Origin of the sequence: Alteromonas sp. W364 (genome assembly GCF_031846205.1) — a bacterium.
GTDB classification, from domain to species: Bacteria; Pseudomonadota; Gammaproteobacteria; order Enterobacterales; family Alteromonadaceae; genus Glaciecola; species Glaciecola blandensis.
Genome location: NZ_JAVRID010000008.1, coordinates 173015 through 218330 on the forward strand (window position 1 = coordinate 173015; position 45316 = coordinate 218330).

Annotated in this window: 36 protein-coding genes (1 of these 36 only partly in view); 22 read left to right on the plus strand and 14 right to left on the minus strand. The window is 42.5% G+C overall.

Annotated elements, in window-relative coordinates:
* The 11 genes from RM556_RS13910 to RM556_RS13960 all read left to right on the plus strand — a co-directional run.
* Positions 1-1133, plus strand: partial view of an N-acetylmuramoyl-L-alanine amidase gene (locus RM556_RS13910; protein ID WP_311362279.1) — the 3' portion only. The gene continues 202 nt to the left of window position 1, outside the view; only the last 1133 of its 1335 coding nucleotides appear in the window; the start codon falls outside the window, past its left edge; it ends in the stop codon at positions 1131-1133.
* A gap of 37 nt (positions 1134-1170) precedes the next feature.
* Complete coding sequence (mutL, locus tag RM556_RS13915) at positions 1171-3042, plus strand: DNA mismatch repair endonuclease MutL (protein ID WP_311374890.1); 1872 nt, start codon at positions 1171-1173, stop codon at positions 3040-3042.
* Positions 3035-4000, plus strand: coding sequence for a tRNA (adenosine(37)-N6)-dimethylallyltransferase MiaA (miaA, locus tag RM556_RS13920; protein ID WP_311362281.1), 966 nt, complete (start codon positions 3035-3037; stop codon positions 3998-4000). Before mutL ends, miaA begins: the two co-directional genes overlap by 8 nt.
* Before the next feature lie 96 nt (positions 4001-4096).
* Complete coding sequence (hfq, locus tag RM556_RS13925) at positions 4097-4342, plus strand: RNA chaperone Hfq (RefSeq protein ID WP_311362282.1); 246 nt, start codon at positions 4097-4099, stop codon at positions 4340-4342.
* 55 nt (positions 4343-4397) lie between these two features.
* A complete protein-coding gene (gene hflX, locus RM556_RS13930; protein WP_311362283.1) occupies positions 4398-5681 on the plus strand; it encodes a ribosome rescue GTPase HflX in 1284 nt (427 codons plus the stop codon).
* A gap of 81 nt (positions 5682-5762) precedes the next feature.
* Positions 5763-6914: an FtsH protease activity modulator HflK gene (gene hflK / locus RM556_RS13935; protein ID WP_311362284.1), complete on the plus strand. Its 1152-nt coding sequence runs from the start codon at positions 5763-5765 to the stop codon at positions 6912-6914.
* A gap of 2 nt (positions 6915-6916) precedes the next feature.
* Complete coding sequence (gene hflC / locus RM556_RS13940; protein WP_311362285.1) at positions 6917-7798, plus strand: protease modulator HflC; 882 nt, start codon at positions 6917-6919, stop codon at positions 7796-7798.
* 180 nt (positions 7799-7978) lie between these two features.
* Positions 7979-10099, plus strand: coding sequence for an ATP-binding protein (locus tag RM556_RS13945; RefSeq protein ID WP_311374891.1), 2121 nt, complete (start codon positions 7979-7981; stop codon positions 10097-10099).
* A gap of 110 nt (positions 10100-10209) precedes the next feature.
* Positions 10210-11151, plus strand: coding sequence for a LicD family protein (locus RM556_RS13950; protein ID WP_311374892.1), 942 nt, complete (start codon positions 10210-10212; stop codon positions 11149-11151).
* A complete protein-coding gene (locus tag RM556_RS13955) occupies positions 11126-12403 on the plus strand; it encodes an HAD-IB family phosphatase (protein ID WP_311374893.1) in 1278 nt (425 codons plus the stop codon). Before RM556_RS13950 ends, RM556_RS13955 begins: the two co-directional genes overlap by 26 nt.
* The gene (locus RM556_RS13960; RefSeq protein WP_311374894.1) at positions 12393-13028 is read left to right on the plus strand and encodes a class I SAM-dependent methyltransferase; all 636 of its coding nucleotides are present in this window, start codon (positions 12393-12395) and stop codon (positions 13026-13028) included. Before RM556_RS13955 ends, RM556_RS13960 begins: the two co-directional genes overlap by 11 nt.
* 35 nt (positions 13029-13063) lie before the next feature.
* Here the strand turns inward: RM556_RS13960 and RM556_RS13965 are convergent, their stop codons facing one another.
* From RM556_RS13965 to RM556_RS13980, 4 genes are read right to left on the minus strand one after another with little or no spacing between them, the layout of a single operon-like run.
* The gene (locus RM556_RS13965) at positions 13064-15202 is read right to left on the minus strand and encodes an EAL domain-containing protein (protein ID WP_311374895.1); all 2139 of its coding nucleotides are present in this window, start codon (positions 15200-15202) and stop codon (positions 13064-13066) included.
* Positions 15203-15206: 4 nt separating this feature from the next.
* Positions 15207-15698: a Rab family GTPase gene (locus RM556_RS13970; protein ID WP_311362291.1), complete on the minus strand. Its 492-nt coding sequence runs from the start codon at positions 15696-15698 to the stop codon at positions 15207-15209.
* Positions 15699-15709: 11 nt separating this feature from the next.
* Positions 15710-17479: an OmpA family protein gene (locus RM556_RS13975; protein ID WP_311362292.1), complete on the minus strand. Its 1770-nt coding sequence runs from the start codon at positions 17477-17479 to the stop codon at positions 15710-15712.
* Between the two features lie 6 nt (positions 17480-17485).
* On the minus strand, positions 17486-18019 hold the full coding sequence (locus RM556_RS13980) for a hypothetical protein (protein WP_311362293.1): 534 nt from the start codon (positions 18017-18019) through the stop codon (positions 17486-17488).
* A 255-nt stretch (positions 18020-18274) separates the two neighbouring features.
* Between RM556_RS13980 and RM556_RS13985 the strand changes: the two genes are divergently transcribed.
* The 3 genes from RM556_RS13985 (at position 18275) to RM556_RS13995 (ending at position 21449) form a co-directional block, all read left to right on the plus strand.
* Positions 18275-19834, plus strand: coding sequence for an AbgT family transporter (locus RM556_RS13985; RefSeq protein WP_311362365.1), 1560 nt, complete (start codon positions 18275-18277; stop codon positions 19832-19834).
* Positions 19835-19916: 82 nt separating this feature from the next.
* Positions 19917-21020 (plus strand): ferrochelatase, encoded by a 1104-nt coding sequence (hemH, locus tag RM556_RS13990; RefSeq protein ID WP_311362294.1) that lies wholly within the window; start codon positions 19917-19919, stop codon positions 21018-21020.
* Positions 21021-21449, plus strand: coding sequence for a DUF4112 domain-containing protein (locus RM556_RS13995; protein ID WP_311362295.1), 429 nt, complete (start codon positions 21021-21023; stop codon positions 21447-21449).
* An 11-nt stretch (positions 21450-21460) separates the two neighbouring features.
* Here RM556_RS13995 and RM556_RS14000 read toward each other — a convergent pair whose 3' ends face one another.
* Positions 21461-23392 (minus strand): TonB-dependent receptor domain-containing protein, encoded by a 1932-nt coding sequence (locus RM556_RS14000; RefSeq protein ID WP_311362296.1) that lies wholly within the window; start codon positions 23390-23392, stop codon positions 21461-21463.
* 252 nt (positions 23393-23644) lie between these two features.
* Between RM556_RS14000 and RM556_RS14005 the strand changes: the two genes are divergently transcribed.
* Together RM556_RS14005 and RM556_RS14010 are read left to right on the plus strand one after the other, a co-directional pair.
* On the plus strand, positions 23645-23899 hold the full coding sequence (locus RM556_RS14005) for a hypothetical protein (protein WP_311374896.1): 255 nt from the start codon (positions 23645-23647) through the stop codon (positions 23897-23899).
* 274 nt (positions 23900-24173) lie between these two features.
* Positions 24174-28751, plus strand: coding sequence for a carboxypeptidase regulatory-like domain-containing protein (locus RM556_RS14010; RefSeq protein ID WP_311362298.1), 4578 nt, complete (start codon positions 24174-24176; stop codon positions 28749-28751).
* A gap of 74 nt (positions 28752-28825) precedes the next feature.
* Here RM556_RS14010 and RM556_RS14015 read toward each other — a convergent pair whose 3' ends face one another.
* The gene (locus RM556_RS14015; protein ID WP_311362299.1) at positions 28826-29194 is read right to left on the minus strand and encodes a DUF2237 domain-containing protein; all 369 of its coding nucleotides are present in this window, start codon (positions 29192-29194) and stop codon (positions 28826-28828) included.
* Between the two features lie 67 nt (positions 29195-29261).
* On the opposite strand from RM556_RS14015, the gene ubiG reads away from it, so the two are divergent.
* Together ubiG and RM556_RS14025 are read left to right on the plus strand one after the other, a co-directional pair.
* On the plus strand, positions 29262-30041 hold the full coding sequence (gene ubiG, locus RM556_RS14020; RefSeq protein WP_311362300.1) for a bifunctional 2-polyprenyl-6-hydroxyphenol methylase/3-demethylubiquinol 3-O-methyltransferase UbiG: 780 nt from the start codon (positions 29262-29264) through the stop codon (positions 30039-30041).
* A 71-nt stretch (positions 30042-30112) separates the two neighbouring features.
* A complete protein-coding gene (locus RM556_RS14025; RefSeq protein WP_311362301.1) occupies positions 30113-30721 on the plus strand; it encodes a glutathione S-transferase family protein in 609 nt (202 codons plus the stop codon).
* A 121-nt stretch (positions 30722-30842) separates the two neighbouring features.
* Here the strand turns inward: RM556_RS14025 and katG are convergent, their stop codons facing one another.
* The 4 genes from katG to RM556_RS14045 form a co-directional block, all read right to left on the minus strand.
* Entirely contained in the window at positions 30843-33017 is a 2175-nt protein-coding gene (gene katG, locus RM556_RS14030) for a catalase/peroxidase HPI (RefSeq protein ID WP_311374897.1), read from the minus strand.
* A 155-nt stretch (positions 33018-33172) separates the two neighbouring features.
* Positions 33173-35122, minus strand: coding sequence for a serine hydrolase domain-containing protein (locus RM556_RS14035; protein WP_311374898.1), 1950 nt, complete (start codon positions 35120-35122; stop codon positions 33173-33175).
* Between the two features lie 135 nt (positions 35123-35257).
* A complete protein-coding gene (locus tag RM556_RS14040; RefSeq protein ID WP_311362304.1) occupies positions 35258-35986 on the minus strand; it encodes a helix-turn-helix transcriptional regulator in 729 nt (242 codons plus the stop codon).
* Positions 35987-36286: 300 nt separating this feature from the next.
* Complete coding sequence (locus RM556_RS14045) at positions 36287-36718, minus strand: MarR family transcriptional regulator (protein WP_311362305.1); 432 nt, start codon at positions 36716-36718, stop codon at positions 36287-36289.
* Between the two features lie 106 nt (positions 36719-36824).
* Between RM556_RS14045 and RM556_RS14050 the strand changes: the two genes are divergently transcribed.
* The 3 genes from RM556_RS14050 (at position 36825) to RM556_RS14060 (ending at position 39982) form a co-directional block, all read left to right on the plus strand.
* The gene (locus tag RM556_RS14050; RefSeq protein WP_311362306.1) at positions 36825-37253 is read left to right on the plus strand and encodes an organic hydroperoxide resistance protein; all 429 of its coding nucleotides are present in this window, start codon (positions 36825-36827) and stop codon (positions 37251-37253) included.
* A gap of 219 nt (positions 37254-37472) precedes the next feature.
* Positions 37473-38840, plus strand: a complete 1368-nt coding sequence (locus tag RM556_RS14055; RefSeq protein ID WP_311374899.1) for a DUF1800 domain-containing protein — start codon at positions 37473-37475, stop codon at positions 38838-38840.
* Positions 38841-38845: 5 nt separating this feature from the next.
* Complete coding sequence (locus RM556_RS14060) at positions 38846-39982, plus strand: DUF1501 domain-containing protein (RefSeq protein WP_311362308.1); 1137 nt, start codon at positions 38846-38848, stop codon at positions 39980-39982.
* Between the two features lie 42 nt (positions 39983-40024).
* On the opposite strand, the gene RM556_RS14065 is transcribed toward RM556_RS14060, so the two are convergent.
* Positions 40025-41302: a serine hydrolase domain-containing protein gene (locus tag RM556_RS14065; protein WP_311362309.1), complete on the minus strand. Its 1278-nt coding sequence runs from the start codon at positions 41300-41302 to the stop codon at positions 40025-40027.
* A gap of 384 nt (positions 41303-41686) precedes the next feature.
* Between RM556_RS14065 and RM556_RS14070 the strand changes: the two genes are divergently transcribed.
* Positions 41687-42550, plus strand: a complete 864-nt coding sequence (locus RM556_RS14070) for a delta-class carbonic anhydrase (protein WP_311362310.1) — start codon at positions 41687-41689, stop codon at positions 42548-42550.
* 12 nt (positions 42551-42562) lie between these two features.
* Here RM556_RS14070 and RM556_RS14075 read toward each other — a convergent pair whose 3' ends face one another.
* From RM556_RS14075 to RM556_RS14085, 3 genes are read right to left on the minus strand one after another with little or no spacing between them, the layout of a single operon-like run.
* Positions 42563-43249 carry a response regulator transcription factor gene (locus RM556_RS14075; RefSeq protein WP_311362311.1) on the minus strand — a complete coding sequence of 229 codons (687 nt, stop codon included), beginning with the start codon at positions 43247-43249 and terminating at the stop codon, positions 42563-42565.
* Positions 43246-44820: a HAMP domain-containing sensor histidine kinase gene (locus RM556_RS14080; protein WP_311362312.1), complete on the minus strand. Its 1575-nt coding sequence runs from the start codon at positions 44818-44820 to the stop codon at positions 43246-43248. The genes RM556_RS14075 and RM556_RS14080 overlap by 4 nt, the downstream gene beginning before the upstream one ends.
* Positions 44821-44857: 37 nt before the next feature.
* Positions 44858-44986 (minus strand): hypothetical protein, encoded by a 129-nt coding sequence (locus tag RM556_RS14085; protein WP_311374900.1) that lies wholly within the window; start codon positions 44984-44986, stop codon positions 44858-44860.
* Positions 44987-45316 lie beyond the last annotated feature (330 nt).

A 45316-nucleotide genomic window follows, 5' to 3' on the forward strand; every position in this document is an offset into this window, starting at 1 on the left:
TAGACTTAAAAAACACTAATCGCGATTTTTCTTTCGACAACATCGACAATCAAAGCAGCCTTATAAAACGCATTCGCCACTCGACACCTAAGTCCAAATCAGACTTGCGAATGGTCATAGAGCTTACTAAAGCGGTCGAACCAGGGGTGTTCTCCCTGAATCCAACCTCAGATTTTGGGCATCGTGTTGTTATCGATTTAAAAGATCCAAACCCAAGACCGGTGGCAACCAATACTGCTGCACCTAAAAGAGATAAGGACATTGTCATTGTGATCGATGCGGGTCATGGTGGCGCAGATCCAGGCTCCATCGGACCCAAAGGCACCTACGAAAAAAACATCACACTTAGCATTAGCAAAATGCTTGAAAAACGCATTAATGAAGAGCCTGGTTTACGTGCGGTGATGACCCGTTCAGGTGATTACTACATCAGTCCAAACGATCGCCCAGATGTTGCCACTAAAGAAAATGCCGACTTACTCGTATCGATACATGCGGATGCATTTAGTACACCTCAACCGCGAGGTGGCTCAGTATGGGTGTTATCTAAGGGACGCGCTGATACGGAACTCGGTCGTTTGTTAGAAAGGACTGAGCGAGACTCACAATTACTGGGCTCGGCAGCCGACGTTATTGGTGATAGAGATACCGAGCGTTACTTTGCTGAAACTATTTTTAATATGTCGATGGATTTGTCACGTGCCTCGAGTTATGACATCAGCAACAAAGTGATCAAAGAAATGAAAAAGGTCACAAAGATGCATAAACGCAGCCCACAAAGCGCAAGCTTTGCGGTATTGACTGCGCCAGAAACGCCTTCTATTTTGGTCGAGGTAGGCTTTATCTCTAATCCTCAAGAAGAAAAAAACTTGAACTGGCGTGCTTACCGTCAGCAGTTAGCTGACTCTCTGTTTCGTTCAATTAAACTCTACTTTAGAAATACACCACCAGACGGCACTTTGTGGGCACAAGAGCGTGATAACGAACCGCGTAAACACAAAGTGAAGAGCGGCGAGTCATTATCATTATTAGCTCAGCGTTATAATGTCGAACTGGACCGCCTAAAAGAAGCTAACAAACTCGATGGTGATTTGGTTAGAATAGGCCAAGTATTAATCATTCCTGCATACTAGCCGCAAACGCGACTATAACCAAAAGCGATCGACAACGGTGACCATTAAGATACTTCCAGCCATTCTTGCCAACCAAATTGCCGCCGGTGAAGTGGTTGAGCGACCCGCATCTGTTATCAAAGAACTGGTTGAGAACAGCATCGATGCTGGTGCAACAGACATTCTTATTGAACTAGATAAGGGTGGCCATAAGCGTATGTTGATCAGAGACAATGGCAAAGGCATTCCAAAAGAAGAGCTGAGTTTGGCCTTAAGCCGCCATGCTACCAGTAAAATTCAAGATATTGATGATCTAGAATCTATTACTTCCTTGGGCTTTCGAGGCGAAGCCCTCGCCAGTATTAGCTCTGTAAGTAGGTTAACGCTTACTTCAAAAACAGCTGACCAAACAGAAGCTTGGCAAGCTCATTCCGAAGGCCGGGATATGCAAATTCAGTTAAACCCTGCGGCCCATCCAAAGGGCTGCTCAGTTGAAGTGCTTGATTTGTTTTTTAATACTCCCGCCAGGCGTAAATTCCTAAAAGCTGAAAAAACAGAGTTTCAGCACATAGAAGAGATTATCAAAAGAATTGCATTGAGCCATTACGAAGTGGCATTCACTCTAAAACATAATGGTCGAGTTGTTCATCGATTTCCAGCAGTAGTAGAAGAGCTAAAACATAAACGGATAGCGAATGTTTGTGGCCAGGGTTTTGTTGATACTAGTATTGCTATTCATGGAGAGTTTGAGGGCGTCGTCATCACAGGTTGGTGCAATGCTGTTGGACAAGGGCGCCGAACAAACGATTTGCAATATAGCTTTGTGAATGGTCGCATGATGAAAGATAAGGTGATTATTCACGCAATCAGGCAAGCGTTTGAAGGCATGATAGATTCACAAACATACCCCTCATTCGTATTGTTTATCACGATGCCTCCTGATGAACTTGATATCAATGTTCACCCTGCAAAACATGAAGTGCGTTTTCACAAAACTCGTCAAGTACATGACCTAATTTATAAAAGTATTTCTGATGCGCTATTACTGAGTGCATCTACCAGTGAAATCGAGTTCACTCAAGAAGAGCTAGAATCTGACGGTAAGCAAGAAGGTTTACCAGCAGCAAGTAAGGTGAGCAATTTATTTGCGGAAGTTAAACATGGCTATGGTTCGTCGCCAAAGCCAAGCCCGCAGTCGTATGCTACGCCGAGCCCAAATGCTGATTATATCGCGCCATTGCAACAAAAAGAGTCGCGCTTATCGCAATCTAACTACACGCCTAAATCATCGGGGTTTCAAGGTAAGGGCCAGGTATCTAAGAGCGCGTCAGTCAGTTATCAGAATTTGATGAGTTCCCAAAGCAGTCGAAACGAAGAGAGCAGAATAGAGCCATCATGGCTGTTGTTACCGAATAATCAAATGTTGGTCAAACAAGCTTCAAACCAGACAACGAGAGATGAAAGCCTTGTGGCTCTGAGTTTGTTGCCCGCTTGGTTCGTTCCAGCTGAAGCCCTACTCAAACAAATTCAGTCATCACAAGTGCAGCAGCCATTATTAATGCCAGTGTCGGTAAAAGAGCAAGAGCCCCCGGCAATGCTGGATGAAATGAAAACATTAGGTCTGGATATTCAATTCCAGATGAACAAGTGGATCCTCAAGCAAGTCCCTGCAGCGCTCAGGCAACTGCCTTGGGTATCAATATTTCCACAACTTGTTGCTCATTCAAAGCCTGTTAGCGGGGCACAGGAGCTAATGCAGATTTTATGTATGTATTGGTCGCAAGCTCATGAATTTAGTTATGTTGAACTAGACAATTGGTTGTCTTCGCTAGCGACAAGTGAACAATCTGAGTTATTACAGAAATTTGGCTCAGCATTTGAAATGCCCATAAATTCGAGTGTAGAAGGCATGAGCACAAAGCATGAGTGAAATAATTCAAGCTGAGACTAATCTTGCCAATCAGCCTCAAGTGATTACGCTGATGGGGCCAACTGCGTCTGGCAAGACCGCATTAGCGATAGAATTAGCCAAACAAATAAATGGCGAGGTTATTAGCGTAGATTCTGCGTTGATATATCGTGGTATGGATATTGGTACGGCGAAACCTGATTTAACTGAGCAAGATGGCATAAAACATTGGCTGATTGATATCATCGAGCCAAATCAGACTTATTCTGTTGCCGAGTTTCGGCGTGACGCGATAGCTTGTATTGAAGATATTGTTGCAAGAGGAAAAGTGCCCATTCTGGCTGGTGGCACAATGATGTACTTTAATGGTCTTATTAAGGGCCTATCAAGTTTGCCGAACGCGGATGAAAACGTACGCACTCAAATCCAAGCATTTATTGATACTCATGGGTTGAGCGCAGCACACCGTAAACTGAGTGAGTTAGACCCAGAGAGCGGCCAACGTATTCATGAAAATGACCCACAAAGGATTATGCGGGCTCTTGAAGTCTTTGAACTCAGTGGTAAAACAATAACAGAGCTTCAAGCCATTAAACCCAAGCCTTTGCCCTATATGTTTACTGAATTTAGTCTGATGCCACAGGACAGAAACGTCTTGCATGAGCGCATTGCGCAACGCTTCGATTTGATGCTAACGAATAATTTTGAACAAGAAGTCGCAAAACTGCGTAATGACACTACACTACATATTGATCTCCCGGCAATTCGTAGCGTAGGTTACCGCCAAATGTGGCTTTATCTCGCTGGTGAATATGGCACAGGAAAAGTCGCTTGGGAGACAATGCGAGAAAAAGGCATTATAGCAACCAGGCAATTGGCAAAGCGTCAAATTACTTGGCTAAGAAGCTGGTCAGACGCTATTGAGCTTGAAACTGGGAATGTCGATAATATCAATGCGGTAATGCGCAGGATTAGGTAAAATTCGGTACATATTTCTGTTTTAATAGTATACACTGCATCAGCAGTGAGACTATTCGCAAAGAATAAAACATAATAATAAGAGTAAGGATCGCAAATGGCTAAAGGTCAATCACTACAAGACCCATTCTTGAACGCATTGAGAAAAGAACGCATCCCTGTATCAATCTACCTAGTTAATGGTATTAAATTACAAGGCCAAGTTGAATCGTTTGATCAATTCGTTATTTTGTTGAAAAATACTGTTAGCCAGATGGTTTATAAGCATGCGATTTCTACAGTGGTGCCAGCACGCGCTATTGTCATGCCAACACAAGGCGATGGAGACGGTCAAAGCGAATAGTTCGCACGGCTTCAACTTCACGTCAATTTATCACGTTCAGTAATCGGAGCCCTATTTGTTTGATCGTTACGAAGCCGGTGAGCAGGCTGTCTTAGTTCACGTTGATTTTTCGGATGAGAACAACAAGGAAGACGTTAACGAACTTCAGATGTTAGTGAGTTCAGCCGGAGTGAAAACCGCAACCGTGCTGACTACGTCTCGTCATGCCCCTCATGCTAAATATTTTGTCGGCAGCGGCAAAGCCGAAGAAATTGCCGAAACTGTGCAAGCTATCGGGGCAGATGTCGTTATTTTTAATCACCAACTATCACCTTCACAAGAGCGCAACTTAGAAAAACTCGTTTGTTGCCGTGTGCTTGATAGAACCAGTCTTATATTAGATATATTCGCTCAGCGAGCACGAACCCATGAAGGCAAGTTACAAGTTGAATTGGCCCAATTACGCCATATTTCCACTCGCTTAATCCGAGGTTGGACTCACTTGGAGCGTCAGAAAGGTGGTATTGGCTTGCGAGGTCCGGGCGAAACTCAATTAGAAACCGACCGACGTTTGCTGCGTGGCAGAGTAAAAGCACTCTTACGCCGTTTAGCAAAAGTTCAAAAACAACGTGAGCAAGGGCGACGTTCACGGAAAAGGGCGGAAATACCAACTGTTTCTCTCGTTGGTTACACTAACGCCGGCAAGTCAACGCTCTTTAATACCATTACAAATGCGGGAGTGTACGCAGCCGACCAATTATTTGCGACTCTCGATCCCACACTTCGCAAAATTGAACTAGCAGAAGTTGGACAGGCAATACTGGCAGATACGGTTGGCTTTATTCGACATTTACCACACGATCTAGTTGCCGCTTTCAAAGCAACATTGCAAGAAACACAAGAAGCCGACATATTGTTGCATGTTATTGATTACGCAGATGATCAATATCGTGAAAACATTGACCAAGTAAATGAAGTTCTAGATGAAATAGATGCGGGTGAAGTACCGCAACTCATCGTTTGCAACAAAATTGATCGCTTAGAGGGTGTTGAACCGAAGATAGATCGTGATGATGAAGGTCGACCGATACGGGTTTGGGTTTCAGCACAGGAAGGTTTGGGTATTGATTTATTAAAATCTGCCCTCACTGAATGTTTACACAAGACGATGGTGCAGCATAAATTAAAAATACCTCCAAATGAGGGCAGGTTGCGTGGAATACTCTATAATCTAAATTGTATCTCGGAACAAAGCTACTCGGACGAAGGCGATTGGCTTGTTGATGTAAAAATGCTGGAAAGTGATTGGAATAAAATAGATAAGCAACTAGAGCATCGTCTAACCAATTATATCTTGTAACAGAATTATTTGCGTAATCGAAAATCTAATCGATTACGCTTTACGTATTCACATTAATGACATTACTTACGGAGTAACTATATGGCTTGGAATGAGCCGGGTGGTGATAAAAACGACCCTTGGAAAAATCGCGGTGGCAAGGAACAAGGGCCACCAGACTTAGATGACGTACTAAAGAATTTATTTGGTAAATTCGGCAAAGCTGGTGGCGGCGGTAGCGGTAAAAGCTATACCGGCATGGGTGTCGGATTACTATTAGTGATCCTATTGGTCGTGTGGGCACTCAGCGGCTTCTATACCATCAAAGAAGCAGAGCGTGGTGTGTTATTACGTTTCGGTGAGAATACTGGAATTCTAGCGCAGCCTGGTTTGAGTTGGAAAATGACGTTTATCGACGAAGTTATTCCAGTCAACGTTCAAAGCATCAGGGACCAAGGTTCTGCAGGGGCGATGCTAACGGAAGACGAAAACATGGTTAGGGTTGAAATGGAAATGCAGTATCGTATCTCCGACCCATATCAATGGACGTTCTCTGTTACAGACCCTGAGACTAGTCTTAGTCAAGCTTTAGACAGTGCAATTCGTTACGTTGTTGGTCACACTAAAATGGATGATATCTTAACTGATGGTCGTGAAACGGCTCGTCAGCGAGTTCGTGAAGAGCTTGAGGGTATTATTAGTGCTTACAATATTGGTGTGACGATCATCGATATGAACTTTAAAGATGCGCGACCTCCTCAGGAAGTAAAAGCAGCATTTGATGATGCTATTGCGGCGCAAGAGGATGAAGTCCGTTTTATCCGTGAAGCAGAGGCGTATGCACGTGAACTTGAGCCGAAAGCTCGTGGTCAAGTAAACCGTATGAACGAAGAAGCACAAGCGTATAAAGAGCGCTCTATCTTGGAAGCACAAGGTGAAGTTGCACGCTTTGAAGAACTCTTACCTCAGTATATTGCTGCACCGGAAGTGACTCGACAGCGTATTTACATCGAAACGATGGAGCAAGTGTTCAGTAGCACTAGCAAAATCATGGTCGATACTAAAGGTAGCGGCAACATGATGTACTTACCATTGGATAAAATCATGGAGCGTCAGAACTCGCAAACCCAAGCTCAGCGTGATCAAGCGAAAAACACCTTAGAAGGTTTACGTAATTCGTCTGATGCTGAATCATTGTTAAACCGAGTTCAAAATAACAATATCCGCTCGACAACCAGACAAGGGAGAAACTAAGCATGAAGAATTTATTAGCAGTTGTTTTAGTTATCTTGTTGGCGATTGGTTATGGCTCAATCTTCGTAGTTAAAGAAGGGACACGTTCTATTGTTGTGCGCTTTGGTAAGGTATTACAAGACAATGAAGGCGTAACACAAGTGAATGCCCCTGGTTTACACTTTAAAATGCCATTCTTTGATCAAGTAAAAGTCTTAGATGCACGCATCCAAACCTTGGATGAGCAGCCAGACCGTTTCGTGACAATCGAGAAAGAAGATTTGATCGTTGACTCTTATGTGAAATGGAAAGTTCAAGACTTCGAACGTTACTATCTGTCTACAGGTGGCGACCGCTTCCAAGCTGAGAGCTTACTTAAGCAAAAGGTAAATAACGGACTCCGTTCTGAATTTGGTTCACGTACTATTAAGCAGATTGTTTCTGGTGAACGTAGCGAGCTTATGGATGAAGCGATGGAGCAAGCATCTGGGAGTTCTGATGAGCTAGGTATCGAGATTGTTGATGTGCGAGTGAAGCAAATCAATCTACCAACTGAAATCAGTGAATCGATCTTTAACCGTATGCGTTCTGAGCGTGCTGCAGCAGCAAGAGAATATCGTTCAGAGGGTCGAGAGCAGGGTGAAATCATTCGTGCTAATATCGATGCGAAAGTAACGATAATGCTTGCCGATGCTGAACGTAATGCACGTCAACTGCGCGGTGAAGGTGATGCCCAATCAGCTCAAATATACGCAGAGGCCTTCTCAAAGGACACTGAGTTCTACTCATTCCTAAGAAGTATGGATGCATACAAAAATAGCTTTAATAGCAAACAAGATGTCCTGATTTTGGAACCAGACAGCGATTTCTTCAGATATCTAAATGCCCAAGGCGGAAAAAAGTAAGGTATCTTCAAAAGGTAAATAAAGCCAAAAGCCTGAACTGTCATAGTTCAGGCTTTTTTTTGTGCGATTAAAATGACAATTTTTACGTCTTGGGATACTCTTATTTTTTAGTTCGGTGAATTCAGATTGGAATACGCTTTCATCGCTTTATTTATTTAATCACAGGAAGCAGCGCACTTCATGCAAATGAATATTGAGAATATCACCTTGGATGATATTAAAGAGCGCTTAACTACAACGCTCTTTAACCTTTCTGCTGCTTTTGCCATTATCACTCTTATTGCGTCCCTAAGCCGAATATCCACTCTGGGTTTCATGCCAGTCATGGCTCTGCACACTGTTATTGTGATTAGCATGATAGTGATTGTCATTTTTAGTAAACATATTCACTACACTTATCGCGGTCAGTTTCTCTGTATCACCTTATTTATAGGCGGTGTTGCTGGCTTGCATAACTTTGGTTTGTCAGCTGGTGGGACTATTTTTCTCTATGGTTGCAGCATTATCAGCGCAATGATACTCAACTTTAGAGCAGCTATTGCCTTTAATGTTGGTGGTGCGGCAGCATTAATCTTGTATTTGGTATTGATCAATAAGTTAGGTTATACCTTTAAAGTTGATGTTGGTGAGTATGGTCTAAGAACGTCTTCTTGGTTGGTCTATATACTCAGCTATGTTTTTATAAATTCAGTAGTATTGTTTTTGGTAATTCGTGTGAATCAGTATTTAATCAAACTTAGCGAATTACAAAAGGCCAATCTGACGCGCACTGAAGTAAAATTAGACTATTCTCAAACTATATTGAACACAGTGCTTAATAATCTACCCTTTGCAATTTTATGGAAAGATGCTGACTCTAATTACGTCGGTGCAAATAAACAGTTTTTAGCACAAATGGGACTTAAAAACCTATCTGATATAGCAGGTTCCAAGGATTCTGATTTTCTGCCCAATGATCAGGTGCAAAAGATACAGAAAATGGAGCAAACGCTTATTGGCGATAGAGAAGCCAAAATTCGTTATCATGATATATTCGAAGACGAGCAAGGCAATCGTAAGCATAGAGAAGTAATGCGCATCGGTATGCATTCTGATAGTGGGGAGTTAGTAGGCTTATTGGTCTCTTTCAATGACATTACAGAGTTTAAACGTCTTGAAGAAAAAGCTCAAAAAGCAATGGAACAAGCCACTGCAGCGAATACCGCAAAATCACGTTTTTTGGCAAATATTTCACACGAACTTCGAACACCTATGAATGGTGTATATGGATTATTAGATCTGTGCTTACAAACTGAGGTAACCCAACAACAAGCTGACTATTTGCTAAAGGCAACCACGTCAATTCGTTTACTCACGAGAATCATTAATGATCTCCTAGATCTGTCAAAGATTGAGGCCAACCAGCTTCAACTAGAACAGATTCCATTCAGTTTTAAAGAGCTCTTAGTGGATGTTGAGAACCTATTTAGAAAGGACGCCGAAGCGAAGGGTTTGCAGCTAGAGATAGACTATTACGGTAAAGACGATTTGCTTCCGATAGGCGATCCAACCAGAATAAGTCAGATAATCTTTAATTTGTTGTCCAATGCAATCAAGTTTACCGACAGTGGAAAGGTAAAAGTGACGATAAAGTCATTAGAATATTCGGGCATTTTGACTACAAAGATATACGTGCAAGACTCAGGCAAAGGAATTGCTGATGAAAACTTGGGTAAAATATTTGATGCTTTTACTCAAGCTGAATTAGCAACTACCCGAGAAAGTGGTGGCTCCGGCTTAGGTTTGTCTATTGTAAAGAAGCTAGTTGAGCAAATGGAAGGCTTGATGTCTGTCAAAAGTAGTGTAGGGGTTGGTACTAAGTTCTGTATTACCTTAAGACATAAACAGCAAGGTAAAGAAAAGCGGGTAGATAGAAAGAAACGCAATTTAATTGACCTTAAAGGAAAATCGATATTAGTAGTAGATGACAACCTCATTAATATCGAGATTGCTGGTGCGATGCTTGCGCAAAATGGTGCAGAAGTTCATTCAGCGTATAACGGTGTTGAGGCGATTGAATTTTTGAACAAGCAAACTGTTGATTTAGTGCTTTTGGACATTGCCATGCCTGTGATGGACGGTTGTGAATGTATCAAGAGAATTCGAGCAATGCGATCATTAAGAAACTTGCCTGTTATCGCTCTCACAGCAAACGTAATGGCCAGTGAGGTTGAGACTTACAGAGAGCTAGGCTTTGACACCTATATCCCTAAACCGTATGAACGAGCCCATCTATTGGAAACGATTGCTAACTATTTGTAACAGACGCTAAGCCAAGTACCAATTTCATTTTTTGTATCAAATTTGTTCAAGTTGTTTGGTAGGTAACCGTTATTATTGTTAACTTAAGCTAATCTTTATAAGCAATGACTATGAAAAAAGCGCTGATGTTTGGTACTGGAAGTTCTGCTACTCACTTGATTAATAATCTGCCTAATGACCGGGTTTATTTAGCGGCAGTAGACAACGATACAGCACGTCACGGTAAGGTCTTTTTTGATATGCCTATTATTCCTCCTGAGCAAATAGGTGATTATGATTTTGACGAAATAGTGATTGGGAGCTATTGGGAAGGCACCATCAAAAAGCAGCTCATTGAAGATTTCAATATTCCTGAATCCAAAATTTTCACACCAAATAAGAAGTATTTTAAAAACGATGTTGAAAATCAGCACCCCTTTCGTGACCCGGCAACCCTAGGCTTAGCAAGAAACTTAGTCAAAACTATTTGCGGCAATGCATGTAAGGAGAATGTCCCACTACACATTGACTATGGTACTTTACTCGGTATTGTAAGAGAGAATGACCTTATCGAATGGGACGACGATGTTGATCTAGCTGCCGACGTTATCCATGCGCAAAGTGTTCAAGATTTTCTATTGCGAACCGTCAGTAAAATTGATGATAGAGTTGACTGGCATATACGTCGTGATATTGATCAAAATGGGCGGATTATTTTCTTTAGTCTGACATTTCAGGCAAAAGAGGGATATCACTTCAAGCCTTTTGCCACATCTATCGCGATGAAAGGTGTAGAAGATGGAAAAGCCGTCAAATTAAAAAGCTTTGGTGCGTGGTTTACGCCAGCACACCATCTTCATGATCTAGATTCCCTATTGTGGGAAGATACCAGAATCTTTGTACCCAACAATTATGATGGGTACCTTAAGTTCACCTATGGGGATTGGCATACTCCTAAACAAGATGTTTCGATAGGTACAGGGGCCAATTGGCAATGTGTTCCAATCGAAGTCATTAAAAATTCAACTTTTACAAGTGAAGTCATCTATGGAAGTGACCAAACCGATGCCTAGTAAATCAAAAACCATATTCATTTTTGATTTGGACGGAACAGTGACAAAGCAAGAGACATTGCCGTTGATTGCCAATTCATTTGGTCTTGAAGATGAAATTAATGCCCTAACCGAACAAACGATTGCTGGTAATATTCCTTTTGTTGAAAGTTTTATACAGCGTGTTGCGATTCTTGGGAAGCTTGATGTCAATGAAGTGAACCAGCTTCTCTCCAATGTAAAGCTTTTTGAAGGTATCGCTGAGTTTATTAATACGCATCATGAACAATGTGTTATTGCGACGGGTAACTGTTGTGAGTGGGTAAGTGGGCTTGCCTCCCGATTGAGTTGTGAGTGTTATTCATCAAGTGCAATCGTTGAAAACAATAAGATTGTGAAGCTTAAATCGATTTTAAAAAAAGAAAGCATTGTAAAACGCTATCAAGCTGAAGGTTATCAAGTTGTGTTCATAGGTGATGGCAACAATGATATGGAAGCGATGCGTCAGGCCGATATCGCTATTGCCTGTGGGCTAACGCACTATCCAGCAAACAGCATTATGTCAGTAGCAGACTACGCGGTCTTTAATGAATGCAGTTTGTTGAGACTTCTGCACCAAATCAACCATGCGCAACAGGGAACGTCAGTTGTGCTAAGTTGCGCAGGTATTGGTTCTCGTTTAGGTCTAGCCAAAACGAAAGCGCTCATTGAAGTAGGCGGTAAAAAGTTGATTCACTTTCAGCTAGAAGTGTTTGAAAAGGTCGAGGATTTACGCGTAGTCGTGGGCTTTCAGGCACGTAGCGTCATTCAAGCAGTTTTAGATAAAAGAGAAGATGTGATTTTTGTATACAATCATGACTATTTTCAAACAAAAACAGGGACAAGCTTTTTTTTAGGATCACGTCATGCAAATGAATTTTGTGTCGCGTGGGATGGTGACCTGGTGGTGCATCCTGATGATGTAGACCATTGCATTGACTTTGACGGGGAGTACGTTGGTTGCAGTGATATTGTGTCTGAAGACGCAGTTTTTATAAAAACAGACGACAATAAAAATGTCATTGCTTTTGCTTTAGACAACGGTGACTTTGAATGGTCTGGACCGGCCAAAATCAAACGAGATAACATCAAATACCTATCGACTAATGTATTCAATCAAATTGAAGGTTTACTACCTCTTCCTTATCTAAAGATTAGAGCTCAAGATATCGATACGTATGAGGATTACAAAAACGCGATTAAATTTATAGAGAGTTGGTCAAATGAAAAATGAAGATGTAATCCAATACTACGACAAAATGGCCGAGCGAATCCAATGTCCGACCGAAACAAGAAACAAAGCAAAGGACTTTTCACAGTACGATATTGAATTTATGAAAAAGCGAGCTTCTAAACAGAAGACACTATTGGATTTGGGCTCAGGAACAGGACTCTTGATAAATGCCTTAGTAGATGACTTTAAGCATATTACAGCCGTAGAAAAATACCAAAACTTCTCTAAATTTATTTCAACGTCGCCGAATATTGAAGTGATAAATGCCGACCTCTTGGCGCTGCCCATCAAACAAAAAACCTTCGATGTCATTTCACTGTTTGGTGTTATGAATTGCTTCAACTTAGCAGAAGCGAAGTCAATTTATCAACAAGCTTTCGATTTGCTGAAGCCAGGAGGAAGCTTGATAGTTAAGAATCAAATGGGCATACATGAAGATGTTACCGTTAATGGTTATTCTGAAGAAATAGGATCTAATTATTTTGCTAACTATCGCCATGTCGAGGCAGAAATGGCCTTGTTAAATACATTTGGCTTTACTGATGTAAGTAAATTCGACATCTACCCTAAAGAGTATAATCGTTGGGAGAATACTCACTTTTACGCTCTAAGCGCCAGCAAATAAAACGACACTAAGATGTGTGAGGGGTTATTCTTCGACTAGCCTGCGTTTACTAGTGTAATAAAATCATCAACCGGCAAAGGCCGACTCAAGTAGAAACCTTGTCCTGTTAAGCACTCATGTTCCTCTAAGAAGCGTTTCTGCATCTCAGTCTCAATGCCTTCAGCAATGACTTTCAGTTTTAAGCTTTTTGCCATAGCGATGACCGCTAGCACAATTGCTTGATCATCGGGATTGGTTGCTAAGTCAAAAACAAAAGACTGATCAATCTTCAAGCAGTCAATGGGGAGGTATTTTAAATAGCTAAGTGAGCTGTAACCAGTGCCAAAATCATCGATAGCGACTCTAACACCCATTTCTCGAAGCTCTTGCAGCAGCTTACGGACCTTTTCATGGTTATCGACAAGGACACCCTCAGTTATTTCTAATTCAAGTAAATCTGGAGATACTCTATTTTTGATGACTGCATTGTTGATGAAGTCGAATAAATGTCTATCTGAAATCTGACGAGGGGAAAGGTTTAAGCTCAGAGGCACAGATAGGGATTCTTTGGTTAACCTTGCGAGCACGCGGCATACTTCGGAAATGACCCAGCGACCAATTGAAATAATTTGTCCGCTTTCTTCTGCAATTGGAATGAATTCCTCTGGGCTGATTGTTTCCTCATCATCCATATGCCAACGAAGTAGGGCTTCAGCCTTCACAATTTTGTTACTACACAGATCAAAGATAGGTTGAATGTGTAATTCAAATTGGTTTTTCTCAATCGCGTGGCGCAAAGCTTCCTCTAGCTTTAACCTTCTTTCCGATGCGATTTTTAAATCAAGAGAGTAAAATTGAACCGGTTCAGCTCCCCTTTGCTTAGCATGATGTAGCGCTAAGTCAGCATACTTCATTAACTCTTCAATTGAGCTTGCATCAGAAGGGTAGTTTGAGACACCTATTTTGAGTGGTAATTCACAGCGATCGTTCTTACTCGTGTAGTAGGGCTCCAGACTGGCGTTATGAATATTGTTTGATAGCATTATCGTATCATCAAGAAAGGCCTTGAAGTCTGGCTTGCTGGCATTCTCCGAAAAGTGAACAATGGCAAATTCATCAGCGCCAATGCGAGCCAGAAAGTCCTTCTCTGGCAGCAGGCCGCGTAAACGCTGAGCTATTTTAGCCAACATTTGGTCGCCCGTGAGATGACCATGTAATTCATTGATATTTTTAAAGTTGTGTACGTCTAAATAGATAACATAGAAAGGTATTTGTGACGCAATAGTCTGATCTAGGGTCTGCCAAAAATACTGTCGATTCGGAAGATTCGTGAGCGCATCGTGCAGTGATAAGTCTTCATTCGTTTGTAACAGGTACTTCACTCGAGTAACGTCACTTAGTGTGAATATCCAGTTCTGTATGGTCCCATTTTGATCTTTGACTGGGTTAATACTCACTTGGATCCATTTATGGTGATTGGGGGGAGAATGCCAATATAGCTCCCCCGACCAAGTTGAACCAGTTTCAAATATCCGCTCTTTTTCCGGATGTTGCTTACCCAACAAAGACATCATTATGTTGATAGGTTGTTGATCAGTAATTTCAGCATCTAGTTCAAATAATGCAAAAGAGGATGGATTGGATTCAAGGATGTTAAAATGAGTGTCAGTGATAATTACACCAATTGAAGCGTACTGGATGGCTTCGCGCATGGGAATACTATCTTCCATACCAAGGTTGGAACGCAACAAGACTGAGCGTAAACGCTCATGCATGTAATCGTGTTTTTCAATGACTTTATCATTTGAAATAAGTAATTCGCGGGCCAATTGCAAAGTTTCTTGTTGTCGCTGGTAAGCTTGTTTAACGTTATTAATGACCAAGTAACGCTCGTTATCCGCGCTTGCCGCAATAGCTTCTAAGTGCAATTGACTTGAATTGAGCACTTCGGTCCATATACCGCTGTGAACTTGACCTTCTGAATGCAGTTGCCAGAATTCGTGGGCATCAACAAGGAAGTCTGTTAGAAACAAACTGACCTCGCCTAAATCAACTTGTTTTCCATCATTCGCATTTGGGATCAGTTGCTGTACCCATTCCGGGGAGGCTTGAACCACTTCAAAATCATTATCTTTTTGCAGCTTAAAGACTGCGCAATCAATAATCCCAAGGGCTTGAATGATAGATGGTTGCATATGGCTATTCCGTTAACATTGTGGCTAAGAAGTGAAACATTTCTTCCACCTGATGGCCTGTTTTGGCACTCGTATGAAAGCTGCCTTTAAACGCCGCCGACAAGTCCTCCAGAGAGTTATTATCCCAGCTCATAGCCGGAGTTAAATCATGTTTATTTATAACAAGTACTGCTGGGATGTCACTGTGTTTTTGCGCTTCTTTAAAAATCTCTACAGCCTCTGTGAAAGATGCACTGCGTGTTTGGTCCATGACAATAATGTACGCGGAGGCCCCTCTTAAATACCTCGGATTAAAACCGCAGTATTTATCGATGCCTTCTAAATCCCAAAGCATCAGTTGAACCGGCGTAAAACTTGAATCTACAATTTTTTTGTCAATCTTAACGCCTATGCTAGTCAGGTATTTTTCCGAGAAAATACCTTCCACGAACTGCTTAATCAGACTCGTTTTTCCGACTCCCGTGGGACCTAATACGCAAATTTTCTTTTGCAGCATATGAATACAACTCAGTTATTTAGTTCGGCGAACATGACATTAAACAGGACCTTACGCGTGGATTTGATATCACCCGGTAAGTCAATTTCGCCAACACCAACGGAAAACACATGTTCAGGCTTCAAGCCTCTCTCTACGAGGGCCTCCCGAACGACTAACGCGCGTTGTCTACTTAATCTTTGATTGTATGCGCTTTCACCAGTACTGTCACTAGCACCCACAATCACTAAATTCGCACTACGATTTAATCGAGTAGCAAGTGCCTCGACTTTTAAATAGAGTTCTCCAACCTTATCTAAATTGGCGCTTTGGTCTTCACCTAAGCCAGACTCACCACTTTCAAAAGTGATTTGTACCGTACTGATTTCACCGACAAGCGTAACAAAAAGCTGTTCATTGACTGCTTGAGATTGTGATAAGTCTATTTGATTATTCAGCAGTACAACTTGACTAGTATCAATTTGTAGCAATTTTTGGCCAGGAATCTGATTCAGTTTGCTTGTCATTGATTGGAACTCGCTAATAGGGAGTTCTCCGCCTAATGTCATGGCTTCGATATCAAAGCGTAAAGTCGGGTAGTCAGAGATAGTTTGGGTAACTTTTTGCGCAATCACTCGCTTATCGACAGACAAAAAGACGACTTCTTTTAGTCGAATAAAATCTGTGTTTATGTTGTTTTCAGCAAGCCAAGTATATGTTTCTGGGGCGATGGGGTCTCTGAGTGATGAGAGTTCAACTTGATATCTTCCGCTACTACTCAGTGATTGTATCACGATGCCAGGAGGTGGATTTAAGTCCTCAATCTTGCTAACTACTTGGTGCGTTACCCACCATCCATATAAGTACCAAGCTAAGACTACAAAGAGAAGACCAAGGGTAATCCAGCCATACCAAGGGCGTTTATTCTTATCATCAATTTCAGCCTTTTCTTCTGCTAACAAACAGTCTTGGAGAAGGCCTGAAGTACTATCGAAGGGCTTTGCATCACCTGCATAACTCTGTAATTCATTGAAGTAAATGCGTTGTATTTCTTCTAATGTGAATTGCAGTTGCTCGAGGCCGGTTCGTGACATATTACCTGTAACAGCAGCCACTAAGATGACTTGCGGCGCTTGTCGAATGAATAGGGTGAAATCATCCGTTTTGATTTGACCTAAATGCTGTTCACCACTCTCTTGCGTTGGACTTTGAAAAGAGTCAGCGACGAAGTCATTAATTGCCCCTAACATTGCAGAAACTAAGTCGGCGTCTTGTGTATCCGTTGTGCTGGCTGCGAGGGAATGCAGTAAGTTACCGGTTTCTTTGTGAATTAAGAGTACCTGTTCAACACGAAATAAAAACGTTTGTGAAGCCACATATTCACTGAATGAAATGCCAGAACGCCATGCATTAATTCGCCATTTTAAACCTTTAAATGTAAAGCTGTTCTCAATGATGTCATTGGTTTTCTCGATAAAGTCAGTAAAGAATACAGCAACTGCTTTTCTAACTAAACTGCCTACGAGAGGGTAAAGATAGTCAACGAAATCTTGGCGTTGTTTTTTAATTGAGCGTTCAACCGACTTAGCGACCATAGGTTGCAACACTTTCTGCACGGAACCGTCTGCACTGTCTCGGTCATGCAGAGCTTCTGTTAGGACTTGTGCAACGGCTGCACGGGACTCGGATTGGATTTCTGACTTTGTTTGTTCTAGCTTTTGCTTGAGCAATATCTGTCGCACTTGCTCAAGTTGTTGTTCTTCTTGAGTGCCGTCCTTTTGCACTTGCTCATCTTCTTGCATGAGAAATTAATCTGTTTCCAGATTAGTTGCCATTGTTGCCAAGAGCCTAGCCAAGGTTTTCCTATCTGTTTTACTGTCTGTCAGTTCGTGTGTTACTTGTTCTAGCTTTTTCATTGCTTCTGCGTATTTTGCTTCAAATACGACATTAATTTGCGCAATTTCTTTGCTAATTCGATCATTTAAGGCATCAGCATCGTCTTTACCTGCTGACTCTGTCATTTCTATTTGAGATTGGAGGCTTTCAGCGGATTTTACTTGGGCACTGTGATTATCTTCATGGTGGGCATCAATACTGTCGAGTTTAGTTTCCATTTCAGCAAACTTAGCTGTCATGCTTTCATTTAACTCTTCATATTGTTTTAACTGAAACTCTCTGAGCGCCTCTATGGCTTGAGATAAGTCCGTATGAACTTGAGTAATCTGTGTCTCTAACGCGTGTTTAGCATCGCCAAATACCAGTTGTCGCAATTGTTCCATTTCACTCAACTGAGTATTTTCTTGTTTCGATTCTTGACCAGACTCGTTCGACTTTTTTGACATTCCCTTCGCCCTTCTTGGTACGATCTCAGGAGACCATTTATCTAACTTGGATGAATTCTACTCTGTTTTTGACTGATTTATAAACTTATTTTGTGATCCCCATCAAGCGGGGCGATATTGGCCGAGTAATTTTTCATATCATGAAATCATAATTTAGGTATAATTTAACATTAGAATAACAAGAATAAAAAAAGTGAGTGAGATTTGAGTAGCAGTAAAAACACTTCCGGTTCATCTTCTTCCAAACCCCAGGACATGGCACAATCGGGTTGGTTTTCCCGATTCTTAGCAACCGTTGAATGGCTAGGTAATCTTCTTCCACACCCGATTACTCTGTTTGCTATTTTAGCCGTCTTTATTGTCATCCTGAGTGGCATACTCGGTTACTTCGATGTCAGTGTGGCTGACCCACGTCCATTAACAGCGAAGGGTCGCGATCCTGACGGCATGATAGAAGTTATTTCCCTAATGAATGCTGAAGGCCTAATGAGAATTGTGACAGGCTTAGTCACAAACTTCACTGGCTTCGCACCTCTGGGGACAGTACTTGTTGCTTTGTTAGGTGTTTCTGTTGCAGAACATTCTGGGCTATTAAGCGCAGCAATGCGCTCTATGGTAATGAACGCATCAAAACGTATGGTCACCATCGTCATTGTATTTGCCGGCATTGTTTCAAACACGGCGTCTGAATTGGGTTATGTTGTATTAATTCCATTAGCCGCGATGATTTTCCATTCATTGGGAAGACACCCCTTGGCAGGTTTGGCGGCAGCATTTGCCGGTGTGTCCGCTGGATACAGTGCAAACCTGTTATTGGGCACAGTTGATCCTCTGCTAGCCGGTATTACTGAAGCGGCAGCCCACATGATAGATCCTGAGTATGTGGTTGGCCCTGAAGTAAACTGGTACTTCATGTTTGTAAGTACCTTTGTTGTTGCCACTATGGGCGCGATTGTGACGGAGAAAGTGGTTGAGCCTAGACTAGGTGAGTATAATCCCTCAGAGGCGTCAATTGATTTGGGCGAACAAAAAATGGATGCACCCACAGCGCAAGAGAAGAAAGCGCTTAAATGGGCAGGTGTTTCTTTTTTCCTTGTATGTGCCGTGCTTGCTTTAACAGTTGTGCCAGAAGATGGTATTTTACGTCATCCTGAAACGGGCTTAGTCCAAGGTTCTCCTTTCCTTAAGGGCATTGTTGCTTTCATTTTCATTACCTTTGCCATTCCTGGTTTTGTGTATGGTCGCATTGCGGGTACTATGAAAAATGACCGCGATGTGATTGATGCCATGGCAAAAAGTATGAGCTCTATGGGTTTGTATATCACTTTGGTATTCTTTGCTGCCCAGTTTGTTGCTTTCTTTAAGTGGACAAACTTAGGCACAGTTTTAGCGGTAAAAGGCGCAACATTCTTGCAAGCTACTGGTCTTGATGGTCCGGAAGTCTTCCTGTTATTCATTATGATGTGCGGTATTGTCAACCTTTCTCTTGGCAGTGCATCAGCGCAGTGGGCAGTGACTGCCCCGATCTTTGTACCTATGTTAATGTTGATAGGCTATTCCCCTGAGGTAATTCAGGCGGCATACCGAATAGGTGACTCCGTGACTAATGTGATTTCACCCATGATGAGCTATTTTGGCCTTATCTTAGCAATTGCTGCGAGGTATAAGAAAGATCTCGGTATGGGAACCTTGATTGCAATGATGTTACCTTACACGCTTACCTTTATTGTAGGTTGGTCAGTATTATTCTACTTATGGGTATTCTTATTTGGTTTGCCAGTTGGACCTGGCGCAGAAACCTACTATATTCCATAAGAACCGAGCGATACGGCAAGTCCAAATCTGGGGCTTGTCCGTATGTGAACACATTGAATCAATATGTAGTTGAAATGGAATCATGAAATATCAGTCCCAAACTAGCTTTACGCATGCTCAAGCCGATAAGATTGGCGTGCTGGTGTCGAATTTAGGCACGCCTCAGGCGCCAACAAAACAGGCACTTAAGCCTTATCTTAAACAGTTTTTGTCTGATCCGAGAGTGGTTGAAGTGCCCAAAGTCATATGGTGGTGCGTACTTAATCTGATTATTCTTAATATTCGACCTAAACGATCCGCTGAAGCTTACAGCACTGTATGGACAGAAGAGGGCTCTCCTTTACTGGTGCATACTAAAAATCAGTCGGTAGCGCTTGAGCGTAAGTTGCAAGAAAAGTATGGCGATAATGTCATTATCGATTATGCAATGCGCTATGGACAACCTTCGGTATCAAACGCGATTGAAAGTCTCTTATCAAAAGGCGCGAGAAAGATCGTCGTGCTACCCTTATATCCGCAATACTGTGCATCAACAACCGGATCGACATTTGATGCCGTTGCCGAAGATTTCGTAAAGCGTCGCTGGTTGCCAGATATGCGCTTTATTAGTCACTATCACGATAACCCTGAATATATTCAATGTATCGCTGACAAGATCAAAAAGCATTGGGAAACCCATCCTCGTGCGGATAAATTAATTTTTTCTTATCATGGCATTCCGAAGCGCTATTTGTTAAACGGCGACCCTTATCACTGCGAATGTCACAAGACAACTCGTTTGGTTGCTGAGGCTCTTGGGTTGCATTCCTCAGAATATATGACCACTTTCCAATCTCGCTTTGGACGTGAGGAATGGTTAAAGCCCTATACAGACCATACCTTAAAGGCGTTACCTGAGACTGGTGTGCGATCTGTGCAAGTCGTCTGTCCTGGTTTCTCCTCTGATTGTTTAGAAACAATAGAAGAAATTGGCGAAGAAAATCGTGAATACTTTGAAGAAGCGGGTGGTGAACGCTACGAATACATAGAAGCGTTAAATAGTGACGACCAGCATATCGATATGTTGTTTAATTTGATTGAGAGTAATCTTCAAGGTTGGAACACAGAGCTCAATGATGCTAGCGTTTATGAGCAAAGAAATAAGTTAGCAGAAGAGATGGGTGTCGACCAAGTGAGTGATAAATAAATGGAAGATGAAGACTTTCGCGCGCCGAGTGCCTTGCTACAAGCGCAAGCGATAGCCAACTTACTCGATACCGCGATTCCCATTCCCTTCGTTGGTATACGTGTAGGTCTTGATTTTTTAGTCGGACTGATCCCCGGGATAGGTGACGCCATCATGTTGCTGGCTTCACTAAGGATTGTGCAACTAGGTAAGCAATTAGGCGTACCACAACCGCTTCGTACAGCTATGTTACGAAATAGCGTTATCGATTTTGGTTTAGGTTTTATTCCTATCGTGGGTGATATTGTTGATTTGTTTTACAAGGCCAATCAGAAAAACGTTCGCATTATGGAACGCTGGTGGATTCAAGAAAACAAGGCGAGGGTGGACGCAGCAGCGAAGCAAAAACTAGTAGAGTGGGAAAAGGCCCAAGAAGTAGACCCTTCCTAGTATTTACTAAGCTAGTACTCGTAAACCAGTTTAATTCCGAAGTTTCGCCCTTGCTGTTGAGGGGCGTCTTCATCTGCCGCGGCTCGAATATCTTCGTTTAGTAGATTACGGCCATAAATGCTAAGTTTAAGGTCGTTGTTTACACGGTAGGCTGCAGTTAAAGACCAATCGATGTAACTGTTCCGGCTCGCCTCTCCATCACCCACATCATCTTGTTTCAGCCCATGTTGAATCACATTATCAAGCGTCCAATCTCCGCGTTGCCAGTGAGTCTTTATATCTACCCGAGATGCCAATATGTCGCTTAGCGTGGCACCATTAGTATCTTCACCACTTTGCTGCTGATAGGCGAAGCTTTGTGTAACAAATGAGTTTACTTGCCAAACTACTGACGCCTCAAACCCTTTGATGGTTGCTTCATCAAGGTTTCTAAATGTCCTATCACGATTTTCTAAACGAAATCTTTCAATATAGTCATCGAGTGCGTAATAGTAAGTTTGTAAGTTCAGCGCAACGTTATTGCTCGCAGCGTAATCGAAAGTAATCTGGCCGCCCTGGCTTTTCTCTGATTTTAAATCTGGATTTCCAATGGTGTTGCCACGAGGCGTTAAGCCATTGAAGTACAGTTCTGAGAGCGTTGGAAACCTGAATCCTGTGCCAAATTCAGCATGCAAAACCAATGCTTCTGATAGCAGCCATTCAGAATTAAAGCTGTAATTAATGCGGTTTGCTGAACGCGATGTAGCACTGATACTTTCTTCTTGTTCTATGTGGTCAAAACGAATACCAGCAGAGATGCTGTGGTCTTCCATTCGCCAATGCTGATCGATGAAGAGGCCAACATTGTCTTGCTTGCCTGCCAATATCTTCACGTCCGCTTGGATATTATTTTCCAAGTCGAATTCTTTGTCGTTAATATCCACGCCTGCACGAGAGACGATATCGAAACCAATTCGTCCATTACCATCAAAGAAAGACAAAGCAGCTAAGCCTGTTGCCCCGATCGTATTAGATTGATACTCAGTAAAATTACGTCGAGATCCGACCCGCAGTGTATCTGTGTCCCAATTTTGATAGTGATGATACAGGCTAAGTAACCAATCACTAGATGAGCTTATTTTTAATTTCGCCAAATTGTGGATTTCGCTGGGATAGCTAGTTTGTTGTTCGATGGGGAACAAGCCAGAGCTTTTGCCAATATCGCTACCTTTGCTGGTAAGCAACATAGCTTCAACATCCAGGTCATTGAATTCAGTCTTATATTTGGCTAAGCCAGTCGTTTGTTCGAAGCCATCATCTAAGTTGTTACCGTTTGCATCTTCACGCTGATTAGATTGTCGATGGCTTATCCCGCCTTGAAACTGATGGTTTTCATAATCTGTCGCAAATGTCGCAAAAAGCTCTGCGTTTTGACCATTAGACTCAGTGACGACGCCCACTTGTTCTACTCCGTAGTTACTTGTAAATAAACTGACTACGCCACCTAATGCATCCGAGCCATAAAGGGTTGAGCTTGGTCCTTTTGCAACATTTAAACCCGACATTAAAGATTGCGGTACGAATGACACTGAATTACCAGCTCGACGGTCAGTAAAAATAGGAATACCATCAACTTCTGTGCGCAATCGCCATCGACTAAACCCTCTCACACTATAACTTTGAAACAGACCTCCTTGGCCAGAAATATCCACTCCTGGGAGAGTGGCCAAAAGATCTGCTACTCTGACTTGGCTGTCGTTGATATCCGAAAAATTAATACCCACCGTGCTTTGATTAACCAAACCCTCGGTACCTAATAAATTACGCTGACTAATGATACTAATCGTTTCAATAGCCTTGGCATCAGCAATATCATCTGAGGCAAAAACGGTGCTTGGAAGAGAGTATGAAAGCGCTAAACAAGTGACAAATCGATTAAAACGGCATAACCTAGTTGGCAACATATATTTTATTTCTCGAATCGATGATGGGTGAAATAACAAGATTAAAGCGCACAACATCAGTGGTGCGAGTTAATCGCGAATCGGTCCTTTTGATTCCTTTTGATTTTCTTGATTCAGTGTCGAAAGGATGCAGGCTTAGCCTGAAAAAGCGATTTTAGGATAACATACAGGATTACATGCATGAAGCGTTTAACGTTGACTTTTATTGCAATTTTTTGCGTATTTTCTTTAAGTGCTTGTCAGGAAAACTCGATGAAAAATGAAGAAACAACAAGTATAGATAATCAGGATTCTATAGATTGTAGCAAAACCAGCGATCCCGAAGCATGTGAACAGGCCAAACGAAGTTCAAAATCATTAAAAAAATTGAGCGAGTCCACTGCAAATAAATTAGAAACTACTTGTAGCGAAGAGTTCCGCAATGAAAATGGCGATTGTGAAATTCCGAATCAAGAACAGCCTGAAGAATTAAAGAAAAAACCCCCAACAAAAACAAAGGTTAAATAATACTTCATGTATGTCCTAATGAATGCTTTTAACTCTTGTTACACAATTGCCAAAAAAGATCACTTTTTTTTTGGTTTACATATAGTTTCAAATCGGCATACTAGGGTATCGTTGGTTGTACTTTAACCATCAGGAAAGTCTCACGGATGGGTTTTCTCCATTACGTGATGTTTCTTCAACTCGTGACGAGCAACAATAATATTTACGGCCTTGTAGTTTAAGGGCGAAGTAAAATAAGGCTTTACGTCACATTCATAAAAAGAAGGCAGGGAACGTGTCTAGATATATAAAAAAAATAACCACCTATTGTGGGTTGGGTATTTTTGGTCTAGCTGGTGCAGTTGGTGTTGCCCAAGCAGACGAAAAAAATCCAAATATTACAACAAACCTTTCAAAACCTAAATTAAGTAAACCATTCCGTGATGTTGCAAAACCTTTGCCAAAACTGACCCCGGCAAGAGTTGATAAAATGCGTGCATCTGGCGACAAAGTGCCAGGCGATGAGCTCGGATATGCGGTACCTAACCAAAATTATCCTCTCGCTTCAGAATACCTAGAGAACGCAGCTGGCGTCGATGCTGATTCTGTTCTTCAGTACGAAATTACGACTGGCGGTAAATTCCAGCGTAACTCCGCTGCGAACGTGACCGTCGGTTTCGGTTTTGATGGTGTGGGTAACGTGACTGGTGCAACGCCACCAGATACCAATGCTGACGTTGGTCCTGATCATATTGTCCAAACTGTAAACGTAGCACTTGCTATTTGGGATAAAGAAGGTAACCAATTGGTAGCGCCTACTTCTATCAATGCACTGTGGGACGGTTTCGGTGGTCTTTGTGAATCAAATAATAACGGCGACCCTATCGTACTTTATGATTCGCAAGCAGACCGTTGGATGATTACTCAATTTGCATTCCCAAGTGGTTTCACTAACAACCGTCAGTGTATCGCGATCTCGCAAACGGGTGACCCTACAGGTGAGTATTACCTATACGATTTCTTATATAGCACCACTAAATTTAACGATTATCCGCACTACGGTGTGTGGACTGATGCTTACTATGCTGGTGTGAATCAATTTTCACAGTCACTTAGCTTCGTAGGTTCAGGTGTTGTGGCTTATGAGCGTGATAAAATGTTAGCCGGTCAGCCTGCTCAACAAGTTATCTTTGACTTAGAAACAGCTGCTCCAAACGCATTTACGCCAATGCCTGCCGATATTGATGGTATTTTCTTACCACCTGAAGATATGCCGGGTATTTTTGTTACTGCTGATAACCCAGGTGAATTGAATGTTTGGCATTTTGATGTTGATTGGAATGACACAGATAACAGTTCATTTACTCTAGCCGATACACTCACTGTTTCTCCATATAATGGTGCCGTGTGTGGTTTTAGCCGTGACTGTATTGAACAGCCTAATGCGCAAAACCTAGATGTTATCGGTAACCGCATGATGTTCCGTTTGGCATATCGTAACCTTGGTGGCACACAGCATAAGCTAGTCGCTAACCATAACGTTATCGGTTCTTCAACAAGCAACGACATCTCTGGTGTTCGTTGGTATGAAATTGATCTTACTGATACTGGTATGCCTTCTTTAGCTCAAAACGGTACGTTTAACTTAGACGACGGTAATTCACGTTGGATGGGTAGTGCTGCAATGGATGCGGTTGGTAACATTGGTGTTGGTTATAGTGTATCGGGTAACGAGACCTTTCCTTCAATACGCTTTAGTGGTCGTTCACAAAGCGACGCTGACAATGTATTGACTGTGCCTGAAGTTACCTTGAAAGCGGGTGAAGCGTCTCAATCTGGTTCAAACCGTTGGGGTGATTACTCTAGCTTAAGCGTTGATCCTACCGATGATTGTACTTTCTGGTTTACTACTGAGTACTACAAAGAAGGGGATGACAATTCAACGGCTTGGTCTACTTATATTGGTAGCGTGAAGTTCGATGACTGTATTGCTGGCCCATCAGGTACTATTGCAGGAACGATTACTGATTCTGCTGGTAACCCTATTGCTGATGCTCAAGTCACAATTGGCGCGTTAACCGCTAGAACAAACGCTGCGGGTGAATACACTGCAACACTGCCCGTTGCTGATGGTTTCACAGTAGAAGCCTTCAAATACGGTTTCGATGCAGCATCAACTGCAGACGTAGACGTAACAGAAGACGAAGAAACAACGGTTAACTTTAGCCTTGATGCTGCTACGCCAGTAACAGTCACCGGTGTGGTGAGTGATGGTTCTGGTTTAGACGTTCCATTATTCGCTGAAATCGTTGTCGATGCCCCAGGAACTCGTTTAACTACCTTTACTGACCCAGTAACAGGTGCGTTCAGCATTGATTTGTTTGAAGGTACCTTGATCAAGATGACAGCAATGTCGGCTGATCCTGGCTACATGGCACAAGCTGTAGATTTCACGCCTGCCGCTGGAACACCTCAAAACTTTGACCTAACGGTACTAGCTAGCTGTACTGCTCGTGGTTACGGTTTCTCTGAGCCTTCATTTGTTGAAGATTTCGAAGGCGGTGTACCACCAACAGATTGGACAATTAACGCGACTGGTCCAGGTGGAACTTGGTTTGCTGCATCGACTAGTACTCGTGGGGACTTACTCGGTTCGGGTGAGGCTGCGATGATTGATAGTGATGCTGCTGGTTTCTCTAATACGTCAGCAACCTTGACTACACCTGTTATTGCGGTAGCAGATGTTTCTTCAACAGTTGTTGCGTTTGATAGCTGGTTTAGAACTTTCGGTGGAAGTGATGTCTACAATTTAGAAGTCAGCGTTGACAGTGGCGCATGGACTGCAGTTCAGGCAATTCCTGCAACAAACCAAGCTGAGTCACTCATCGTTGACCTTGCGGCTGAACTAGCGGGCGCGACTAACTTCCAGCTTCGTTGGAACTATGACGCTACCTTCGAATACTATGCGATTGTTGATAACGTAGCATTAGGTGGTAACACTTGTATTCCATTAGACGGTGAGATTGTTCGTGGTGTCGTTGTAGACGCTAACACTGACGCTCCATTGAATGGTGCAACAGTTAGCTCTAGTGCAGACACTGCAACGACAACGTCTACTGACAGTGCTGACTTCCCGGGTGGTTACTTCTCATTGTTCGTACCTACTGGTGACACCAATGTTTCAGTTGCGCTTTCATTGTATGAAACAGCAACAGTAGCATTAGCAGACGTACTTCCTACGGCGCCTATCGCGTTGAACGCCCCTCGTTTCGAAATTGCTGATTCATTGGCAACGGTAACGGTAACGAATGGTCGTGTTGGTACTTCTTCTATTACATTGGATAACACCGGTACTGCTGACGGTGACTATATTGTATTGTTTACTCAATCACCTACGAGTGCTCCAGAAGTAACGGGCCCTTTCCACGCAACTTCTCGTCACTTCGGTCCTAAGAACTTAAGTGATTTAGATGCGACGAAAGCTCGTCACGTTGTTGACCAAATGGCATTGAACCTACCACAAGCGGCATCTGATGTTCTTGGTGGATTTGGTACGCCTCAGATGGCATTCCCATGGGGTGTTGCAATTAACCAAGACACAGGTTTCTTCTACGTAGGTGACCTAGCTGCTGGTGGCGCTCCGGTTGATGCTATTTTTGAGTACAATGCAAATGGTGCTTTCACAGGCAACACTATCGATAACTCAGCATCATCTGCTATCTTTGGTGCAGACATGGCTTACAACAATCGTACCGGCATGATCTGGCAGGTTGAAGTAGGTGATGATAACTGTATTCACGAGATTGACCCTGTTGCTATGGAAGTGACTGGTAAGCAAATTTGCCCAGCATTCGGCACATCGCAACGTGGTTTAGCTTATGACCCAATTACCAACACGTTCTACTCTGGTTCTTGGAACGATAGCATCATCCACCAATTCGACGTTGAAGGTACGCTACTTCGCTCTGTCAATGTTGGCTTATCAGTGTCTGGTTTAGCGATTAACCCAGTATCTGGCAAGCTTTATGTTATGCAGAACACGACTACTGGTTTTGACGTGACTATTTTGGATTCAACAACAGCAGAACTTGATGCAGAAACAGGCTTCAACCTACTAGCAAGTGATGCGCTTCCTATTGATCCAATCGCAGGTGGTGAACAATCTGGTCTAGCTGTGACTTGTGACGGTATCATGTGGACGCCTTCTCGTTCGTTAGGCGGTATCATCGCATTTGAAAGTGGTGAAACTAACTTCTGTGATTGGAAAAACTTACCTTGGGTAACGCAAACTTCAGCTGTCGCTGGCACTGTTGCCGCTGGTGAATCTGTTGATATCGAGCTAGAGTTCGACACTACAGCACTCGCAACAGGTTCGTTCTCTGCACAAATGGTGACTTCAGGTAATACACCTTACCCTGATTCAAGCACTGCTGTTTCACTTAATGTGACTGCACCAATTCCTGGTGATGTTTCATTGGTTGATTCTACAGTGAGAACACAGAATGGTCAGCCAGCGCTTATTACAGTTGAGCGTGTTGGTGGTGCTGACTTCGAAGTTACGGTTGATTATGAAATTGGTAGTGGTACTGCTGAACAAGGCATAGATTTCATTGGATTGGCTGGTACATTAACATGGGCTGACGGCGATACATCTCCGAAAACCATTAGTATCAACACTGTTAATCAAGAGACGACAGACGATATTGGTTTCTCGATTGTGATTACTAATCCAACTGGCGGTGCTGATATCATCCGCTCAACAACTGCAGTCATCATCGAAGGTGATGAGCCGAAAGATAGTGGTAGCTTAGGCTTCTTACTAGTTGCTCTTTTAGCTGCAGGTGGTTTAGCAAGAAGACGTTATAAGTTCTAAAGTGAACTAAGATACACAATGTAAAAACCCCGCTTTTGCGGGGTTTTTTTTGCATACTATTAAGGTGGTGAAGTTTACTCTGATTGTTTGTGACTATACTTTTCAAGTACATCAAGTGGAATAATGTTGAGTGCACTTTCATTGGTTGCCTCTAAGTCAATCTTCGGAGCAACATCCATATATAAAGCTTCACGCCAGCGCATTGCACACAAACACCAGCGGTCGCCAGGTTTTAAGCCTTGAAATTGATATAATGGGTTAGGTGTGATTAGGTCATTCCCTCGAGATAAAGAATAGTTTAAAAACGCCTCTGAAACGATGGCGCAAACACTATGATTTCCTACGTCACCTTCTGGTACATAGCAGAAACCTTCTCTTGTATAACCAGTATTTCCGCAGCACAGTTTTAAAGTGCCACCTAAGACGTTTTTTTGGTTTGCCATTTCTAATCCTTAAATTACTTCTCACGTATACATACAATACAGCTCATCAACCAATATAGCTCATAAGATGTTAGACAAGAGTAAGCTCAGCAAGCTTTCAAGTAAATCAGACGAAAATACAAATGTGTCTCAGTCAGAGATAGCACGTTTTGACCTTTTGGCAGAAAGTTGGTGGGATCCGAATGGTAAATACAAAACGGCCCTCATTTTTAACCAAGCTCGTATCGATTATTTTGTGCCGCAGATCTGCAAGCACTTCAACCGAGACATCGATGATGAAAATTGCCTTGCTGGTTTGAGTGTCTTAGATGTTGGTAGCGGCGGCGGTTTGGTGTGTGAGCCTTTAGCGAAACTTGGCGCTAATGTAACGGGTATTGATGCTAGCGAAATGAGCGTTGAAGTCGCCAGACGACACGCACAGAAAACAGGCCTGAATATTCATTATCAGCACATCCTGTCGACAGATAAACTCAAAGAAGGGAAGCAGTTTGATATTGTGATAAATGCCGAGGTAGTAGAGCATGTGCCAGACCAAAAGGCGTTGATAGCCGAATGTGCACAACTGACAGCAAATGGAGGCTTTACTATTTTGGCGACGCTGAATCGCACTCCAAAATCATTTGTTATTGCCATTATTGGCGCTGAATATATCATGCGTTACTTGCCAATCGGTACACACAGTTGGGCCAAGTTTGTGAAACCAGTCGAGCTTAATCAGATGGCAGTTGTGGCAGGCTTACAACAGGTTTCTGAATCAGGAATGGCCTATAACCCTTTGTCAGGGAAATGGCGGCTAAGCAATAGTTTGGCTGTGAACTATATACAGTGTTATAAGAAGAATAAATAGCCAATTTATTGCGCCAAAGTAAAGCTGTTTTATACTAGTTGTAGTTCAAGGCTAATCAGAGAAAAGCTAGCATGAAAATCTACGACACTAAAACGGCTCCCACTCCCCGACGCGTTCGCATATTCCTTGCAGAAAAGTCTATTCCGATGGAGTATGTTGAGGTCGATTTGCAAAAAGGTGAAAATCTCTCCAAAGAAATGAGGGAAAAAAATCCCATTGGTAAAATACCGATATTGGAATTGGACGATGGTACCTGTATTAGCGAGAGTGATGCTATTTGTGCTTACTTTGAGGCCTTACAACCCGAACCCTTCTTATTCGGAGAAAGTGCACTCGAAAAAGGGCAGGTTGCTATGTGGCAGCGTCAAGTTGAGTTTGGTTTGTTCATGCAAGTGGGTATGTGCTTTCAACATACGACAGGTTATTTTAAAGACCGAATGAAGCCCATCAAAGAATACGGTGTTGAGGCGGGTATAAATGCGGCTAAGTTTTTGAAATTGCTCAATCGCCAGTTAGAGCAAAACCAGTTTATTGCTGGAGATAAATTCTCTATCGCTGACATAACAGCAATGTGCTCGATTGATTTTGCACGAGTCATCGATGTCAGAGTCAAAGACGAGTATACGGCTCTACAAGCTTGGTATGACAAGGTTAGCGCCAGGCCTAGCGCTAAAGCTTAATTACAGGGACGCTATTAAATGTAGTGAAGGCATTGATTGTGTTCATTTGAACACTAACTCTCAATACTTTCCCCAACATCTTCGAGCAGTTCAGCGCCATCCATGGCTGTCGTAAAAACGACTAGTTCGCTTTTATGTCGAAGCGGTCGTTATTCATTATTTTTGACCATGCTGCGACAAAGTCCTTAACAAATTTTTCTTGGTTATCATCCTGAGCGTAAACTTCCGCATAAGCTCTTAAAATTGAATTTGAACCAAAAACTAAGTCAACGCTAGTCGCTGTGTATTTGACTTCGCCCGAGCGTCTATCCCTAAGCTCATAGCTCTTATCAGCGACAGGATGCCAGCTCATTGACATGTCAGTTAGGTTAACAAAGAAGTCGTTAGTCAGTTGTCCAACCCGCGACGTAAATACACCATGCTCTGATTCATTATAATTGGTCCCAAGTACTCTCATGCCACCAACTAAAACAGTCATCTCTGCTGCGCTCAAGCCCAGTAATTGTGCTTTATCCAAAAGCATCGCTTCAGGTGATACAGCATACTCCTTTAATTGAAAGTTCCTAAACCCGTCAGCGAGCGGCTGCAAGACATTGAAGCTTTCTTTATCAGTTTGTTCCTCAAGCGCATCACCACGCCCTGGCACAAACGGAACATTGATGTTCATTCCAGCCGCAGTAATAGCGTTTTCTAGGCCAACTCCACCAGCAAGTACTATCGTGTCAGCCACAGATGCACCGTACTGTTTGGCGATTGGTTCCAATACCGACAATACTTTTTGCAACCTGTTTGGTTCATTGGCAGGCCAGTTTATTTGCGGAGCAAACCGAATACGGGCACCGTTTGCACCGCCGCGCTTATCTGAACCACGGTAAGTTCTTGCGCTATCCCAAGCCGTGTTGATTAGCTCTACATTGGATAGGCCTGACTCTGCGATAGCAGCCTTTAAAGCATCTACGTCATAATCGCTAGGGCCTTGAGGGATTGGATCCTGCCAAATGAGATCTTCACTCGGTACATCCGGTCCATAATAATTGCTTCTGGGTCCCATATCTCTATGCGTTAATTTAAACCAAGCGCGAGCAAAGGCATCTTTGAAATACTCTGGATCACTCATGAACTTCTGACAAATTTGATTGTAAATAGGGTCAACCTTCATCGCCATGTCTGCATCAGTCATCATTGGCATTTGCTTAACATTTGGATCGCTCGGATCGAGTGGTTTCTCGGATTCAGGCATATCAACTGGTTGGTATTGGTGCGCGCCAGCCGGGGATTTGGTCAACTCCCATTCGTAACCAAATAAATAATCAAAGTAGCCCATGTCAAACTTCAAAGGCTCTTTTGTCCAAGCTCCTTCTATACCAGAAGTGAATGCTTTATTGGCTTTTCCTGCCTGATCTGGGTTTTCCCAACCCAGTCCTTGAGCGTGCACAGGGCAGCCTTCGGGTTCTTTACCAATATTGCCTTCTTTATTCATGCCATGAGCTTTACCAACGGTATGACCGCCGCAAGTTAGTGCTGCTGTTTCCTCATCATTCATCGCCATGCGGCTAAAAGTTTCTCTGATGTGAAGAGCTGTTTTTGCTGGATCAGGTTCACCATTTACGCCTTCTGGATTGACATAAATGAGACCCATATGGACTGCAGCCAGGGGGTTTTCAAGTGTACTTGGCTTTTCTAATTCGTTATATCTATTTTCTGAGGGTGCTAGCCATTCATTCTCAGCCCCCCAATAAACATCTTTTTCAGGACCCCAAATATCCTGTCTGCCAAATGCAAACCCGAAAGTCTTAAAGCCCATCGATTCATAGGCCATGTTGCCAGCCAACATAATTAAATCGGCCCAACTTAGAGCATTACCGTATTTTTTCTTTACAGGCCATAAGAGTCGTCTAGCCTTATCCAAGCTAGCGTTGTCAGGCCATGAATTTAATGGCGCGAATCGAATGTTGCCTGTTGCAGCACCACCACGGCCATCGCCTAATCGATACGAACCTGCAGAATGCCACGCTAGACGGACCATGAGGCCACCGTAATGGCCCCAATCAGCTGGCCACCAATCTTGACTATCTTTTAACGTAGCTTCAACGTCAGATTTGACTGACTCATAATCGAGGCCTTCCAGTGCTTTAGCGTAACTAAAGTCATTATCCATCGGATTAGTGCGTGTATCGTGCTGGTGTAAAATATCCAAGTTAAGGGATTCAGGCCACCACTTAGTCACTGAGTTTTCTGAACCTGTGTTACCACCATGCATGACGGGGCACACGCCGTTTGACGATTTGTTAGACATATATTCTCCTAATGTAGACTTTACAAAATGAAGTCTTTGCACTTGCTTTAGGTTAATACTAGACACAATCAAACGCTTTTACACACCGAATAAATAGATTGCTCTAATCGCTTTTATTATATTTGAAGAAAACATCAGGCGATGTGCATCCCACTTTACGCCCAAAATATGATCCCGATGACTCCGAATTTGAGCAAAAAAAGCATCACACAAAAATGCACACCCGATGCAATTGTGTAATACCAATAGCTCGATTTATTGACATTGTTGCTTTTTTTAATAAAAACAGTCGCTATGGCAAATACTGAGCATAATGCAAAAATAATCGTCATCAACATGATGCCAATAGATACAATCGTTGGTCCGGCCATATAGTAATATGGGTTTGAGCCAGCAACAAAGAGCAATCCCCAAATGCTGATAAATGCCCATGAAGCAAGTAATGGCCATCTTCTGAGCTGTTTCACTTCAATAGGAACACTACGACCACGTAACTTTGCAATACCAATACCCAGTGTTTTAAATAGTGAAAATATAATAATCAATAACCACAGAAACCCGATTAGTAACTGCGTATAACCTAGCCAAGGGTTTATTCTTTTTAATACCGAGGTCTTAACGGCACTAGCACCATAAGCATAGTGCAATACTTCACCCTCAATCGGGTCGACGACTCTAGCAAGGGAGATTAAACCGGTTTCATCAGAGCGATATAAATCGTCTGAGACTGGGTGATAATAGTTTTTGCTAGCCCCAATGGCCTTTCCTTGAATGAGTGTGTTCTCGTCAAAGGAAAATGTTTTCATATTTGAAATGTAATTTATAAAGCTGAACAACTCTACTCGCGGATTGATTTCGTAATATAGGCCCTCGATTGCCGGTTTTGTTTGCGTGGAAGCCAAAAACGCTTCCTCTGTTTTATTCGTTTTTTGATCCATCAGAAGCACAGCTGCAGGTGCTTCTGAACGACTCAACTGTTGTGTCTCGTAATCTTTAATTAAATTAGAAATTTTTTGAAAAGCCGCAATGTTTTTCGTATTTAATAAAATGACGTGTCCTGTTTGCTGTTCAGGGATATAGGAAATTTCAGACATATAACCTTCAATACCGCCGCGATGCTCACGATATACCCATTGCTTGTAACCCGCACTATAATTACTGAGGCCATACCCCGTTTGCATACCTTTTTGTGCAGATAGCGATGAACTTGGCGTCTCCATTCTCACTAAAGACTGCTCGCTGAGAATTTGCGTACCATTGAACTGTCCTCGCTGAATAAACAGTGTGAGTAAGTTCGTCATATCTTTGATAGAGCTATTCAAAGCGCTTGCGGGACGATTGATGAAATGATGATAGTCGATCGGTCGGTTCTTATCGTCATAGCCAACGGTTGGCATTGAAGTAAAAACCTCATCATACAAAAATGTGCTGTGTTGCATATCTAGCATGTTGAAGAAATGCGTTTGTACGAACGCTTCAAATGTTTTTCCGCTGACTTTTTCTACAATATACGCAGCTACCGTCGGTCCAGTATTATTGTATGCATACCTGCTTCCAGGGTGCCAACGCGAGGTTCTCGAGTGAGGATGAAAATCAAGTCCATCTTTAAGTGAAATAGGCGGTGTTTGGTTATGAGCGAATTCGGGGTAATGCTGTTCGTCCCAACCTGTGGTGTGCTCCAAAAGGTGCATAATCCTTATCGGATGTGTAGCCGCATATGGGTTATTAAACTCAATCTCTGGTGCCAAATCGACTAACTTATCTTGTAAACTAAGCTTTTTATCTTCTACGAGCTTCAATACGCTCAGGGCAACCAACATTTTTGACGTTGAACCTAAACGAAACACAGAATCTGTATTAACAGAGATGTTTTCCTCTCGATTCGCAAGGCCAATAGCATCAAAGTAAACAAGACCTTGTTTATCTATCATCGTAATACCCGCGGCTGGCACTTTATAATGCTGCATTAAATCAGCCAAGGCGACTTTAAGCTCTTCAATGTTGGACGGAGATTGATGCCGTTCTCGACTCTGATTAGCTTGCACAGATAAACAAAACAAAAAGAATGTAATGAGTAACAATAAAATAGGTCTTAGGTTTTTCATTTGGGTTTCCAATAAATAAAAGGCACATGCTAGATATTAGCGACTATTAGATAGCCGCCGATACCTCACCACTTATGTTTTAAAATAGATTCTTATACTAAGCAGAAATACTTAGATGATTGAGAAGAGAGCCACTTACGTGTCGGGCAATTTACTTTTTGTATACAGCCTTTTAATATCAGCTCGAGTGAGGGTGATGACTATCCAGTAAACAAACAGTAAATTGAAGCAGTATTCTGCTATTAAAAGGTAATCTATATCCAAGGCACTCAAAGACAGCTTACTCGTCATGGCTTTGATAAATACTTCAGCGAGTAATCCGCCATTGATCAAAAAGAACACACCACAAATTCCTAACATGGTGTACCTTGCCCAACTTTTTAATCTAAATAGCGGGTAGATGACAGCCACAAACAGAATACAAAAACTAATGACGACGCCGAATAACCCGGAAATGGCAATGCTATCAAAATTCTTTTGCGGTTGACTTATGATCAGAATAATCGAATTGATCAGTGTATAACTGGCAGAAATAGCCAATAGTGAAAGTATTGCAATCAAGCTATTGGGTATCTCTTTATCATCCATTGGCAATATTCGTCGCGTAATAGCTAAAACCAAAATTCTCAACTCCATCCATAATGGCGCAAAATCAATTTCATCTGTTGAAAACTCGAGCTTGTATGCTTCAACGTCTAGTGCATTCGCAACTGCATTTAGCGTTTTTACAGATACCATACCTTCGTTTTCCATTCGCTGAATCGTTCGTGAGTGCACACCAGAGACTTCTGCAAAATCTTCCTGAGTCCAAGATTTTTGCAGCCTTAACTTTTTTATTAGTCCGTGTTTGACTTTAATTTTCATAACTATTCTCAATCGACGCTTAGTTGCCATTTTGCTCGGCGTGCCATTGTTTGTCCACGACACGGCCACGACATAAGCAAATAATTTTCGATTAAAGTGAAATTTTAGGGCTTAAAATTATCTAAACGCTTATATTGATCATTTAAGTGTTATTTCCACGACAAAGATTAATTAAACAAAATAGGCATTTCTCGTCAGACAAGTTGACCCAGAATGGCAGTCCTACATATGGCGTAAAAAGTTTCTATATAGAAATGAATGAAATGTTCAAGTTTTGTGGAGCTTAGTAAGCGCAGACAACTATCTTAGGTCGTTAATCGTTAAATCCAGAAGACTCATCAAAGTGGTAAGCTGCTCAGGTGAAATGGAAGAAAACTGACACTTGATCTTTTCAGGTATTTGGCTTGCTTCTTCTTGCATTTCTTTTCCGCTACGACTAAGCATCACAAAACGCTTCCGTCGATCATCTTTGTCCTTTATTACTAGAAGTAGTTCTTTCTCAGCCATTTTTTTCAATATTTGTGTCATTGCGCCACTGTCGATAGACGTTTTTTGAGTTAGCTCGGCGATGGTTATTCGATCGGTTTCCCATAACGCTAACATGACCAAATATTGTGGATAAGTAAGATTGAGCTGACTCAATGGTTCTCTATATGCGCGTGTGATGCTATTCGAAGCCATATAGAGTCGGTGGCAAAGTTGGTTTTCTAACTTTAGTTGTTTGTAAGACATGAAGTACTCCTAGGTGTGATTATATTAATTTGCATGCAAATTATTTGCAAGATGTGTTTTCTTGCGTTATTGTTTGTATGCAAACTAAATTTACGAGGAGTATTTGATGAATAAATTACAAAACGTTGCATATACCGCACACGCAACTGCAACTGGTGGACGAGAAGGGTCTGCAAAAACTGATGATGGTCGTTTGGAAGTAGCGCTTTCGACTCCTAAAGGTTTAGGTGGTGATGATGGACAAGGAACTAACCCTGAACAGTTGTTCGCTGCCGGATATGCCGCTTGTTTTATCGGGGCGCTTAAATTCGTTGCTGGTCAAGCTAAAGTTAGCCTGCCGGCCGAAACACATATTGATTCCTCAGTGTCTATCGGCGCTATTGACGGGGGTTTTGGTATTGCAGTTGAATTACTCGTTTCTCTAGGTGATATGGATAAAGAAGAAGCGAAGGGCTTAGTGGATAAAGCCCATATGGTATGTCCATATTCAAACGCAACGCGTGGCAATATTGAAGTAACACTCTCAATTAAGTAATCGACCAAGAAATCAGTCATTTTTCGCGGGCTTTCGGGCCCGCTTTTCTTCACGAAGCATTCAAACCTTATTTAGCCTGATGAGTCCTTCTATTGAGGATATTAATCACAGTGTCGTTCCTTCCTTAAAAGCTGACAAACGTAAATAACATGTAAATCCCTTTGAGCTTTTAATTGCTTTCGTTATATTGATTCTATTAGGTCTCTTAGGGCTTTGGATTTGAACAAAGAAACAGAAGCATATATTGCAATGAATCGTTTCGGTTATGGTGCTACCGAAACGGATGTTCGTGCGATTTCAAAAACCAATCCTACTAGTTGGCTGAAAGCACAATTGGTGCCTTACAAAATGCCTGAAAGTAAGTTCACATCAGAAGTGGCGATTACTGAAGTCATGGCATACAACCAAATAAGAAACCAACTTAAAAACGCGAGTGAAGCCAGCCAAGACATGCAAGCTTCTCTGACGCAAAAGCGTAAAGAGATCGTTTCTCATGCTCGCGATTTAGCGATTGAATCAACAAAATTTAGCTTCAAAACTTCACAGGTCCTTCAAGCGCGTCTACTCGATTTCTTCTCTAATCATTTTAGTATTTCTAGGAATAACCTTTTAATCACAGCGCTCGCACCTACGATAGAGAGAGAAGCCATTGCCGCAAATCTGAGTTTGTCATTCGAAGATATGCTTCAGGCGGTCATCGCACACCCAGCAATGTTGTTGTATTTGAATAATGAACAGTCTATCGGGCCGAATAGTCGAATAGGTAGACGACGCAAAGGGAAGGGTCTTAATGAAAACCTAGCTCGAGAGATCCTTGAACTTCACACTCTTGGTGTTAAGGCCGGTTATACACAGGAAGACGTGGTCGAATTTGCCAAAGCTATAACGGGATGGAGTGTGGGTCGACCGCATAAAAATGAGCCGGCGGGCTTCAAGTATCGAGTATCTGCTCATGAACCAGGAAATCGAGTAGTGCTAGGAAAAGTATACGAGCAAAGAACGAAGCAAGATGGCTTGCGTCAGGGCCAGAATATATTAACTGACTTAGCAATGCACCCTAGCACTGCTCAACACCTTAGTTACAAGTTAGCAAGACACTTTATTGCAGATCAGCCATCTCCCAAACTGGTAGGGGAAATGAAACGAGTTTATTTGGCTTCCCAAGGTAGTATTCCACAAGTAGTTTCTGCGATGATCACTCATCCTGACGCCTGGTCTTTGCAAAATCAGAAATTTAAAACGCCTAGAGAGTTTATTATCTCAAGTTGCCGTGCTTGCCAACTATATCGACCAAAACCAAATGTATTCCAGGTATTAGAATTAATGGGGCAAGGATTCTTCAATGCCGGTTCACCAGCAGGGTACGCAGATACCTCCGATGCGTGGTCTAGTGCACAGGCTTTGCGAGACAGAATAGAGTGGGCAGGGCATTTTGCTGAACAGGTGAAGTTACCTGTAAGTGAGATTGCTAAACAAGCACTCGGACCTCTATTGAGCGCGAAGACAGCAGAGACAATCGCCAGAGCGGAGAGCCAAACCCAGGCTATTACCCTGTTATTACTCAGCCCTGAATTTCAGAGAAGATAGCGCTTATGAAACGTAGAGACTTTTTAAAAGCGTCGGCGGCTAGTTTAGTCATGTTGCAATGTCCTACCGTTTTTGCTTTCAACCCAGTTGCACAAACCAAGACAAAAAAAGTGATTTGGGTAATGCTTCGAGGAGCGCTTGATCCCTTACACACCTTATTTCCGATAGGTGATCCTGACTTTGCTGGCTACCGACAGTCTGTTGTTCAGCCCATTCAGAAAAGCTTACTGACACTTGATCATCAGTTTTCTTTGCATCCCGACTTAGCGTTTTTGCATCAGCTTTATGAGCGCAAGGAAATGACGCCTGTCGTTGCGGTAGCATCAGGATATCGAAAGCGTTCACATTTTGATGGGCAAGATCAACTTGAAAGTGGGCTAGATCACACGCAACACGAAAATGGTTGGTTGGCTAGGGCACTCAATCAGTATCGAGGTAATGGCGTCGCAGTAGCCAGAACGGTTCCAATTGCGCTGCGTGGTGCGACCAATGACGTTGATACTTGGTTTCCATCTAGTTTTCCTGAAGCAGATGAAGATACTCTGGCCCGATTAGCCGATATGTACGAAGGCGACACACACCTAGCCGGTCTGCTAGAGCAAGCTATCGAACAAACTGAAAATCCGAATATGCAAATGAAGGAAACACGCAGACCTAAGTTTCCTTTCTTGGCGCAGCGCTGCGGCGAGCTTTTACGAAATGAGCAAAATACAAGCTGCGGCATGTTAGAAATGGGTGGGTGGGACACCCATAATAATATGAGTAAACGCCTGTCTAGGCAGTTTAGCTTGTTGGATGAAGGCCTAAAAAATATCAGGACTGAGCTGGGCGATACTTGGCAAGATACCTTAATTGTAATCAGTTCTGAATTCGGTCGAACTGTTAAGCTAAATGGCACTGGTGGCAGCGACCACGGTACCGGCGGTGTGATGTTTTTTGCTGGTGGTGCGGTGCGTAAGTTAGGTGGCAAACTACAAGGTGGCCAAGTCATGGGTACATGGCCTGGCTTGCACGAAGATCAACTGTTCGAAAAACGTGATCTCATGCCAACGACAGATATACGTTTTTGGCTTGCTGAAGCATTAATGAGTCATTGGCGTTTATCGCCTTCTCAAATCAAAGCGATCTTCCCCGATATTTAGTCAAGGGCTAGCGCAAAAGCAGTGCGCCAGCCAGAGAAGCGCTTAGTCTATCAGTGCTTGGTAAACCAAATTGCGGAGATCATCATGATATCGGTGGGTACCGATAGGCACAAACTGCGCCATTCCAATGATAATAAGATTCTCTTTTGGGTCGACTCTAAAGTAAGTTGATGCTGCGCCTCCCCACCCAAAGTTACCTTCTGAACTTAAAAATCGACTTTGCCCCTCGTCGACGGTTACCGAAACTGCTAGTCCATAGCCTTCACCAAGTGAATTAGCTGCATATGGAACTAAGTCTGCAGGAAGATGATTGCTCGTCATATATTCAACTGTTTTTCGACCTAAGATCCGAACACCGTTTATTTCACCCCCATTTAATAGCATTTGTGCAAAGGTAAGATAATCGTCCATGGTTGAGACTAAGCCGCCGCCACCATTATGAACTTCTGGGTCACTCAAAAAGTCGCCTAAAGGTTCATTTTCCATCGGAATCGTGTTTCCATTCTTGTCGCTACTGTATATTTGCGCTAGTCGGTGAGCTTTATCAGGAGCAACTGAGAAACCAGTGTCGGTCATTCGAAGAGGTACAAAAATGTTCTTTTGCATGTATTCGCCCAGTTTCATTCCAGACAACCGTTCAACTAACGCCCCAATCACATCGGTATTCACACCATAGTGCCACTGAGTGCCAGGTTGATGATTGAGTGGGAGTTTAGCCAGTTCACTCATGACATCTTCCGCTTTCACTTTGCCCTGTGTCATGGGAGATGCGCGATACAAATTATCAACTTCGCTACCAGTAAAACCATAACTGAAACCGGCAGTGTGCATGAATAAATCAATAATTCTGATGGGTGCATTTGCATCTTCAAGCACCATATCATCACCGCTACCACTAACATACACTTTTAAGTTTGCTAGTTCAGGTATATACCAAGCAATGGGATCATTCATATGAAACTTGCCTTGCTCCCATAGTTGCAGTGCGGCCACAGCAGTGACTGGTTTTGTCATTGAATAAATACGGAAGATAGTGTCTTTCTGTAACTCAAGTCCAGCCTCGCGATCTTGCATGCCAAGTGTGGAGTCATGGACTATCTCTCCATTCCTGGCGACCAATGTGCTGATTCCTGCTAGTTTACCTTCGTCAATATACCTTTGCATTTTAGTGTCGATGTTTTGTAATCGACCTTTAGAAAAGCCTTGGTTTTTGTTAGCAACTGCATTGGTGTTGGCGTCATAGGGTAGGCGATGCTCAGTAACCGATATACTGCATGCCGATAATATAAGGCAGAGGCTTATGAGGAGATAATGCCGCATAAATAAGTCCTTTTCTAAGAAGTTTTTTGTAGTGTAGCCCGCCGAACCATTTGAATCTAGTTTATTATATTGAGTAAATATAGCGCTATGACTTGTCTTTTTTTGTCTTGCTTATTCGATGAATTCACGGTCCTCATGGTTAAATTAATCGCTTTTAATCTAATTTTAATGTTGAAGCAAAGTCTTTTTCAATTTACTCGCCTATACTCTTAACATCCACAAAGCCTATAGAGTGACTATATCTCTATTGGTCGGAAGTTTTAAAACCATAAAATAAAGTGTATTAGAACGAGTGCTTGCGGCTTATTTCCGCAGTCATTTATAAATTAGAAAACGTTGACGACACCAGACAAAGTCTGCTGTAAAACCCAACAGAGGTTAAATATGAACAAGTTTACACCTACAAAACTAGCTATCTTTTCATCACTTGCTGCAGCTCTATTAGTTGGCGCGAGTCCTGCAATTTCTAAAACTGTCGGCGACGATGTTATTGAGAAAAACCGTGCCGCTCTCGAAATGAACACTGATGGAAAGGGCTTTGGTCCCCAGTCTCCAAGAGACATCGATTCTAAAGAGGGTACTAACAAGCGAGTTTTTGGCTTTGCTGCACCGTCAACACAAATGAACTTGTGTAACATTCATTTTCACAAAAATGCAGAACACAAGGGTGGTGAGTTCACAACCTATGCTGGTAATGGTGACGGTAAAGGTTACATGACTGGCTTCAAATATGATGGTGCACTTTCTGCTGCCGAAACAAAACCAGTCAACAAAAACATCTGTGCTGCCAAGGGTGGTTCACTAATGGCGGGCGATACTATTGAATTGCATTATGTCTATACGTCAAATGATATCAAGCCAGGTCCAACCTTGGGCGCGTGTTTGTCAGACAGTTCAATGAACCCAGGTCTTCGTGTTGAAGGTCAAGTGTTCGTTCTTGTAAACGATGACGATGCATTAGACTTCGAAGACTTAGCGAAAGTAGAGCAGCGCGATGGCTATTATCAAGCTGTCAACATTCCGAATAATACGGGTACACCGGTTGAGTATATTGGTTCAACCACAGGCCCCTCATTCAATGAAAAAGCTTCTCCTCTGAAAGTAAGCTGGAGCGTAAGACCTCAGGTTGCTAAAGTAGATATCAATTCAGTTGGTGAATGGTGTGAAAGCAATGAGTTCAACGAAGATCATGCTCACGGCGTTAGAAATCTGGTAACAAATGAGAAGCTACTTTCTCCAATCAAGTAGTAGAAACGGTGTTTACGCTTGGGCGGTTTCGCCCAAGCGATATCCATTCCCGCGTAATGTCTGAATCGCAATTGCTTTATCCGCATCCAAGCGCTTTCTTAAGCGACTAATATAAACATCCACAATATTGGTGTTGGGGTCACTGTAAGTCTGCCACACTCGGCTCAATATTCTTTCTCTCGACAAAACTTTGTTCTTGTTTTCGAGCAAATACTGAAGCAACTCATACTCTATTTTAGTTAAGCCTATTTCTTCTCCGTTTAGTTTTGCCACTCGCTCATCTAGCAATAGTTCTAGCTTTGAGAATTTCAGCGAGTTTATTGTATCGGGTGTTTGTTGGGTTACTCGCCGTTTCAAGGCAACGATCCGTGCTAACAATTCATCGAAATCGAAAGGTTTACATAAATAGTCATCTGCACCTTCTTGTAAGCCTTTGACTCTCTCATTAACTTCATCAAGAGCCGTTAGCATTAAAATCATGGGAGGGTTGGGAAGGGCTTTCAATGCAGAAACAATAGACACGCTATCCTCATCACCAAACATTCTGTCCAATACGAGGATCGTAGACGAATGCTTTTTAACAAAAGGTAATATCTCATGCAGTTGGCTCAGAGTGTCACATTCGTAGCCTTCTGTTTTAAGACCTTTTTCTAAAAAACGTAATAGCGGTAATTCGTCATCAGCGATTAATATTTTCATGATTCATTTTTCAGTGTTAAGTTATCTAGCGGTAATTTGACAGAAAAGGTCGTTCCTTCACCTTGCACGGAATTGACACTAATGCTGCCTTTATGGGCCTCAACAATCGCTTTGGCAATGGGCAAACCAAGACCAACTCCCTCATTATGCTTGCTGAAGCGAACAAAACGTTCGAAGATATTCTCAATTTCAGCTCCTGAAATACCCTCGCCAGTATCCGACACTGAGATGTTAATGCATTCCTCAGAATAACCTATCGATATTTTAATGGCTTCATTCTTGGCTGAATACTTGTTAGCGTTATCGAGTAATATTGAAAAAACCTGTTCTATTCTTGGTTTGTCTATGCGTACCTTTGTCAGTGTATTTTTAATATTCTCATCAACTTCAATATTTCTGTTTTCGCAAAGTTTACGCCACTTTGCGACTTCTGACATGATAATGGGCTCCATATCCATGCTAGAAAGCTCTAAATGAAGCTCAGTCATCTCAGCTCTTGTGAGTAGTAATAAACCATCAACTAAGTGGCTCAAGTTGACGGCTTGATCGAGTATTACTTGCAGTGTGTCTTTGTATTCTGCCTCTGAGATAGACTTCACACGCAAAGTCACTTGAGCCTCACCTCTTATGATCGTTAAAGGCGTGCGCAATTCGTGCGATACATCAGCAATGAATTGACGACGACGAGAGTCTATTTTGGTCAACTGTAGGTTGGCTTGGGTTAACTCGCTAGTGCGTTGCTCTACCTGGAACTCTAAATTTTTGCGGGAGCGAGCTTCGTTTGCCTCGTGTTCTTGCAGCCGCTTAGCGAGCTGATTGATTGAGGTGGCGAGTTGCTGAAATTCACTATCAAGAGTATCAGAAATAGGCTTTCGGTAGTCACCGTTGGCTATTGTATTGGTGGCGCGCTGAATGAGTATAAGCGGCTGATAAAGTTGGTTAAATAACCAATAGCAGGCATAGCCAATAAGCGGGACTACCAATAGACCTAGAATCAATGTAAACCAAACTATCGCTGTATTTAAGGCATTTATTCGCGCATTGATGCTACTCACTACTCGACTTTGACGCACTTCTGCTGCGTTTATCGCTTCTCTAAATTCATTGTCGATACTCTCTTCTAGCAAGTTGCGTAGGTTTTGTTTTTGCGCAATGGGGACACTAGTACTGTTTTCTACAATCATCTCAAATTCATTGATTATGGATGTAATTAAACTATCAAGTTCGTCGGTATCTTCTACGGTACCTAGCGTGAAATCTTCACCTAAAGCTTCTCGTTGCTTTAATTCCAAGCGTCTAATATTGACGATAGATTCAGCGATAATCGCCCGCTTTTTGCGGACATTTGCTTGGTTGGCATTTTTACCAAAAATAATTTCATCGGTAAGCTGTTTAAAGAGCCGGTAAGAAATACTGGAAAGCTGTTGATGCTCACTTAATAAGGACTGAGCAATTGTACTCTGTTCCAAGTTCTGCCGCGTAAGGTGCGCAGATACCGCTGTGCATGCAAGTGCAATGAGTAGGATAAAGGCCGTGCCCAAACCAAAAAAGAAGAGCTTTTTCTTATACATCTCTAAAACAATCCTTATTTAATATTTCATCTAATATTTAGTTGTTGCCGCAATCAATGTCATTCCCGCCACCAACGTCATTCCCGCCACCAACGTCATTCCCGCCACCAACGTCATTCCCGAGTAGTCGGGAACCTAGCTCCCCATCTGCATGGGGATGACGCAATGCACATAGTCATCCCCATGTAGATGGGAACCTAGCTCCCCATCTACATGGGGATGACGCAATGCACATAGTCATTCCCGAGTAGTCGGGAACCTAGCTCCCCATCTACATGGGGATGACGCAATGCACATAGTCATTCCCGAGCAGTCGGGAACCTAGCTCCCCATCTGCATGGGGATGACGCAATGCACATAGTCATTCCCGAGTAGTCGGGAACCTAGCTCCCCATCTGCATGGGGATGACGCAATGCACATAGTCATTCCCGAGCAGTCGGGAACCTAGCTCCCCATCTACATGGGGATGACGCAATGCACATAGTCATTCCCGAG

Bases quoted from the DNA above. Each gene is read 5' to 3' on its own strand.
- miaA (WP_311362281.1), top strand. From the start codon at position 3,035: ATGAGTGAAATAATTCAAGCTGAGACTAATCTTGCCAATCAGCCTCAA.
- hfq (WP_311362282.1), top strand. From the start codon at position 4,097: ATGGCTAAAGGTCAATCACTACAAGACCCATTCTTGAACGCATTGAGA.
- hflK (WP_311362284.1), top strand. From the start codon at position 5,763: ATGGCTTGGAATGAGCCGGGTGGTGATAAAAACGACCCTTGGAAAAAT.
- hflC (WP_311362285.1), top strand. From the start codon at position 6,917: ATGAAGAATTTATTAGCAGTTGTTTTAGTTATCTTGTTGGCGATTGGT.
- RM556_RS13945 (WP_311374891.1), top strand. From the start codon at position 7,979: ATGCAAATGAATATTGAGAATATCACCTTGGATGATATTAAAGAGCGC.
- RM556_RS13950 (WP_311374892.1), top strand. From the start codon at position 10,210: ATGAAAAAAGCGCTGATGTTTGGTACTGGAAGTTCTGCTACTCACTTG.
- RM556_RS13955 (WP_311374893.1), top strand. From the start codon at position 11,126: ATGGAAGTGACCAAACCGATGCCTAGTAAATCAAAAACCATATTCATT.
- RM556_RS13960 (WP_311374894.1), top strand. From the start codon at position 12,393: ATGAAAAATGAAGATGTAATCCAATACTACGACAAAATGGCCGAGCGA.
- RM556_RS13965 (WP_311374895.1), bottom strand. From the start codon at position 15,202: ATGCAACCATCTATCATTCAAGCCCTTGGGATTATTGATTGCGCAGTC.
- RM556_RS13970 (WP_311362291.1), bottom strand. From the start codon at position 15,698: ATGCTGCAAAAGAAAATTTGCGTATTAGGTCCCACGGGAGTCGGAAAA.
- RM556_RS13975 (WP_311362292.1), bottom strand. From the start codon at position 17,479: ATGCAAGAAGATGAGCAAGTGCAAAAGGACGGCACTCAAGAAGAACAA.
- RM556_RS13980 (WP_311362293.1), bottom strand. From the start codon at position 18,019: ATGTCAAAAAAGTCGAACGAGTCTGGTCAAGAATCGAAACAAGAAAAT.
- RM556_RS13985 (WP_311362365.1), top strand. From the start codon at position 18,275: ATGGCACAATCGGGTTGGTTTTCCCGATTCTTAGCAACCGTTGAATGG.
- hemH (WP_311362294.1), top strand. From the start codon at position 19,917: ATGAAATATCAGTCCCAAACTAGCTTTACGCATGCTCAAGCCGATAAG.
- RM556_RS13995 (WP_311362295.1), top strand. From the start codon at position 21,021: ATGGAAGATGAAGACTTTCGCGCGCCGAGTGCCTTGCTACAAGCGCAA.
- RM556_RS14000 (WP_311362296.1), bottom strand. From the start codon at position 23,392: ATGTTGCCAACTAGGTTATGCCGTTTTAATCGATTTGTCACTTGTTTA.
- RM556_RS14005 (WP_311374896.1), top strand. From the start codon at position 23,645: ATGAAAAATGAAGAAACAACAAGTATAGATAATCAGGATTCTATAGAT.
- RM556_RS14015 (WP_311362299.1), bottom strand. From the start codon at position 29,194: ATGGCAAACCAAAAAAACGTCTTAGGTGGCACTTTAAAACTGTGCTGC.
- ubiG (WP_311362300.1), top strand. From the start codon at position 29,262: ATGTTAGACAAGAGTAAGCTCAGCAAGCTTTCAAGTAAATCAGACGAA.
- RM556_RS14025 (WP_311362301.1), top strand. From the start codon at position 30,113: ATGAAAATCTACGACACTAAAACGGCTCCCACTCCCCGACGCGTTCGC.
- katG (WP_311374897.1), bottom strand. From the start codon at position 33,017: ATGTCTAACAAATCGTCAAACGGCGTGTGCCCCGTCATGCATGGTGGT.
- RM556_RS14035 (WP_311374898.1), bottom strand. From the start codon at position 35,122: ATGAAAAACCTAAGACCTATTTTATTGTTACTCATTACATTCTTTTTG.
- RM556_RS14040 (WP_311362304.1), bottom strand. From the start codon at position 35,986: ATGAAAATTAAAGTCAAACACGGACTAATAAAAAAGTTAAGGCTGCAA.
- RM556_RS14045 (WP_311362305.1), bottom strand. From the start codon at position 36,718: ATGTCTTACAAACAACTAAAGTTAGAAAACCAACTTTGCCACCGACTC.
- RM556_RS14050 (WP_311362306.1), top strand. From the start codon at position 36,825: ATGAATAAATTACAAAACGTTGCATATACCGCACACGCAACTGCAACT.
- RM556_RS14060 (WP_311362308.1), top strand. From the start codon at position 38,846: ATGAAACGTAGAGACTTTTTAAAAGCGTCGGCGGCTAGTTTAGTCATG.
- RM556_RS14065 (WP_311362309.1), bottom strand. From the start codon at position 41,302: ATGCGGCATTATCTCCTCATAAGCCTCTGCCTTATATTATCGGCATGC.
- RM556_RS14070 (WP_311362310.1), top strand. From the start codon at position 41,687: ATGAACAAGTTTACACCTACAAAACTAGCTATCTTTTCATCACTTGCT.
- RM556_RS14075 (WP_311362311.1), bottom strand. From the start codon at position 43,249: ATGAAAATATTAATCGCTGATGACGAATTACCGCTATTACGTTTTTTA.
- RM556_RS14080 (WP_311362312.1), bottom strand. From the start codon at position 44,820: ATGTATAAGAAAAAGCTCTTCTTTTTTGGTTTGGGCACGGCCTTTATC.